The 57,671-nt window shown below is 57.2% G+C and carries 52 protein-coding genes (2 of these 52 only partly in view); 15 read left to right on the top strand and 37 right to left on the bottom strand.

The features are described from left to right. A protein-coding gene (locus tag IM299_RS10570) for a nucleoside-specific channel-forming protein Tsx (protein ID WP_048957512.1) crosses the window boundary here: on the top strand, positions 1–400 show its final stretch. The gene continues 485 nt to the left of window position 1, outside the view; the window shows 400 of its 885 coding nt (coding positions 486–885); the start codon falls outside the window, past its left edge; its stop codon occupies positions 398–400. 129 nt (positions 401–529) lie between these two features. On the opposite strand, the gene IM299_RS10565 is transcribed toward IM299_RS10570, so the two are convergent. The 7 genes from IM299_RS10565 to queA form a co-directional block, all read right to left on the bottom strand. Next, positions 530–1,210: a YafY family protein gene (locus tag IM299_RS10565; RefSeq protein ID WP_028012145.1), complete on the bottom strand. Its 681-nt coding sequence runs from the start codon at positions 1,208–1,210 to the stop codon at positions 530–532. Between the two features lie 14 nt (positions 1,211–1,224). Then, on the bottom strand, positions 1,225–1,590 hold the full coding sequence (locus IM299_RS10560; protein ID WP_193357457.1) for a VOC family protein: 366 nt from the start codon (positions 1,588–1,590) through the stop codon (positions 1,225–1,227). A gap of 142 nt (positions 1,591–1,732) precedes the next feature. Beyond that, positions 1,733–2,704, bottom strand: a complete 972-nt coding sequence (secF, locus tag IM299_RS10555) for a protein translocase subunit SecF (RefSeq protein ID WP_028012143.1) — start codon at positions 2,702–2,704, stop codon at positions 1,733–1,735. Between the two features lie 10 nt (positions 2,705–2,714). Further along, on the bottom strand, positions 2,715–4,562 hold the full coding sequence (gene secD / locus IM299_RS10550) for a protein translocase subunit SecD (protein ID WP_062935949.1): 1,848 nt from the start codon (positions 4,560–4,562) through the stop codon (positions 2,715–2,717). A gap of 27 nt (positions 4,563–4,589) precedes the next feature. Continuing rightward, on the bottom strand, positions 4,590–4,922 hold the full coding sequence (gene yajC, locus IM299_RS10545; RefSeq protein ID WP_000007630.1) for a preprotein translocase subunit YajC: 333 nt from the start codon (positions 4,920–4,922) through the stop codon (positions 4,590–4,592). Between the two features lie 22 nt (positions 4,923–4,944). Then, positions 4,945–6,072 (bottom strand): tRNA guanosine(34) transglycosylase Tgt, encoded by a 1,128-nt coding sequence (tgt, locus tag IM299_RS10540; protein ID WP_045259930.1) that lies wholly within the window; start codon positions 6,070–6,072, stop codon positions 4,945–4,947. 53 nt (positions 6,073–6,125) lie between these two features. After that, complete coding sequence (gene queA, locus IM299_RS10535) at positions 6,126–7,196, bottom strand: tRNA preQ1(34) S-adenosylmethionine ribosyltransferase-isomerase QueA (RefSeq protein ID WP_028012140.1); 1,071 nt, start codon at positions 7,194–7,196, stop codon at positions 6,126–6,128. A gap of 92 nt (positions 7,197–7,288) precedes the next feature. On the opposite strand from queA, the gene acpH reads away from it, so the two are divergent. Both acpH and IM299_RS10525 read left to right on the top strand, forming a co-directional pair. Continuing rightward, positions 7,289–7,870 carry an ACP phosphodiesterase gene (gene acpH, locus IM299_RS10530; protein WP_041911095.1) on the top strand — a complete coding sequence of 194 codons (582 nt, stop codon included), beginning with the start codon at positions 7,289–7,291 and terminating at the stop codon, positions 7,868–7,870. A 127-nt stretch (positions 7,871–7,997) separates the two neighbouring features. Next, a complete protein-coding gene (locus tag IM299_RS10525; protein ID WP_003859113.1) occupies positions 7,998–8,600 on the top strand; it encodes a peroxiredoxin C in 603 nt (200 codons plus the stop codon). Between the two features lie 43 nt (positions 8,601–8,643). On the opposite strand, the gene IM299_RS10520 is transcribed toward IM299_RS10525, so the two are convergent. From IM299_RS10520 to phoB, 7 genes are all read right to left on the bottom strand, one after another. After that, positions 8,644–10,029 carry a DUF3999 domain-containing protein gene (locus IM299_RS10520; RefSeq protein WP_193357456.1) on the bottom strand — a complete coding sequence of 462 codons (1,386 nt, stop codon included), beginning with the start codon at positions 10,027–10,029 and terminating at the stop codon, positions 8,644–8,646. Beyond that, on the bottom strand, positions 10,026–12,647 hold the full coding sequence (locus tag IM299_RS10515; protein ID WP_193357455.1) for a DUF2339 domain-containing protein: 2,622 nt from the start codon (positions 12,645–12,647) through the stop codon (positions 10,026–10,028). The genes IM299_RS10520 and IM299_RS10515 overlap by 4 nt, the downstream gene beginning before the upstream one ends. A gap of 85 nt (positions 12,648–12,732) precedes the next feature. Next, entirely contained in the window at positions 12,733–14,550 is a 1,818-nt protein-coding gene (gene malZ / locus IM299_RS10510; RefSeq protein WP_193357454.1) for a maltodextrin glucosidase, read from the bottom strand. 141 nt (positions 14,551–14,691) lie between these two features. Next, positions 14,692–16,065, bottom strand: coding sequence for a proline-specific permease ProY (gene proY, locus IM299_RS10505; RefSeq protein WP_193357453.1), 1,374 nt, complete (start codon positions 16,063–16,065; stop codon positions 14,692–14,694). 81 nt (positions 16,066–16,146) lie between these two features. Next, positions 16,147–17,466 (bottom strand): branched-chain amino acid transporter carrier protein BrnQ, encoded by a 1,320-nt coding sequence (gene brnQ, locus IM299_RS10500; protein ID WP_193357452.1) that lies wholly within the window; start codon positions 17,464–17,466, stop codon positions 16,147–16,149. Positions 17,467–17,876: 410 nt separating this feature from the next. Then, on the bottom strand, positions 17,877–19,172 hold the full coding sequence (phoR, locus tag IM299_RS10495; RefSeq protein ID WP_047363942.1) for a phosphate regulon sensor histidine kinase PhoR: 1,296 nt from the start codon (positions 19,170–19,172) through the stop codon (positions 17,877–17,879). Positions 19,173–19,193: 21 nt separating this feature from the next. After that, positions 19,194–19,883 (bottom strand): phosphate response regulator transcription factor PhoB, encoded by a 690-nt coding sequence (gene phoB / locus IM299_RS10490; protein WP_008503265.1) that lies wholly within the window; start codon positions 19,881–19,883, stop codon positions 19,194–19,196. A gap of 187 nt (positions 19,884–20,070) precedes the next feature. Here phoB and sbcD point away from each other — a divergent pair, with 187 nt between their 5' ends. Both sbcD and sbcC read left to right on the top strand, forming a co-directional pair. Then, positions 20,071–21,276 (top strand): exonuclease subunit SbcD, encoded by a 1,206-nt coding sequence (gene sbcD, locus IM299_RS10485; RefSeq protein ID WP_047363941.1) that lies wholly within the window; start codon positions 20,071–20,073, stop codon positions 21,274–21,276. Further along, positions 21,273–24,404, top strand: coding sequence for an exonuclease subunit SbcC (gene sbcC / locus IM299_RS10480; RefSeq protein ID WP_193357451.1), 3,132 nt, complete (start codon positions 21,273–21,275; stop codon positions 24,402–24,404). The genes sbcD and sbcC overlap by 4 nt, the downstream gene beginning before the upstream one ends. A gap of 74 nt (positions 24,405–24,478) precedes the next feature. Here the strand turns inward: sbcC and mak are convergent, their stop codons facing one another. Beyond that, entirely contained in the window at positions 24,479–25,384 is a 906-nt protein-coding gene (gene mak / locus IM299_RS10475) for a fructokinase (protein ID WP_045259882.1), read from the bottom strand. 123 nt (positions 25,385–25,507) lie between these two features. Here mak and rdgC point away from each other — a divergent pair, with 123 nt between their 5' ends. Further along, positions 25,508–26,422 carry a recombination-associated protein RdgC gene (gene rdgC / locus IM299_RS10470; RefSeq protein ID WP_014882739.1) on the top strand — a complete coding sequence of 305 codons (915 nt, stop codon included), beginning with the start codon at positions 25,508–25,510 and terminating at the stop codon, positions 26,420–26,422. A gap of 46 nt (positions 26,423–26,468) precedes the next feature. Here the strand turns inward: rdgC and ppnP are convergent, their stop codons facing one another. From ppnP to IM299_RS10445, 5 genes are all read right to left on the bottom strand, one after another. Further along, entirely contained in the window at positions 26,469–26,756 is a 288-nt protein-coding gene (gene ppnP / locus IM299_RS10465; protein ID WP_008503270.1) for a pyrimidine/purine nucleoside phosphorylase, read from the bottom strand. 71 nt (positions 26,757–26,827) lie between these two features. Beyond that, positions 26,828–27,505, bottom strand: a complete 678-nt coding sequence (locus IM299_RS10460) for an AroM family protein (protein ID WP_028012129.1) — start codon at positions 27,503–27,505, stop codon at positions 26,828–26,830. Positions 27,506–27,742: 237 nt separating this feature from the next. Continuing rightward, on the bottom strand, positions 27,743–27,934 hold the full coding sequence (gene yaiA, locus IM299_RS10455) for a protein YaiA (RefSeq protein WP_003859135.1): 192 nt from the start codon (positions 27,932–27,934) through the stop codon (positions 27,743–27,745). 44 nt (positions 27,935–27,978) lie between these two features. After that, on the bottom strand, positions 27,979–28,503 hold the full coding sequence (gene aroL / locus IM299_RS10450) for a shikimate kinase AroL (protein WP_028012127.1): 525 nt from the start codon (positions 28,501–28,503) through the stop codon (positions 27,979–27,981). Positions 28,504–28,647: 144 nt separating this feature from the next. Next, complete coding sequence (locus tag IM299_RS10445; protein WP_010428006.1) at positions 28,648–29,106, bottom strand: YaiI/YqxD family protein; 459 nt, start codon at positions 29,104–29,106, stop codon at positions 28,648–28,650. Between the two features lie 97 nt (positions 29,107–29,203). Between IM299_RS10445 and proC the strand changes: the two genes are divergently transcribed. Then, on the top strand, positions 29,204–30,013 hold the full coding sequence (gene proC, locus IM299_RS10440; RefSeq protein WP_041911103.1) for a pyrroline-5-carboxylate reductase: 810 nt from the start codon (positions 29,204–29,206) through the stop codon (positions 30,011–30,013). Between the two features lie 14 nt (positions 30,014–30,027). Here proC and adrA read toward each other — a convergent pair whose 3' ends face one another. The 5 genes from adrA to IM299_RS10415 form a co-directional block, all read right to left on the bottom strand. After that, complete coding sequence (gene adrA / locus IM299_RS10435; protein ID WP_063155369.1) at positions 30,028–31,131, bottom strand: diguanylate cyclase AdrA; 1,104 nt, start codon at positions 31,129–31,131, stop codon at positions 30,028–30,030. 102 nt (positions 31,132–31,233) lie between these two features. Next, complete coding sequence (gene psiF, locus IM299_RS10430) at positions 31,234–31,554, bottom strand: phosphate starvation-inducible protein PsiF (protein ID WP_041911105.1); 321 nt, start codon at positions 31,552–31,554, stop codon at positions 31,234–31,236. A gap of 275 nt (positions 31,555–31,829) precedes the next feature. After that, the gene (gene iraP / locus IM299_RS10425; protein ID WP_028012123.1) at positions 31,830–32,090 is read right to left on the bottom strand and encodes an anti-adapter protein IraP; all 261 of its coding nucleotides are present in this window, start codon (positions 32,088–32,090) and stop codon (positions 31,830–31,832) included. A gap of 210 nt (positions 32,091–32,300) precedes the next feature. After that, positions 32,301–33,515 carry a multidrug efflux MFS transporter gene (locus IM299_RS10420; protein ID WP_041911106.1) on the bottom strand — a complete coding sequence of 405 codons (1,215 nt, stop codon included), beginning with the start codon at positions 33,513–33,515 and terminating at the stop codon, positions 32,301–32,303. 168 nt (positions 33,516–33,683) lie between these two features. Continuing rightward, positions 33,684–34,367: an extensin family protein gene (locus IM299_RS10415; protein ID WP_193357450.1), complete on the bottom strand. Its 684-nt coding sequence runs from the start codon at positions 34,365–34,367 to the stop codon at positions 33,684–33,686. A gap of 103 nt (positions 34,368–34,470) precedes the next feature. Here IM299_RS10415 and ddlA point away from each other — a divergent pair, with 103 nt between their 5' ends. Continuing rightward, the gene (gene ddlA / locus IM299_RS10410; RefSeq protein WP_049001847.1) at positions 34,471–35,571 is read left to right on the top strand and encodes a D-alanine--D-alanine ligase; all 1,101 of its coding nucleotides are present in this window, start codon (positions 34,471–34,473) and stop codon (positions 35,569–35,571) included. Here the strand turns inward: ddlA and IM299_RS10405 are convergent. Then, positions 35,568–35,798 (bottom strand): DUF2754 domain-containing protein, encoded by a 231-nt coding sequence (locus IM299_RS10405; protein ID WP_193357449.1) that lies wholly within the window; start codon positions 35,796–35,798, stop codon positions 35,568–35,570. The two genes, ddlA and IM299_RS10405, sit on opposite strands and share 4 nt — an antisense overlap. 249 nt (positions 35,799–36,047) lie before the next feature. On the opposite strand from IM299_RS10405, the gene IM299_RS10400 reads away from it, so the two are divergent. Beyond that, positions 36,048–36,347 carry a DUF2755 family protein gene (locus IM299_RS10400; protein ID WP_014882725.1) on the top strand — a complete coding sequence of 100 codons (300 nt, stop codon included), beginning with the start codon at positions 36,048–36,050 and terminating at the stop codon, positions 36,345–36,347. On the opposite strand, the gene IM299_RS10395 is transcribed toward IM299_RS10400, so the two are convergent. The 3 genes from IM299_RS10395 to IM299_RS10385 all read right to left on the bottom strand — a co-directional run bounded on the left by IM299_RS10395 (position 36,344) and on the right by IM299_RS10385 (position 39,324). After that, the gene (locus IM299_RS10395) at positions 36,344–37,441 is read right to left on the bottom strand and encodes a DUF1615 domain-containing protein (RefSeq protein WP_193357448.1); all 1,098 of its coding nucleotides are present in this window, start codon (positions 37,439–37,441) and stop codon (positions 36,344–36,346) included. The two genes, IM299_RS10400 and IM299_RS10395, sit on opposite strands and share 4 nt — an antisense overlap. A gap of 14 nt (positions 37,442–37,455) precedes the next feature. After that, the gene (sbmA, locus tag IM299_RS10390) at positions 37,456–38,676 is read right to left on the bottom strand and encodes a peptide antibiotic transporter SbmA (RefSeq protein ID WP_028012117.1); all 1,221 of its coding nucleotides are present in this window, start codon (positions 38,674–38,676) and stop codon (positions 37,456–37,458) included. A gap of 114 nt (positions 38,677–38,790) precedes the next feature. Further along, positions 38,791–39,324, bottom strand: coding sequence for an isochorismatase family protein (locus IM299_RS10385; protein WP_193357447.1), 534 nt, complete (start codon positions 39,322–39,324; stop codon positions 38,791–38,793). 204 nt (positions 39,325–39,528) lie between these two features. Here IM299_RS10385 and ampH point away from each other — a divergent pair, with 204 nt between their 5' ends. Further along, a complete protein-coding gene (gene ampH, locus IM299_RS10380) occupies positions 39,529–40,689 on the top strand; it encodes a D-alanyl-D-alanine-carboxypeptidase/endopeptidase AmpH (protein WP_041911111.1) in 1,161 nt (386 codons plus the stop codon). Between the two features lie 2 nt (positions 40,690–40,691). Here the strand turns inward: ampH and IM299_RS10375 are convergent, their stop codons facing one another. Both IM299_RS10375 and IM299_RS10370 read right to left on the bottom strand, forming a co-directional pair. Next, positions 40,692–41,318, bottom strand: coding sequence for a helix-turn-helix domain-containing protein (locus tag IM299_RS10375; RefSeq protein WP_028012114.1), 627 nt, complete (start codon positions 41,316–41,318; stop codon positions 40,692–40,694). A gap of 89 nt (positions 41,319–41,407) precedes the next feature. Beyond that, positions 41,408–44,182 carry an autotransporter outer membrane beta-barrel domain-containing protein gene (locus IM299_RS10370; protein ID WP_048957492.1) on the bottom strand — a complete coding sequence of 925 codons (2,775 nt, stop codon included), beginning with the start codon at positions 44,180–44,182 and terminating at the stop codon, positions 41,408–41,410. A 453-nt stretch (positions 44,183–44,635) separates the two neighbouring features. On the opposite strand from IM299_RS10370, the gene hemB reads away from it, so the two are divergent. Next, entirely contained in the window at positions 44,636–45,610 is a 975-nt protein-coding gene (gene hemB / locus IM299_RS10365) for a porphobilinogen synthase (RefSeq protein WP_045259875.1), read from the top strand. A gap of 72 nt (positions 45,611–45,682) precedes the next feature. After that, on the top strand, positions 45,683–47,383 hold the full coding sequence (locus IM299_RS10360) for a lysophospholipid acyltransferase family protein (RefSeq protein WP_126345138.1): 1,701 nt from the start codon (positions 45,683–45,685) through the stop codon (positions 47,381–47,383). A gap of 69 nt (positions 47,384–47,452) precedes the next feature. Here the strand turns inward: IM299_RS10360 and tauD are convergent, their stop codons facing one another. The 6 genes from tauD to mmuP all read right to left on the bottom strand — a co-directional run bounded on the left by tauD (position 47,453) and on the right by mmuP (position 53,356). Beyond that, positions 47,453–48,301 (bottom strand): taurine dioxygenase, encoded by an 849-nt coding sequence (gene tauD / locus IM299_RS10355; protein ID WP_048957568.1) that lies wholly within the window; start codon positions 48,299–48,301, stop codon positions 47,453–47,455. Beyond that, on the bottom strand, positions 48,298–49,125 hold the full coding sequence (gene tauC / locus IM299_RS10350; RefSeq protein ID WP_041911117.1) for a taurine ABC transporter permease TauC: 828 nt from the start codon (positions 49,123–49,125) through the stop codon (positions 48,298–48,300). The genes tauD and tauC overlap by 4 nt, the downstream gene beginning before the upstream one ends. Next, entirely contained in the window at positions 49,122–49,889 is a 768-nt protein-coding gene (gene tauB / locus IM299_RS10345) for a taurine ABC transporter ATP-binding subunit (protein ID WP_048957570.1), read from the bottom strand. Before tauB ends, tauC begins: the two co-directional genes overlap by 4 nt. Positions 49,890–49,899: 10 nt before the next feature. Continuing rightward, on the bottom strand, positions 49,900–50,862 hold the full coding sequence (tauA, locus tag IM299_RS10340; RefSeq protein ID WP_048957571.1) for a taurine ABC transporter substrate-binding protein: 963 nt from the start codon (positions 50,860–50,862) through the stop codon (positions 49,900–49,902). Positions 50,863–51,036: 174 nt separating this feature from the next. Then, positions 51,037–51,969: a homocysteine S-methyltransferase gene (gene mmuM / locus IM299_RS10335; protein ID WP_193357446.1), complete on the bottom strand. Its 933-nt coding sequence runs from the start codon at positions 51,967–51,969 to the stop codon at positions 51,037–51,039. Next, a complete protein-coding gene (mmuP, locus tag IM299_RS10330; protein ID WP_041911121.1) occupies positions 51,956–53,356 on the bottom strand; it encodes an S-methylmethionine permease in 1,401 nt (466 codons plus the stop codon). The genes mmuM and mmuP overlap by 14 nt, the downstream gene beginning before the upstream one ends. 337 nt (positions 53,357–53,693) lie before the next feature. Here mmuP and IM299_RS10325 point away from each other — a divergent pair, with 337 nt between their 5' ends. The 3 genes from IM299_RS10325 to IM299_RS10315 all read left to right on the top strand — a co-directional run. Then, positions 53,694–54,803 (top strand): AI-2E family transporter, encoded by a 1,110-nt coding sequence (locus tag IM299_RS10325; RefSeq protein ID WP_047367583.1) that lies wholly within the window; start codon positions 53,694–53,696, stop codon positions 54,801–54,803. A 119-nt stretch (positions 54,804–54,922) separates the two neighbouring features. Beyond that, on the top strand, positions 54,923–56,707 hold the full coding sequence (locus IM299_RS10320) for a diguanylate cyclase (protein ID WP_048957574.1): 1,785 nt from the start codon (positions 54,923–54,925) through the stop codon (positions 56,705–56,707). Positions 56,708–57,016: 309 nt separating this feature from the next. After that, positions 57,017–57,671, top strand: the 5' portion of a protein-coding gene (locus IM299_RS10315) for a catalase family peroxidase (RefSeq protein ID WP_193357445.1). It continues 419 nt past the right edge of the window; only the first 655 of its 1,074 coding nucleotides appear in the window; its start codon is at positions 57,017–57,019; its stop codon lies beyond the right edge, outside the window.

Below are 57,671 nucleotides of genomic sequence, written 5' to 3'. Positions count from 1 at the left end.
CATGAACGTGTACGCGAAGTACCAGTGGCAGAACTACGGTGCCGCGAACGAAAACGAGTGGGACGGCTACCGTTTCAAAGTGAAATACTTTGTGCCAATCACCCAGCTGTGGGGCGGCAACCTGAGCTACATCGGTTTCACCAACTTTGACTGGGGCTCAGACCTGGGCGACAACGATTTCCGCGACCTGAACGGCAGAAAAGCGCGCACCAACGACTCCATCGCTTCCAGCCACATCCTGGCGCTGAACTACGATCACTGGCACTACTCTGTTGTTGCGCGTTACTGGCATAACGGTGGTCAGTGGAACGACGACGCGAGCCTGAACTTCGGTAACGGCGATTTCAGCGTCCGTTCTACCGGCTGGGGTGGTTACCTGGTCGTGGGTTACAACTTCTAATCAGTGCGGGATTGTGCGGGCTGGTGCCCTCACCCCTTCCCTCTCCCACTGTACACCCACGGGAGAGGGCGCAAACACAAAAAACGGCAACATCGTTGCCGTTTTGCTTTTACCTCGCCACCCGGCTTTTTACTGCTTCACCTTGCGCAAAAAATCCGCCAAAGACCTGTCCGCACTCTCACTGAACCGCCTCTCCGTCATTACAACATTGAGACACCGGTCGAGCCGGAAACAGCGGTAGTCATCGCGCCGTTCACACCATGCCGCCAGCAGCCAGCGCTCTCCCCAGAAGAACAACCCCAGCGGCTGTACCTCACGTTTTGAGAGTAGCCCGGCTTCATCACGATAATGCAGCGCCAATACGCGCTGAGCGGAAATCGCCTGGTGAATCATGTCAAAATCGCTGCGGGAGTGGCTTTGCATGCAAAAATCCGGGGCGTAGATCCGCGTCTGCTCCGCCTTTCTGCGGCTCTCCTCGGGCAGAATAGCCAGCACCTTCTCCTGGGCCGACTCCAGCTCGCGCGACAGCGATTCACCTCCCCAGGTTTTGAGCAGGCGAATCGCGACCATCAGCGCTTCGGATTCCTTATTTGTCAGCATCAGCGGCGGCAGGTCAAAACCCGACATCAGCCGATATCCGCTTCCCGCCTCGCCTTCCACCGGCACGCCGGAAAGCGACAGGTCGCGGATATCGCGGTAGACCGTGCGCTCGGACACGCCAAGCCGGTCCGCCAGATGCGCTGCCGTTGTCAGACGCCTGCCCCGCAGGATCTGCACAATCTGAAACAAACGGTCAGCGCGTCGGGTCATAACGTCATTCGCTCTCAGGCAGGTTGATGAAGGCCGACGCGGTTACCCTCGCTGTCGGTAAACAGTGCGATAGTGCCGATATCATGCGGCAGTTCCAGCGGGCCAAACACGCACTCGCCGCCCGCAGAGGCAATGCGATCGAGCGTGGCCGCCAGATTGTCAGTATGCAGGTAAATAATAGCGCCCTGCAAAGAGGGCGTAACGCCGTCAAATTTTGCCAGCGCTCCTCCGGTTGCGGGATCCTCATGCGGGAAAACCGCCAGCTCGGCAATGTCCATTTTCTCGCGACGCAGCGCGAGTTGCATCACCGGCTCATAAAATTTGATGGCGCGATCCATATCCGAAACCGGAATTTCAAACCAGTTAATTACGCTTTTCATACATCCTCCTGCCTGTTGTTTGGGTTCAGAAGGAGTCTACGGCAGGGCTCCTGACAGCATACTGTCAGGAGTGTTTGTCAGGAGCAGATAAAAAAAATCCCGGTCAACAGACCGGGATTCCGATAACGCGCTAAACGTCGCCTTACGGCAGAATGGACGGCTGATCCGCCCCTTCTTTCTCGACCTTCTGCTGGAGCAGGTGCTCGCGCTTCATGCCAAGTTTCAGTGCCAGAGCGGACGCCACGTAGATAGACGACGCCGTACCGATGGAGACACCGATCAGCATGGTCAGCGAGAAGCCTTCCAGCACCGGGCCACCGAAGAGGAACAGCATCAGGATCACCATCAGGGTAGTACCGGAGGTGATCAAGGTACGATGCAGCGTCTGGGTCAACGACACGTTAAAGATTTCGTACGGCGTGCCGCGACGGATCTTACGGAAGTTTTCACGGATACGGTCAGATACCACGATACTGTCGTTCAGTGAGTAACCGATTACGGACATCAGGGATGCCACGATGGTCAGGTCAATCTCAATGTGGAACAGAGACAGTATGCCCATGGTGATCACCACGTCGTGCGCCAGGGCGATAACCACACCGGCCGCCAGTCGCCACTCGAAGCGGAAACCGACGTACACCAGGATGGAGATCAGCGCCACCAGCAGCGCCATGGCGCCGGTTTGCGCCAGGTCCGCACCCACGCTCGGGCCGACGAACTCAATACGCTTGACCGCCGCGCTCTGGCTGGTGGTTTCGTTAATGACCTGTACGACCTTGCTGCCCAGCTCCTGGCTGCCGTTGGCATCGTGCACCGGCGGCATACGCACCATGATGTCGCGGCTGCTGCCGAAGTTCTGCAGCAGCGGCTCTTCAAAGCCCGCTTTCTGCAGAGACAGGCGCATCTGGTCCATATCGACCGGTTTTTCCAGGGAGATCTCGATGACCGTACCACCGGTGAAATCCAGCCCCCAGTTAAAGCCTTTCACGCCCATAACGATGATGGACAGAATCAGCAGTAAACCTGAAATGCCGAAAGCCCAGTAGTCCCAGCGCATAAAGTCCCAGACTTTACGGCCATGGTTCAATTGTTCAACAGTATATTCCTGTGCCACAACGCACTCCTCAGATAGACAGCTTTTTGACGCGCTTGCCGCCGTACAGCAGGTTCACGATGGCACGGGTGCCGACAATAGCGGTAAACATTGACGTTGCGACACCGATACCGGTGGTAATCGCAAAGCCTTTGATCGCGCCAGTACCCACTGCATACAGGATAAGAACCTTAATCAGTGTTGTTACGTTCGCATCGAAGATAGAGCTGAACGCGCCTTTATAACCTTCGTCAATCGCCTGCTGGACAGAGCGACCGTTGCTCAACTCTTCTTTGATACGTTCGTTAATCAGTACGTTGGCGTCGACCGCCACCGCAAGGGTCAGAACGATACCCGCAATCCCCGGCATGGTCAGCGTCGCCCCCGGCAGCAGGGACATAATGCCGATGATCAGCACCAGGTTTGCGATCAGCGCGGAGGTCGCAATCAGACCGAACTTCTTATAGAAGAAGATCATGAAGAGGATAGAGACCGCCAGACCGGCCAGACACGCTTCCAGACCCTGCTGGATGTTTTGCATACCCAGAGTTGGACCAATGGTACGTTCTTCAACAATCTGAATTGGCGCAATCAGCGCACCGGCACGCAGCAGCAGCGAGAGCTGACGCGCTTCGTTCGGGTTGTTAATACCGGTAATACGGAAGCTGTTACCCAGACGAGACTGGATGTTGGCGATGTTAATCACCTCTTCCTCTTTCACCAGCACCGCACGACCATTTGCATCTTTCTTACCGCTGTCTTTGTACTCCACGAACAGGGTCGCCATCGGTTTGCCGATGTTGTCCTTGGTGAAGTTAGACATGATGTTACCACCCGCGCTATCCAGCGAGATGTTAACCTGCGGCTGGTTGTACTCATCCTGGCTTGAAGTGGAGTCAGTGATGTGGTCACCGGTCAGGATCACGCGCTTGTACAGCACAACCGGCTGACCTTCGCGGGTCTGTTTCACTTCGGAGTCACCCGGAATACGGCCAGACGCCGCGGCAGACTGATCGACATTGGAGTTCACCAGACGGAATTCCAGCGTCGCGGTCGCACCGAGGATCTCTTTCGCACGCGCGGTATCCTGGATACCCGGCAGTTCAACCACGATACGGTCAGCACCCTGACGCTGTACCAGCGGCTCAGCCACGCCCAGCTGGTTTACACGGTTACGCAGAATGTTGATGTTCTGCTGAACGGCATATTCACGCGCTTCTTTCAGACGCGCATCGGTCATCACCGCACGCAGCTGGTTGCTGCCCTGCGAGGAGATCACCAGGTCACGGTGACGTTGGGTCAGGTAATCTACAGCCTGATCGCGCGCCGCGCTGTCGCGGAACGTGATGCTCATGCCGTAGTTATCTTCTTTACGCACGGTAGTGTATGGGATGCCTTTGTCGCGCAGATCGCTGCGCAGGCTGTCGATATTCTGTTCCTGCAGCTTGCCGAGCGCGGTATCCATATCCACTTCCATCAGGAAGTGAACGCCGCCACGCAGGTCAAGACCCAGCTTCATTGGCTCTGCGTTCAGCGCAGCCAGCCAGCGAGGGGTTGCAGGAGCAAGGTTAAGCGCCACGACATATTTGTCACCCAGCACGCCCATCAGCGCTTCGCGAGCGCGGAGCTGCGTGTCGGTGGTGTCGAAGCGAGCAAGAATTGCACCCTCTTCCAGAGCCACAGACTTAGCGGTAATTTTTTCTTCTTGTAACGTTTTCTGGACCTGGATCAGCGTTTGCTCACTGGCGGCGACACCGCGCGCGCCAGTGATTTGAACGGCCGGATCCTCACCATACAGGTTGGGAAGCGCGTACAGCAGGCCGACGATAATCACGACGACCAGCATGATGTACTTCCACAAAGGATAACGGTTTAACACGGCAGTTCCCTTTGGGAAAAGTTGGGATTACAGCGCCTTCATGGTGCCTTTCGGCAGAACGGCAGCTACGAAGTCACGTTTGATAACCACTTCAGTGGTGTCGTTCAGGGCGATAGCAATGTAGCCGCTTTCAGCCACTTTGGTTACGCGACCGACCAGACCACCGTTGGTCAGCACTTCATCGCCTTTCGCGATGGAGTCCATCAGCTTTTTGTGCTCTTTGGTACGCTTCTGCTGTGGGCGCAGGATCATGAAGTAGAAGATCAGACCGAACACAACCAGCATCAGGATCAGAGACATCGGGCTGCCCTGCGCCGGAGCACCTGTTGCCGCTACCGCATCAGAAATAAAAAAGCTCATTCAAATTCCCTCATTATTAATATTAATCAACGTTCAACGGTGGAACATCCCGCCCCTGACGTTGGTAAAAATCGGTCACGAAGCTCTCTAATTTACCCTCTTCGATAGCCTTGCGTAAACCAGACATTAAGCGCTGATAGTAGCGAAGATTATGAATCGTATTGAGACGCGCGCCCAAAATCTCATTACAACGATCGAGATGATGCAGATACGCGCGAGAATAATTGCGACAGGTATAGCAATCGCACTCGGAATCGAGCGGGCTGGTGTCACTCTTATGCTTCGCGTTACGGATTTTCACCACGCCATCGGTAACGAACAGATGACCGTTACGCGCGTTGCGGGTTGGCATCACGCAGTCGAACATATCAATGCCGCGACGTACGCCTTCCACCAGATCTTCGGGTTTACCCACACCCATCAGGTATCGTGGTTTATCCGCCGGGATTTGCGGGCAGACGTGCTCCAGAATGCGGTGCATGTCTTCCTTCGGCTCACCCACAGCCAAACCGCCGACAGCGTAGCCATCAAAACCTATCTCTACCAGACCTTTAACAGAGATATCGCGTAAATCTTCGTAAACGCTGCCCTGAATGATGCCGAACAGCGCATTTTTGTTCTGCAGGGAGTCAAAACGGTCGCGGCTGCGCTTCGCCCAGCGCAGAGACATCTCCATAGAGCGTTTCGCGTAGTCCCAGTCTGCCGGGTACGGCGTACATTCGTCGAAGATCATCACGATGTCGGAGCCGAGATCGTACTGAATCTCCATCGACTTTTCGGGATCGAGGAAAATCGGATCGCCGTTGATCGGGTTACGGAAGTGTACGCCCTGCTCGGTGATCTTGCGGATATCGCCCAGGCTGAAGACCTGGAAGCCGCCGGAGTCGGTCAGGATCGGGCCTTTCCACTGCATAAAATCGTGCAGATCGCCGTGGAGCTTCATGATCTCCTGACCTGGACGCAGCCACAGGTGGAAGGTATTGCCGAGGATAATCTGTGCGCCCGTGGCTTCAACTTCTTCCGGCGTCATCCCTTTTACGGTGCCGTACGTGCCCACAGGCATAAACGCGGGGGTTTCCACCACGCCGCGATCAAACACCAGGCGACCGCGACGCGCGCGGCCATCGGTGGTATCGAGTTCAAATTTCATTTTTTCTCCGACGTCAGAAAAACAGTCCAACGTTGTCATACGGTGCCACGGACTTATTCCCCGACACGCTCATTCAAAGCCAGCGGATTGTACGTGATAAACATCGCGTCCCCGTAGCTAAAAAAGCGATATTTTTGTTCTACCGCAGACTTGTACGCATTCATCGTATGCTGATAACCCGCAAACGCAGAGACCAGCATAATCAGCGTCGATTCAGGCAGATGGAAGTTGGTCACCAGCGCGTCAATCACTTTGTACTGATAGCCCGGGTAGATGAAGATCTGCGTATCGCCAAAGAACGGCTCGATAAGACCGTTTTTAGCTGCCTGCGCGGCGCTCTCCAGTGAACGCACGGACGTCGTACCGACGGCCACGACGCGGCTACCGCGCGCTTTCGCCGCCAGCACCGCGTCCACCACATCCTGCGGCACTTCGGCATACTCGGAGTGCATGATGTGGTCTTCAATGCTGTCCACCCGCACCGGCTGGAAGGTGCCCGCGCCGACGTGCAGCGTCACAAACGCCATCTCAACGCCCTTCGCGCGCAGCTTTTCCAGCAGCGGTTCATCAAAGTGCAGACCTGCGGTTGGCGCCGCGACCGCGCCAGGCTTCTGGCTGTAGACGGTCTGGTACAGCTCGCGGTCGGCCTCTTCGTCCGGGCGCTCAATGTACGGCGGCAGCGGCATATGGCCGATGGCGTTCAGGATATCGAGCACCGTGCGCTCGTCGTCGAACGCCACCTCGAACAGCGCGTCGTGGCGCGCGGTCATGGTCGCCTTGATGCTTTCGTCATCACCCAGCAGCAGCTCCGCGCCCGGCTTCGGCGCTTTGGAAGCGCGAATATGTGCCAGAATACGTTTATCATCGAGCATACGTTCGACCAGCACTTCAATCTTGCCGCCGCTGGCCTTACGGCCAAACAGGCGCGCCGGGATCACGCGGGTATTGTTAAAGACCAGCAGATCGCCAGGGTTGAGCTTGTCGAGCAAATCGGTGAAAGTACCGTGCGTCAGCTCGCCCGTTGGCCCATCCAGTGACAGTAAGCGACAGCTGCTGCGCTCAGGCATGGGATAGTGAGCAATCAGGGATTCAGGTAGTTCAAAGGAGAAATCGGCGACGCGCATGACGTATACTCGTGACTTAAAAACAGGCGGCATAGTCTAGTGCTCACACCCTTTTGCTGCAACAACTAGCCGCCACTGGACAAATAAAACGCATGAATTTTCTCGCTCACCTGCATCTCGCACACCTCGCTGACAGCTCCCTTTCCGGCAATTTGCTGGCCGATTTCGTGCGCGGCAACCCCGCTGAAGCGTATTCTCCCGAGGTTGTCGACGGGATTTTTATGCACCGCCGCATTGATGTCATCACTGATAATCTGCCCGAGGTGACGGAAGCGAAAGCGTGGTTTCGCCCTGAAACGCGCCGCGTTGCGCCGATCACGCTCGACGTGATGTGGGACCATTTCCTGTCTCGCCACTGGGAACAGCTCTCGCCGGAGATGCCGTTGCCGGCGTTTGTGCGCTACGCCCACCAGCAGGTGTCGATCATTTTGCCCGATTCGCCGCCGCGTTTTGTGAATCTGAATAACTACCTGTGGTCGGAACGCTGGCTGGAGCGCTATCGCGAGATGGACTTTATCCAGAATGTCTTGAATGGCATGGCGAGCCGTCGCCCGCGGCTGGATGCGCTGCGCGACTCCTGGTACGACCTGGATGAGCATTACGATGCGCTGGAGAGCCAATTCTGGCAGTTCTATCCGCGCATGATGGCGCAGGCGAAAAACAAGCAGCTCTGACAGCACGATCATTGATAGGTAAAAGCTGGCGGAACGATTGTCACCACCTCTTTGTCTTATCCACGAACACTCTCTATACTGGCTCGCGTTGCGTTCCAAATAACCTTAGTATCTACAGGAGAATCATATGGTTCTGGTAACTCGTCCGGCTCCGGATTTTACAGCTGCAGCAGTTCTGGGCAACGGTGAAATCGTTGAAAACTTCAACTTCAAACAGCACACCAACGGTAAAGCGACCGTTCTGTTCTTCTGGCCAATGGACTTCACTTTCGTTTGCCCGTCTGAGCTGATCGCGTTCGACAAACGTTATGAAGAATTCCAGAAGCGTGGCGTGGAAGTGGTTGGCGTCTCCTTCGACTCTGAATTTGTACACAACGCATGGCGTAACACCCCTGTCGAAAACGGCGGCATCGGTGCGGTGAAATACGCAATGGTTGCGGACATCAAACGCGAAATCCAGCAGGCTTACGGTATCGAACATCCGGACGCTGGCGTTGCGCTGCGCGGTTCCTTCCTGATCGACGCAAACGGCATCGTTCGTCACCAGGTTGTGAACGATCTGCCGCTGGGTCGTAACATCGACGAAATGCTGCGCATGGTTGACGCGCTGCAGTTCCACGAAGAGCACGGCGAAGTGTGCCCGGCTCAGTGGGAAAAAGGTAAAGAAGGTATGGCTGCTTCCCCGGACGGCGTTGCTAAATACCTGTCTGAGAACGTATCCAGCCTGTAATCGGCACGGTTTACGAAGAAGGCCCGCTTATGCGGGCCTTTTTTTATGCTTTACGCCGCGTCTCTCGCCAGATGCGCCAGGCCATTCCCGCCAGCAGAATTACGCCCGCAATTAGCACGCCCCACACCAGCAGCGCGTTCATCCGGCTCTCCCGCTCGGACGCAGAGGTAGCGGTCAGACGCCCCTCGCCGCCTAACGGGACATCATCCAGAATGTCGGCCTGCGGCAGGTGCTCCATATCATAGGTTTTGCGCAGATCGGCTGGGATCAGCATGTCAGGCTCCACGCTGGCAGGCTTTGCAGCGCCATTACCCCAGGCAAGCATGTATGGCGCTTTTCCCTGCGCGTTGAACACCAGATCATAGCGGTCACGATGCCCGGTGACGCCCGGCAGGTATTCCGGCAGGCGCGCATTCAGCGTCGTGATTTTCACCGCCTGCACCAGGCCTCCGCTAAGCGAAACCGGTGGAGACGTTTTGCCCTCCAGACGGTAAAGCACCTCTTTTTTCAGGGGGTGCCATGTGTCTTTTTCCGTACTCCGCCACGCTATCTCCACGGGAAGGACGCCGTCGCCATTCAGTAAAATGCTGATAGCTCTCAGCGGCTGCGGCCGCGCCCAGTGCCACTGCGCTTCGCTTGTCGATAGCTGCTCCCCTACCCCCTCAAGATCGATCGCGTCCGGCGTCGCCCGCGCAGGAGCGCTAATCGCGTTAACGCCGGTTAAGGTCACCCCCTGGCTCTGAGCATTCAGCACAACCAGGAGATAGCGATTCGTATCGGGAGACAAAACGATATCGGTATCGATCCGATCGAGCTTAAGACGATCCTGCCCGCTCATCACGTCCAGCAGCGGCATATCCTCGCGCAGGGTATACCAGCGCTTAAGATCCTCGCTGTAGTAGACCGACGCCGTTCCCTGCCACGGCGCCTGAGGGGTATTCCAGAGCAGCTGCAGCTGGGACAGGGCAATCTCACCCGTAGCCTGCTCCGGCAGGGTCAGCAGATAATGCTGCCCGGCTGCGGCGGCTTTTTGCCCCTCCAGCACAATCTCTACGCCGTTTCCGGAACGGAGCAGGATCTTATCGCTGCCCTCATCCCCACGCGCAGGCGCAAGCGGTGAGGCGTCCAGAGGAAAGAGGCGCAGCGCCGTGGATTGCGCTGCCACCTGCGGACGCGTCGCGGTGACCAGGCTGAAGGGAACCGGCTCGCCCGACTGGTTAAAGACGCGAACGTCATGCAGATCCGGCGACGTGCTCTGCGTATAGACGGCGAGCGGCAGCGTCACCCGATACCACTGGGAAGGGGCAGACGTATCCAGCGAGCGGCCAAAGGCATAGTCCCGGGGCGATTCCGTTTGTACCTCGTCGCAGAACGCCGGGCCTGCAAGCGCCAGCAGAGCGGTACAAGCTACCGCTTTCATCCATTTCATTTTTCATCTCCTGTTTTGGGCGGTAGCGGCGAGAAATACCCCACGATCAGCACCAGTATTGCCACGCCGATAAACGCCACCGCACGCGACAGACCGCCTCCACCCGCGCTGTCCACCAGCATCAGTTTAACCATCACCACGCCCAGCAGCGCGGCACCGCCAAGCCACTCCTGACGGGAAGCCCTACGGGTGGCGTGGACCATGATCACCAGCGCGCTCAGCATCCAGAACAGGGCAAACGTGGTCTGGATCAGCCGCGAATCCCACAGCGACGCCATATTCCAGGCCACGTCGCCGTACCAGGCCAGAGCGCGCATCAGCGCACCGTTAAGCCACCAGAAGCCAAACGCCATAATCGCGACGGCAGGCCACGGACGGGCCTGCAAGAGCTGCGTCGGGTAGTAGCGATCCACCGCCCGGTAAAAGACCACCAGCCCCAGCAGCGCAAACGCCGCGCCTTCTTCAAGCGGGTTCACCAGCGGCAGCCAGGTCTGACGATAAACCACGCCGTCCTGGAAATTGGTCACCACCAGCAATACCAGCAGCGCCACGAGCACGGGGATCGGTGCTATGCACGCGTAGAGCGCGGGCCACTCCCGGAACGGCCACCCGCGACGGCGCACCGCCGCAGAGAGCGCCATAATCACCCCGCCGCCTGCGGCCATCGCCAGCCCGCTGCCCCAGGCCGCCATGCCCCACGGCAGCGACCGGGCAAACCAGTAAAGCTCCGCCGCCAGCGCCAGTAATATCATCCAGAACAGCGCCAGATGCAGCCCCATAGAGATGCGCGGCGCTAAACGGGCGCCGTCGCGCCGCAGCAGCATCAGCGCGGCGGGAAGCGCAATACCCCAGGCCAGATTTGACCAGCCGGCGGCAAACATCTGCTGGTGCGAGAGCTGATAGCCCACCATCACCAGCATCAGCGGCCACAGCAGCCATTTGCTGGCATCCAGCTCCCGCCACGCCAGACGAGCGGCAGTCTGACGCCAGCCCCAGACCGACGCCGCCGTCAGCGCCAGCACGCCTGCCAGAACAGGCAATTCCTGCTTCAACACCAGCCGCGACGCGCCAAATAGCGCCACGAGCCAGAACAGCAGCCCGCCTGCCAGCAGCGCCCAGCTAACCGGCAGAAAGAGGTTCCGCCACAGCCAGGCCGCAGCCAGCCAGCAAAGGCTGAGGATGGCGAAGATAAGCAGCAGGCTCAGCGGCGTAACGCCGTTCATCTGCGCCCACAGCGCGCTGCCGAGCGCCAGCACCAGCAGCGCCGTCCCGCTATAGCTCATGCGCCGCTGGTGCTGCTGCACGCCCAGCCAGAGGATGCCCAGCCCCTCCAGCGCCCAGGCCATCGCCGTCCACCGCGCGGAGAGCGCGAGCGGAATCGCAAGCGTGGCAAACCCGCCGCCGATCGCCAGCGCCGCCATCACCAGAGGTCGCCCGATGGACGGATAGCGGCGCAGGGCAAGGAAAGCGAGGGCAAGATAAAATGCGCCGTATCCCAAAGCGCTCAGGGCCGGACCATATTCCCAGTGCCGGGTCATACCGTACTGCATCCCAAAGCCTATCAGCGGCGGGGCAAACAGCAGCACGCCGTCAATAATCTGCTTTCCTTTCTCCTGCGCCCGCAGCGACAGCGCCACGCTCAGCACGCCGAATATCAGCGTATTGGCAATCAGGAACAGCTGGCAGATCCAATAGTCTTCAGGCTGGTACTCACTTAGCCCCCACAGGCCGCCCACGCCAAAGGTAAACAGCAGCCCGAGCAGGTTGAGCTCGCGCCAGTGCTGCCAGATGCTGATGGCGAGAATGCCGATGGAAAGCAGGAGATAGAAGGAAAACAGCGCCACAAAGTTGCCGCCCCCGGTAGATAGCAGCAGCGGCGCAAGATACCCGCCGAGGCTCGCCAGCATGGCAAGGCTCAGCGCTTTCTGCAGCACGGCCAGCCCAACGCTCGCGGCGCAAATCACCACCAGTAGCGCAAAGGCCAGCGTCATCGGCAGCATCTGCCAGAGCCGGAAGGCGCCGAAGACCGTCAGGTAGAGAATGCCCGTCGCCCCGCCCTGTAAGATAAGCGCGTAGATCGGCTGCTTGTGCCGCAGCCGCCACCCAACCGCCAGCAGCACGATGGCAAACAGCGCCGTCGCCACCAGGCGTAGCTCAAGCGGGAACAGGGAGTGTTCAACGGTATAGCGCAGCAGGAAAGAGAGGCCGAGGAAGAGCAGCAGAATGCCAAGCTTCGCCAGGGGATTACCTTGCATAAACCAGCGCGTCAGCGACGTCACAATGCCACCAAAGGCAGAAGGCTGTTTAGCCGCAGGCGCAGGGGCCGGAGCGGGTTTTGCCTCGGCTGTAGGAATGTCGGGACGCCAGGGATCGACAGGCGCGGGCGCGTCCTCAGCCACCGGTGCGGTCACGACAGCCGGAGTGACCGCTTGCACCTGTTCTGTCTCCGGCGCTACCTGAGCTGCGCCGCGCTGCTCAAGCACCTCAATGCGCTGGCGTAGCCGGGCGATCTCCTGCTGCGCCGCCGTGCTTCGATTAAACCCGATAACCGCAAGCACGGGGGCAACCAGCAGCGCAAAAACCAGGAATAAACAGCCAAGGATGTAAAGCTCGTCCATGTTTCCACCTTCACCGTAAACGATCCGTTAAGATTGACACAAATCGTTGCATTTGCGCCATCTTAAAAGGGGAAACTTTAGCGCATTAGCTACCGAGCCAGACCGTCGCGGATACCGCAGGCAGCGCCAGCACGCCATCCTGTATCGTCGCCTTGCCCTCTTTGTTCGTCCACGTCGCCACCTTAAGCAGCGGCGAATCATCCAGCACCACTTCGCAGGCCTCGCCCCGGTTAATCGCCACCAGCACGCGCTGCTGATTATAGACGCGGACAAAGACCACCACATTATCATGGGCGTACGCCACCTGACAGCCGCCGTAGCGCAGGGCGAGACTCTGTTTGCGCAGCTTCGCCAGCCGCTGATACAGGCTGAACAGCACTTTGTCCTGCTTCTCTGGTGCCCACGGGAAGGTTTTGCGGCAGAACGGATCGTTGTTGCCGTCCAGCCCCACTTCGTCTCCGTAGTAAATGCACGGTACGCCCGGCCAGGTGAAGAGCCAGGTGACCGCCAGCGGCAGACGCGCCACATCCTTGCCGAGCAGGGATTTAAAGCGCGCGGTGTCGTGGCTATCGAGCTGGTTAAACATCCGCAGCTGCTGCTGATGCGACAGGCCAGCGCGATAGTTATCCATCCACGCGGCACAGGTTTCGGCGTCGATATGGTTCGGATCGTAGGAGATATCGGTGTTAGCCAGGAATCCCCACAGCGGGAAGGTAAAGCCGCGATAGTTCATCGCCGCATCTTCGGCATCGTTTTGCAGCCACTGGCGCGCGTCGCCAAAGTGTTCGCCAAAGACAAACGCCTCCGGCTGGGCCGCTTTCGCCGAACGCGCGATCCCGGCCACGTGCTGAAGGTTATTTCGCGCCCCGCCCGCTTCACCGAGCATATGCACTACATCCAGACGCCAGCCGTCCATATTCCACGGCGCCTTCAGCCAGTGACGCACGATGCTGTCTTCCCCGCCGTAAATCTCGTTCACCAGTGACGGCGACTGGAAATCCAGCTTCGGCAGGCTCGGGTAGCCCAGCCAGTCCAGCGCGCGGCCCTCCTCGCTAAAGCTGTACCAGTCGCGCTGTGGCGAATCCGGGTTATGACATGCCCCGCCCATCGACTGGTTATGACGGTCAAACCACGCGTGCGAATCGCCGCTGTGGTTGAACACACCGTCCAGAATGAGGCGCATGCCTTCTTTTTGGGTGTTCTTACGCAGGCGCAGCAGCGCCTCGTCACCGCCAAACTGCGCGTCAACGTGGCGATAATCTTCGGTATCGTATTTGTGTACGCTCGGGGCTTTAAACACCGGGTTGAGGTACAGCGCCGTCACGCCGAGTTTTTTCAGGTACGGTAGCTTTTCGCTGATGCCGTCGAGATCGCCGCCGTAGAACGTCGAGCCGCCCGCCTGCGCCGTCACCGGTTCATCCCATTTTTTCAGGATGATGTCGTGACCCGCGGCATGATGGTAATAGACCTTGTCCTGGCCGGCGGTGCGTTTTTCGCTGCGCGCAAAGCGGTCCGGGAAAATCTGATAAAAGACCTGATCGTTAACCCACTGCGGGCCGTTATCCGGGTAATCGACGGCGAACTGCTCCAGCCGGGCCGGTGGGAAACGGCTAAACCCCTGCGGGGTAAACCACAGCTGACGGTTGTTCCACAAAAGCTTAAAGCTATAGCGACGGCGCGGCTGCCCGGTGCGCAAATCGATATTCGCCCGCCAAGCCGTAATCCCCGGCTGCGGCTGGCTGCGCAGCTTGTGCATTTTCAGCCCGGTCTCTTCGTTATCAATTTCGGCGCGGAGCGTCACGCGTTCCGGCTGGTTTTCCCCCGCCAGCCAGAGCGTAATCACAAGGTTGTCTTTGTTTTGCTTAACAAATGGGGCAACCGGAAGGTGCCAGGCGTTTAACATCACGAATCCCCTCTGATGAAATTGACGTCACCTTGCCACAGGGTGGTTAAGGATAGCTCACCATGACGAGATTTATTGGGGGAGGAGGACGGGGGAGGAGGCAAAAATCCCCTCTCCCGCGAGGGAGGGGGGATAAAAATATTACTGTGCTTCTGCCAGTTGACGGTCACGGCGGCACTTCAACACCCAGCCGATCAGCAGCAGAACGATCCACGCACAGCCCACGTACAGGGAAATGCGGGTATCCGGATGGTAGCCAATCAGGCCAATGATAAACACCAGGAAGATCAGCCCGACCACGGTCGTCGCCACCCCGCCCGGCACCTTAAACTTCAGCGCTTTCGCCTCATCCGGCGACAGACGGCGGCGGAAGGCAATCTGCGACAGCAGGATCATGATCCACACCCACACGGTCGCGAAGGTCGCCAGGGACGCAATCACCAGGAAGACGTTCTCCGGCATGATGTAGTTCAGGTAAACCGAGAACAGCAGCGCTACGGTCATCACCACCACCGTCACCCACGGCGTGCCGCGGCGGGAAGTTTTGGCGAACACTTTCGGCGCGCTGCCCTGCTCCGCCATGCCGTGCAGCATGCGGCCCACGCCAAAGACGTCACTGTTGATAGCCGAAAGCGACGCGGTCAGCACCACAAAGTTGAGAATGCTGGCAGCAAAGGCAATGCCCATATGCTGGAAGGTCAGGACAAACGGGCTACCGTTAGTGCCCACCTGGTTCCACGGGTAGATGGACATAATCACGAACAGCGTACCCACGTAGAACACCAGAATACGCATCGGCACCGAGTTGATGGCGCGGGGAATGGATTTCTCCGGATCTTTCGCTTCCCCGGCGGTGATGCCGATAATCTCGATGCCGCCGTAGGCGAACATGACCATCTGTAGCGACATCACCATCCCGAGCCAGCCGTTGCTGAAGAAGCCGCCGTTGCTCCAGAGGTTATGGATGCCGGTCGGCTGGCCGCCGTTGCCAATCCCCCAGATGATGATCCCGAAACCCGCCACAATCATGATGATGATGGTCGCGACCTTGAAGAAGGAGAACCAGAACTCCAGCTCGCCGAACACCTTCACGCTCATCAGATTGACGGCGCAAATGAGCAACACCACGCTCAGCACCCAGATCCAGTGCGGCACCGCCGGGAACCAGACGCCCATGTAGATGCCAAACGCCGTTACGTCGGCTATTGCCACAATCAGGATTTCGAAGCAGTAGGTCCAGCCGGTGATAAACCCGGCCAGCGGGCCGAGGTTTTCCTGCGCGTAGCGGGAGAAGGAGCTGGCAGACGGGTTGTGAACCGACATTTCGCCGAGGGCGCGCATGATGATATACGCCGCCACGCCGCCGATGATGTACGCCAGCAGCACGCTTGGACCGGCCATTTTGATGGCATCTGCCGAGCCATAAAAAAGACCGGTGCCGATAGCAGAGCCCAGCGCCATAAAGCGGATGTGGCGCGTGCTCAATCCACGTTTAAGTTTGTTAGTGCTTTCCATTTAAATCTTGCCATTCAACACGAAAAAAACAAAAAACCACGGGGCCTTAAGCCCCGTGGTTAAACAGTTTGTTGCCGTTGATTAATGAGCGTTCGATGTGACCTGACGCCCTGCAGCACGGTCCCAGATAACCGCCAGAACCAGTGCAACAACGGTAGGCATCAGCCAGGCCAGGCCCTGCTCGGACAGCGGCAGACGCTGTGTCCAGGCTGGCAGAATTTCTGCGAACGCTGATGCTTTAATCCCGTCAAGGATACCAAAAATCAGGCTGATAAACATGGCTGGCGCAATAATTCGTGAGGAGTTATGCCACCACGGACGGGTGAAGCTCAGCACCACCAGCACGATGCACGGCGGATAGATCGCCGTCAGCACCGGAATAGAGACCTGAATCAGGTGGCTCAGACCGAGGTTAGACACCGCCATGGAGAAGATACCGAGGATAAACACCAGGGAACGGTAAGAGAGCGGCAGATACTGCGCAAAGAACTCTGCGCAGGCGCAGGTCAGGCCAACCGCGGTGACCAGGCAGGCCAGGAAGATGAGCGCCGCCAGCAGCATACTGCCTGCACCACCGAAGGTGTGCTGGACGTAGGCGTGCAGGATAGCCGCACCGTTCGCGTTCTGATCAACCAGCATCGCGCTGTCAGAGCCCAGGCGGAACAGCGCCAGATACAGCAGCGTCAGGCCCACACCGGCCATCAGGCCAGCCCAGATGGTATAACGGGTCAGCAAACGCGCTTCGGTCACGCCGCGGGAGCGCGCGGCGTTAACGATAACGATACCAAACACCATCGCGCCCAGCGTATCCATCGTCAGGTAGCCGTTCACAAAGCCGTTAGAGAACGCGGCGTTTTTATAGGCATCCATCGCGTCGCTAATCGGGCCGGCTGGCCAGATGATGGCCGCCACGGCCAGCACGATCAGCGCTACAATTTTCAGCGGCGCCAGGAAGTTACCTACCGTGTCCAGCAGCTTGCCCGGATAGAGGGAAACCAGAATCACGATGGCGAAATAAATCAGGCTGTAGATGAACAGCGGCATCGCGCCGTCGCCGGTCAGCGGGGCGATGCCCACTTCGAAGGAAACGGTCGCGGTACGCGGGGTGGCAAACAGCGGACCAACGGCCAGATAGCAGACGGTAGCCAGCAGAACGCCAGCCACTTTGCCAATCGGGGTGCTGAGGCTATCCACGCCGCCACCGACTTTCGCCAGCGCGATAACGGTCAGTACCGGCAGACCCACGGCAGTAATCAGGAAACCAAACGCGGCGGTCCAGACGTGTTCACCCGCCTGTAAGCCAACCATTGGAGGGAAAATGATGTTGCCTGCGCCAACGAACAGCGCAAATGTCATAAAGCCCAGCGCGATAATGTCACGCGATTTTAAGTGATGGGTCATAAAACCTTACTGCCTGTGGATGTGGTGTTGAAAACGTTGAGATTTTTCGATTTCCCTGACGGGACGATACAGCCGAAAATTTGCTCAATTTCAGCGGGAAATGCTCCCGTCCTGGCGTGGAGAAGAATAGTTTTTCGATTTACCACGCAAATACAGTCGGTCTGACAGTATCTGGGGGGCAATTTAAACGCTTATAACGTTTAAAGGCAAGGAGGGATCGCAAAACCAGAACAATATGCCAGTATGAAAACGCACACCAGAACAATGCGCTAATTATAGGAAAAACCCATGGCTAATCATGCGAACAAAAAACAGCCAACCGTATAAAATTCACACGCGTTTCGCTTGACTGCAAAGCAAACGGGCCAGCGATGGCTGACCCGTGGAAAGGTAAAATGACACGCCTGCCGTCAGGCGCTCTTTTTGGCAATTAATCGTTCCGGGATAACGAAACTAAAGCGGGTTCCCTTACCCAGGGTACTCTGGATATCAAGACGGCTTTCATGGTGATTCACCGCGTGTTTCACAATAGCCAGCCCCAGGCCGCTCCCCCCCGTCTGCCGCGATCGCGCTTTATCCACCCGGTAGAAGCGCTCGGTCAGGCGCGGAATATGCTCCGGGGCGATCCCCGGCCCGTTATCCTCAACGCTAAACTCGGCGCCTGCCGGCGTATGCTGCCAGCGCACCACGATATCCGTTCCTTCCGGCGTATGGTTTACCGCGTTGTACACCAGGTTGGAGATGGCGCTACGCAGTTCATCCTCGCTGCCCAGCACCTTCAGCGTGTTGTCGACGTCAAAGGTCAGCTGATGTTTTTTATGGCTTAACGTCTGCGCTTCACGCTCGACGACGCGCAGCATCATTGGCACATCAATGGTGTCATTCAGCGCAAGAGAAGGCGCCGCTTCAATCTTTGACAGCGTCAGCAGCTGCTTCACCAGCCCTTCCATACGGTGCGTTTGCTCGCGCATCGTATGCAGCGCTTTTTCACGCGGCGCGCCTTCCAGGGTTTGCTCCTGCATCATCTCCAGGTAGCCCTGCAGCACGGTCAACGGGGTTCGCAGCTCATGGCTGACGTTGGCGAAGAAGTTACGACGCGCCCCTTCCAGCTGATGCATCTGGGTCACGTCGCGCGCCACCATCAGCCACTGGCGATCGCTGTAGGGCATCACGCGGATTTCCAGATGGCGACCGTTATTCAGCTTCAGATTGTGGGGACGGGTGAAATCACGCTTTTTCAGATACAGCGTGAACTCGGGATAACGCAGAAGGTTAAGGATGTTCTGACCATTGTCGTCCGGCCAGCGCAGGCCCAGCAGCTGTTGCGCAAGCCCGTTACACCAGAAAATAGTTCCTTCTTCTGTCGTCAGGATCACCGCATCCGGCAGCGACTCTGCGCCGCTGCGAAAGCGTTTGATCAGGCTTCCCAGCTCGCGGCGACGCTTTTTATTACGCATCTGCATCTGGTGCAGGCCGTACAGCAGCGGCTCCCAGCTGCCGCTTCCCGGCGGCGGGGTCATACTGCGGTCCACCCACAGCCACCAGGAGAGACGCAGCAGGTTCCAGAAATGCCAGGCTAACAGCCCGGTGACTGCCGCCAGCAGAAACCACGGCAGATGCCCAAGTAAGGCCCCCAGAAGAAGGGCCGGAATACAGCATAAGATCAGTTCAAAGACGAGCCTTTTCCATGACAGACGTTCCAGCACGCGTCACACTCCTGTCATTATTCAGAAACGGGTCGAGAAACGATAACCCGTACCGCGGACCGTCTGTACCATGCGATCGTGGCCGCTCAGTTCCAGCGCTTTTCGCAGGCGGCGAATATGTACGTCAACCGTCCGGTCTTCGACATACACGTTAGTTCCCCAGACGTTATTCAGCAACTGCTCGCGGCTGTAAACGCGTTCCGGATGGGTCATAAAGAAGTGCAGAAGTTTAAATTCGGTAGGCCCCATGTCGAGGGGATTTTCACCCGTCATCACGCGGTGAGACGTCGGATCAAGGCTCAGCCCCTGCATCTCAATCACCTCTTCCACCGCCATCGGCGAAATACGGCGCATCACGGCTTTAATGCGGGCCACCAGCTCTTTGGGGGAGAACGGTTTGGTAATGTAATCGTCCGCGCCGGTCTCCAGACCGCGCACACGATCCTCTTCTTCTCCGCGCGCCGTAAGCATCACAACCGGAATGTCGCGGGTCAGCGCTTCACGCTTCAGGTGTTTGATAAACTGCAGTCCGGAGCCGCCGGGCAGCATCCAGTCCAGCAGAATCAGATCGGGCCAGGGTTCATTCAGCTGGTTCACTGCGCTGTCATAATCTTCCGCTTCAACCGGCTGGAAGCCGTTTTGCTCGAGCACGAAGCACACCATTTCACGAATTGGAGCTTCATCTTCTACGACCAGAATACGTCTCGCCATACTTTGCCCTGTCTTATCTTATTTAAGTTACAAGTTTGTAATGCGGCGCCATTATGCGTCAGATTTATGACAGATTTATGAAAAACAGTACCACTATAAATGGCAAACTGTTGTTTTATTACAGCGGTTATTTTCCCTTCTCTGAACGTTTATAATCCTGCTTTCTCTTTTTTGCCACGGATCAGCTATGCGCATACTTCACACCTCGGACTGGCATCTGGGTCAAAATTTTTACAGCAAAAGCCGTGCGGCTGAACATGAAGCGTTCCTGAACTGGCTGCTGGAAACGGCCCGGACGCATGAGGTGGACGCGATTATCGTGGCGGGAGATATTTTTGATACCGGCTCGCCGCCGAGCTATGCGCGTGAGCTGTACAACCGCTTCGTGGTGAATCTGCAGCAAACCGGCTGTCATCTGGTGATTGTCGCCGGCAACCATGATTCCGTCGCGACGCTTAACGAATCCCGCGACATCCTGGCGTTTCTCAATACCACCGTCGTCGCCAGCGCAGGGCACGCCCCGCAGATCCTGAAAAAGCGCGACGGGTCGCCGGGCGCGGTACTGTGTCCGATTCCCTTTTTACGTCCGCGCGACATCGTGCAAAGCCAGGCGGGACTGTCGGGCGCGGAAAAGCAGCGGCATTTATTGCAGGCCATCACCGACTACTATCACCAGCAGCACGCGGAAGCCTGTGCCCTGCGCGGTGAACAGGCCATTCCGGTCATTGCCACCGGGCACCTCACCACCGTCGGTGCCAGCAAAAGTGACGCGGTCCGCGAGATCTATATCGGTACGCTGGACGCCTTTCCGGCGCAAAACTTCCCGCCCGCGGACTACATCGCGCTCGGGCACATTCACCGCGCCCAGGTCATCGGCGGCTGCGAGCATATCCGCTACTGTGGCTCCCCTATTTCGCTCAGCTTCGATGAAACCGGAAAAGCCAAATCCGTGCATCTGGTGAGCTTTGATGAGGGCAAACTCAGCGCCGTCGAGACGCTGGAAGTGCCGGTCACCCAGCCGCTGGCGGTGCTGAAGGGCGATCTGGCTGCCATCACCGCCCAGCTTGAGCAGTGGCGCGGCGCTGAGCTTAACCCGCCTGTCTGGCTGGATATTGAAATCACCACAGATGACTACCTGCACGATATGCAGCGGAAAATTCAGGCGCTGACCGAAGAGTTGCCGGTTGAGGTGCTGCTGGTGCGCCGCAGCCGCGAGCAGCGCGAGAAAATTCTGCTCGGCGCCCAGCGCGAAACGCTTAGCGAACTGCGCGTAGAAGAGGTGTTCGAGCGCCGACTGTCGCAGGAAGAGATCGATGATGCGAAGCGCGTCAGGCTCAACGAGCTGTTCAGCCATACTCTGCACGCCCTCAATGACGAGGAAGAAAACGCATGAAAATTCTGAGCCTGCGCCTGAAAAATCTCAACTCCCTCAAGGGCGAGTGGAAAATTGACTTCACCGCGGAGCCTTTTGCCAGCAACGGCCTGTTTGCCATCACTGGCGCAACCGGCGCAGGTAAAACCACCCTGCTCGATGCCATCTGCCTGGCGCTCTACCACGAAACCCCGCGCCTGAATAAGGTCTCTCAGGCGCAAAACGATCTGATGACGCGCGATACCGCCGAGTGCCTGGCGGAAGTGGAGTTTGAGGTGAAAGGCGTTGCCTATCGCGCATTCTGGAGCCAGAACCGGGCGCGCAACCAGCCGGACGGGAACTTGCAGGCACCGCGCGTGGAGCTGGCCCGCTGCGAGGATGGCAAGATTCTGGCCGATAAGGTGTCGGATAAACTGGAGCAAACCGCGGCGCTCACCGGGCTGGACTACGGCCGTTTTACCCGCTCAATGCTGCTCTCGCAGGGGCAATTTGCCGCTTTCCTGAATGCCAAACCGGCCGACCGCGCAGAACTGCTGGAAGAACTCACCGGCACCGAAATCTACGGCCAGATTTCCGCGATGGTGTTTGAGAAACACAAAGCCGCCCGCAGCGTGCTGGAAAAATGCGAGGCGCAGGCGGCGGGCGTCGTGCTGCTCAGCGAAGAACAACAGCAGCAGTTGCAGCAAAGTTTGCAGGCACTTACTGACGAAGAGAAAACCCTGCTGGCCCAGCAGCAAAGCCAACAGAAAGATTTTCAGTGGCTTACGCGTCATGACGAGCTCGTGCGGGAGCAGCAGCGCGTTGCCGCCCTGCAGCAGCAGGCGCAACAGGCGCAGGCGAACGCGGCGCCGGAACTGGCAAAACTCCAGCTTGCCCAGCCCGCCGCCCAGCTTCGTCCGCTCTGGGAGCATCAGCAGGAGCAAACCGCACGTCTGACGCAAACCCAGCAGCGAATTAACGAAGTAAATACTCGCTTACAGACCAAAACCGCACTGCGCGCGCGGATCCGCAATATCGCCCTGCGTACCCATGAGCGGCTACAGGCCGAACTGACGGCGCTGGGACAGTGGCTGGCGGAGAATGAGCGTTATCGCCTGCTGGGCCAGGAAATTGCCGGCTGGCGCGCCCAGTTCTCACAGCTAAACCGTGACAAAAGTCAGCTCGTCGCGCTTGCTGCGCGGATGACTGAGCTACGTCAGAAGCTGGCTGAGATGCCGGAAAATACGCTGACGCTGACGGCGGATGAGGTCAGCGCGGCCATGGAGCAGCAGTCCCGGTCCCGCACGCTGCGCCAGCAGCTGACGTCGCTGCATGCCCGCTATCAGCCGCTGCAAAAGCGCTTGAGCCAGAACGGTGAAAGCGTGCAGAAAGCCCAGGCGGAGCAGAGCAAGCTCAATGAAACCCTGGCGCTGCGCCGCCAGCAGTACAAAGAGAAACAGCAGCACTATCTGGACCTGAAAGCCCTGTGCGAACGCGAAGCGACGATTAAAAATCTGGAAAGCTATCGCTCACGGCTTGAGGCAGGCAAACCCTGCCCGCTGTGCGGCTCCCACGAGCATCCTGCCGTGGAGACCTACCGGTCGCTTGAGCTGACGGATAACCAGCGTCGCCGTGATGCGCTCGAAAAAGAGGTCGCCGCGCTTAAGGAGGAAGGCCTGCTGGTGCTGGGACAGGTTAATGCTCTGGCTCAACAGATCCAGCGTGAGACAGACGAAGCGCAGACGCTTTCTCAGGAAGAGCAAGCACTCACTAAAGCGTGGCTGGAGGCGTGCGCGTCTTTGAATATCGCATTGAATATTCAGGAGGATATTGCGCCATGGATGAACGAGCAGGAACACTACGAGCGCCAGCTTTACCAGCTCAGCCAGCGTCTGAACCTGCAAAACCAGCTGAACGAGCAGGAAGCGCAGGAACGCCAGTATCAGCAGCAGCGCACCGCAACGCGCCAGGCGCTGGAACATACTCTGCTCGCGCTCTCGCTTAGCGTTCCCGAAGAGGGCAATGAAGCCGACTGGCTGCACGCCCGCGAAGCGGAATTTGCCCACTGGCAGGAGAAGCAAACGCAGCACGGCGTGCTTCAGGAACGCGTGAGCGCGCTGAAGCCGCTGCTCGACACGCTTCCGGCAACACACGGTGAAGAGGCTGAACCGGCCATTCCTGATGACTGGCGCGACATCCACAATGAATGCGTGTCGCTGCAAAGCCAGCTCGCCGCCCTGCAGCAGCAGGAGGCGCTGGAGCGCGAGCGCCTGCAGCAATCGCAGACGCAGTTCACCGCGGCGCTCTCCGCAAGCTGTTTTGCCGATCGGGACGCGTTCCTTGCCGCGCTGCTGGATGACGATACTATTCGCCGCCTCGAACAGTTGAAACAGTCGCTGGAAAACCAGATACAGCAGGCCGCGGCCCTTTCCGGCCAGGCTAATCAGCAGCTGCAGGCGCACCTTGCGCTGCGCCCGGAAGAACTTGACGCGGATGCGTCTACCCTGCAAAGCCAGCTGCAGCAGCTGGCGCAACGGCTTCGTGAGAACACCACGCATCAGGGCGAGATCCGCCAGCAGCTTAAGCAGGACAGCGATAACCGCCAGCATCAGCAGGCGTTAATGCTGCAAATTGAAGAGGCCGCGCGCCAGGCCGACGACTGGGGCTATCTCAACGCGCTGATCGGCTCCAGCTCCGGCGACAAATTCCGCAAGTTCGCTCAGGGGCTGACGCTGGATAATCTGGTCTGGCTCGCAAACCAGCAGCTTAACCGCCTGCACGGCCGTTATCTCCTACAGCGTAAGGCCAGCGAGGCGCTGGAGCTGGAAGTGGTCGACACCTGGCAGGCCGATGCGGTACGTGATACGCGCACGCTCTCCGGCGGCGAGAGCTTCCTGGTCAGCCTTGCGCTGGCGTTAGCGCTTTCTGACCTGGTCAGTCACAAAACGCGGATTGATTCCCTGTTCCTGGATGAGGGATTCGGCACGCTCGACAGTGAAACGCTGGATACCGCGCTGGATGCGCTCGACGCGCTGAACGCCACCGGGAAAACCATCGGGGTGATTAGCCACGTCGAGGCGATGAAAGAGCGCATTCCGGTGCAGATCAAGGTGAAGAAGATCAACGGACTGGGGTATAGCAGGCTGGACAGGGAGTTTGCGGTGGGGTGAGTGTTGGGTCGATTCGGTCTGGTGCCCTCACCCTGGCCCTCTAAACATCAAAAACGGCAACGCAAGTTGTGCGTTTACTCCGGCCATAACCACGCCGCGCCGCGCACGCCGCTGGAGTCGCCGTGGACGGCTTTGCGGATCGGGGTTTCGCACTCGCCGCCGAAGACCCACTGTTTCACCAGATTTGGTACCGTGGCGTACAGCCGGTCAACGTTGCTCATGCCACCGCCGAGAACAATCACGTCCGGATCGAGAATGTTCACTACGTGCGCCAGCGATTTCGCCAGACGCATTTCGTAGCGGCTGAGCGCCAGTTCGGCCACCGGATCCTGTTCTTCCACCAAACGCATAATCTCGTTCCCCTTGAGGGGCTGGCCGCTCAGGCGGTGGTAGTCGGTCGCAAAACCGGTGCCGGAGATAAAGGTCTCAATACAGCCCTGCTTGCCGCAGTAGCACGGCACCTCGGCGCGGTATTTGAGTTCATCTTCATCCATCCACGGCAGCGGGTTGTGCCCCCACTCACCCGCCGTGCCGTTGCCGCCGATATGTGAACGTCCGCCAAAGGCCACGCCCGCGCCGCAGCCGGTACCGATAATCACCGCAAACACGGTCTGCGCTCCTGCGGCTGCACCATCAACGGCCTCTGAGACCGCCAGGCAGTTTGCGTCATTCGCCAGACGCACTTCCCGGTTCAGACGCTGGCTCAAATCCTTATCAAACGGCTGACCGTTGAGCCAGGTAGAGTTGGCGTTTTTCACCACACCCGTATAAGGCGAAATGGAGCCGGGGATCCCCATCCCGACCGTGCCCCTCTCGCCCGTCGCCTGCTCGGCCATATCAACCAGCCGGGCGATCGTCTCGATCGTCTGGTGATAATCATCGCGCGGCGTCGGCAGTCGGTGGCGGAACAGCTGTTCCCCCTGCTCGCTTAATGCGATGACTTCTGTTTTGGTGCCGCCCAAATCAATCCCAATACGCACAAGACTCTCCTCATTATTTTGATTATCAACAGAGTAGAAGCACGCTTCCCGATTAGCAATGCAAGCGATGCGACAATTCGTTATCATGCCCGCTGATTTAACGACAAGGCCGTGGAAATTATCATGCTGTGGTTCAAAAATTTGATGGTTTACCGTCTCAGCCGCGACGTTTCGCTGCGCGCAGAAGAGATGGAAAAACAGTTAGCCGCTTATAGCTTTTCCCCTTGCGGTAGCCAGGATATGGCGAAAACCGGTTGGGTTCCGCCAATGGGTTCGCAAAGCGATGCACTGACCCACGCCAGCAGCACGGGTCAAATCATCGTCTGCGCCCGCAAAGAAGAGAAAATTCTGCCCACGCCGGTAGTTAAGCAGGCGCTTGAAGCAAAAATTTTCAAGCTGGAAGCCGAGCAGGGCCGCAAGCTGAAAAAAACCGAAAAAGATTCGCTGAAAGATGAAGTGCTGCACTCTCTGCTGCCGCGCGCCTTCAGCCGCTTCAGCCAGACGATGATGTGGATCGATACCGTTAACGGGCTGATCATGGTGGACTGCGCCAGCGCCAAAAAAGCGGAAGATACGCTGGCCCTGCTGCGTAAAAGCATCGGCTCTTTACCGGTCGTACCGCTGGCGCTGGAAACCCCGATTGAGCTGACCCTGACCGAGTGGGTCCGCAGCGGTACCGCGGCGCAAGGTTTCCAGATCCTGGACGAAGCCGAGCTGAAAGCCCTGCTGGAAGATGGCGGCGTGATCCGCGCGAAAAAGCAGGATCTGGTGAGCGACGAGATCGCCGTACACATTGAAGCGGGCAAAGTGGTCACCAAACTGGCGCTCGACTGGCAGCAGCGCATTCAGTTCGTGATGTGCGACGACGGTTCCGTGAAGCGTCTGAAGTTCTGCGACGAGCTGCGCGATCAAAACGAAGATATCGACCGGGAAGATTACGCCCAGCGCTTTGACGCGGACTTTATCCTGATGACCGGCGAACTGGCCGCGTTAATTCAGAATCTGGTGGAAGGTCTCGGCGGCGAAGCGCAGAGATAATTTCCCCTCACCCTGATCCTCTCCCCAAAGGGGAGAGGAAAGACGATTATTTCAGGTAGCGGCACAGATAAGAGGTCGGTTCAGCGACCTGCAAATGAAATTCGCTGTGGCCAGGGACGTTGAAAACTTGTCCGGCAGCGTAAACTTTCCATTCCGTTTCACCCGGCAGTAAGACGTTCAGCGCGCCGCTGACCACCGTCATCTCTTCCGCTTCCGCCGTGCCAAAGGTGTATTCCCCTTCAGCCATAACGCCCACACTGGCGCGGCCAGTGCTGCTGCTGGTAAAACCGATGGATTTCACTTTACCGGAAAAGTATTCGTTACTTTGAAGCATGAACTGGCCCTTATATTCAGAGATAAAAATTCACTATAGGGGCCATGCTCATCACCTGTCACGCAAAATCATTACGTCAGAAGTTCTGAGGCCAGGCGAGCCATCAGAACGTTGGATAACAGCACCGGCACGTCCAGCGCCTTTTGCAGTAAATCCCGGTGATGCTGGTGAAAACCAAGACAGTCCAGAATCAATACATCCGCCCCTCTCTCCAGCAGCTCCTTCCCGGCAGCAATGAGTTTAGCCTCGCTGTCCCAGAAGGGGTTTGCCAGCGCATACAGGGGCGTTTTTTCGAGCACGTGCCACTTTGCTTCCTGGTTGTCCATAAGCTCCTCGATGGGCACAATGACCCCCACCTGATGCCCGTCAACAATGGAGGCTACCAACGGAGGAATAATGCGCATCGGCTCAAGCAAAATCGCATTGCGCGCGATGAGCCCCTTAATGGGGGCGGTGCTCATCAGCAAAATTACGTCATATTGCTGATTATCGAGTACTTCTATTACTGCCTGCAGCGAACGCTCTATTTTCTGCCGAGAAACATGCGCCAGTTTACCGTCGCTTAATAACGTCGCCAGGGGATCCTCCCCCGCCTCTACAGCGTAGTCTTCCATGACCTCTTCCCGGCTCATCTTACCCAGCAGGCTGAGATGCGTGATCTGTTGTTCAGATACATGCTCGGTTAAGAGCGGTAACACTTCGCTTACAGGGACCACACCAATGGTGAGGATCGCCAACGTTGCCTTCATCTTCTTCGCCTTCCATCACTACAAATACGTATACACAGGTACAGGCTCTCTACGCTGTACGGTTCGTTTTTTCAACAAAACAGCACCAAGCGTAGCAGGCGATCTCTACCCCGAAATGTAAAGATCGCCTGCCGGTAACGGAGCTACCTGTAATAACTAAATATTAACTCCTGCTTAACATTTGCGATGAGTAAAAAGTGTGATTCAGGCACGGTATTGGAGCGTTTAGGAAAACATTCACGACTTTTCGGGATCTTCGTAGCGCCGTTTGGCATCCAGCGCTTCCTGTTCAGTCTCATGTTCACTGATCAGCGAGTCCGGTTTGGGGTGATCGGCACGCAGCTGGTACCAGGTGACGGTCTGGTCGCCATTGCCTTTTTCAACGGTAACAATACGTGCTTCGCGCGGATAGGGAGGTCTGGTTGGCATAGCTCATCCTTTTTTTATGTCTGAGCTATCAGTATAGACGGCGGTTAGCTGGCACACGCCAGACGCAGGGCGGTAATAATCTGAATTACCACATCTTCCGGGGCCGCAGAGGCATCCACGACATGGTGTGCCGCTTCACGGTAGAGGGCATCACGCTCGGCCAGCACTTCGCTCACCTCTTCGCTGAGCGGTCGTGACGTCAGCGCCGGGCGTTGTCCCTCTTCAGGAAATGCTTCAAGTCGCCCTACCAGAGCCGCCACCGGCGCGCAGAGATAGATCACAATGCCTTTTTCGCGCATAAAGTGACGATTACATTCGGCCAGAACAATACCGCCTCCCGTCGCAATGACGGCTGACGGCGTGGTGACCGCTTTCAGCGCGGCCGTTTCGCGGGCGCGAAAGCTTTCCCATCCCTCTTGCTCCACGATGTCTGCGATGGTTTTGCCGGCCTCGGTCTGCAGCCAGTGGTCGGTATCAACAAACTGACGATGACATGCGCGTGCCAGTTCCACGCCAACGGTGGTTTTCCCACAGCCGCGGGGGCCAACTAAAAAGATGGGTTGGGTCATAGCCAGGTGTTCCCCTTGATGCCGAATGGCTGAAGAGTGTAAAGAAATAATTGCAGAAGATGTGTCGAATACTTTACTGCAAAGCGGTACGGGATGACAACCCTGTGGAGGCCACACTGTACCACATATTGACAATAATTATCATTACGCCGTACGGCGCTTCACTTCCAGCAGCCATTTATCCAGTTCGGCAGCAAACTGCTGGCGATCGCGCTGGGACAGGCTGTCCGGTCCACCGGTCTGCACGCCGCTGGCCCGCATCGTATCCATAAAATCACGCATAGTGAGTTTTTCCCGAATGGTTGAAGGCGAATAACGCTCGCCGCGCGGATTGAGCGCCGCCGCCCCTTTCTCCAGCACTTCCGCCGCCAGCGGAATATCGGCGGTGATGACCAGATCTTCCGCGCTGCACAGACGAACAATTTCATTATCCGCCACGTCGAACCCGGCCGGCACGCGGAGGGAGCGAATGAACCGCGAAGGCGGGACGCGAATATTCTGGTTCGCCACCAGCGTCAGCGGCATCTGAACGCGCTCGGCGGCGCGGAATAAAATCTCTTTAATCACATTCGGACACGCGTCCGCATCAACCCAAATCGCCATGTTGTCCCCCCATAATGACTCTGCCGACTATTGTCGCCTGCATTTCGTTGTTAAGCTATCAATCAGAGAAAACAACGCATAATGACGGAGAATCATGATGGACAAGAAAATCGGGTTTATCGGCTGCGGTAACATGGGCAAAGCCATCCTGGGCGGCCTGATCGCCAGCGGGCAGGTTCTGCCGGGTCAGATTTGGGTTTATACGCCGTCACCGGATAACGTCGCCGCGTTGCGCGATCAATACGGGATCAACGCCGCCGAAAGCGCGCAGGAGGTGGCCCAGGTTGCCGATATCGTCTTTGGTGCCGTTAAGCCGAACATCATGATCAAAGTGTTAAGCGACATCACCTCCAGCCTGAATAAAGAGACGCTGGTCGTGTCGATTGCCGCAGGCGTGACGCTCGATCAGCTGGCGCGCGCGCTGGGCCACGATCGTAAAATCGTCCGCGCGATGCCGAATACCCCCTCACTGGTCAACGCCGGTATGACCTCCGTCACCCCTAACGCGCTGGTGACTTCAGAAGAGGTGGCGGACGTGCTAAACATTTTCCGCTGCTTCGGCGAGGCGGAAGTGATTGCAGAATCCATGATCCATCCGGTGGTCGGCGTGAGCGGTTCAGCCCCCGCGTACGTTTTCATGTTTTTAGAAGCGATGGCGGACGCCGCCGTGCTTGGCGGTATGCCGCGCGCGCAGGCGTATAAATTCGCCGCGCAGGCAGTGATGGGCTCCGCCAAAATGGTGCTGGAGACCGGTAAACACCCGGGTGAACTGAAGGATATGGTCTGCTCCCCGGCCGGTACCACCATCGAAGCGGTGCGGGTGCTGGAAGAACGCGGGTTCCGTTCTGCGGTTATCGAAGCGATGGCAAAATGCATGGAAAAATCAGAGAAGCTGAGTAAATCCTGATGTCTGGCCGGGCGTCAGGCTGCCACTTCGGTGCGGCCGCGCCCGGCATTTTTCGCCTTATACAGCGCCACATCTGCCGCCTTCAACCATTCCCGATAGTGTACAAACTGCGGCCCCCAGGGGGCCACGCCCACGCTGATGCGCAGAGGCTCCTTCGGCGCGCAGGGTAACGACAGCGTTTCCAGCCGCGCGTGAACCCGCGACATGACGGCGATGGCGCTTTCAGCGGCCGTCTGGGACATAATCACCGCGAACTCATCCCCGCCAAACCGGCCTATCGCATCGCCTGACCGTACCGACATCTGAAGCTGGCGGGTAATGGCCACGATGGCCTTGTCGCCTGCGTCGTGCCCCCAGGTATCGTTGATGTTTTTAAAGTGGTCGATATCAATCAGCAATATCGTGGCGGTGCAGTGGCTCCGGCGACAGTGCTCAAATTCATTGCGCAGAAGCATTTCCCAATGTCGGCGGTTAAAGACCCCGGTCATACCGTCACGGGTGCTCATCATTTCCAGCCGCCGCTTATGTTCCGCCAGCCTGACGGCCGTTCGATGGCTAAGCCAGGCAAACAGCATGGGATAAAGCATAAGGACAGGAAGCGTTAAGCCCCACTCCAGCGCCCCGGGATTAAAGGGCAGCGCTCTGCCAGCAAGCGGTAACGTAAGCAGCGCAGTAAGCAGGGTGAGCACGATCCCCGCGATAAAAAGGCGGCAGCCGCCAGAGCCCATCATATTCATCCCCACCATCATCACCAGCGCCGCAGTGGGTAATACATACATCCCCATTACGCCGATCCAGACCCCGGCGATAACGGCATCCATCTTGAGGTTAAAAATTTCCTGCTGATGAGGTGAAGCTGCGCGGCAGGATAACTGCCAGGCAAAGTGCGGCCAGATGAATGCCCACCCCACCAGCAACAACCACCAGCCGCCGGGTAAAAAATGGCTGACCAGAATTTCCGCCACCGGGAAAAACATCGCCGCCAGCCCGACAACACGCGCCAGCCGGGCTCGCCTGGCAAACTGGATGCCGGTACGGTGAGGGTCATCCTGAGAAAGGGTTAAACTCCACTCTTCCCGAATGCGCTTTTTGTAGTAATAAATGTCATCATTCATCATTTTTGGGAATATTCTGAAACATTTTCCCAAATTATAGAGAGGGGGGCTGCGGGGAAAGTATGAAATTTCGGGTGAGCCGCCGGAGCCGCTCACCCGTTAGAACTACACTTTTTTCTTCAGGCAGGCACTCATAAACTTGCTGCGATCGTCGCCCTTGAGGGACTGTTCGGTTGCTTTCGCATTACACTCGCGCATTTTTTGCTGCTGCGGCGTCAGGCTTTTTTCGCCGGGTTTCGCGGCGCCGTTTTTCAGGCAGTCGCTCATGTAGGTTTTACGTGCATCCCCCTTCAGACTCTGGGACGTCGCCTGTTGATTACAGGTGGTCATGCGTTGCTGTTGCGGCGTTAAGGTTTTTTCTTCCGCGTTCGCCGAGGAGATCAGGAACAGGCCGGAGAGCAGAGTAACCAGTAATGTTGTTTTCATTGCACCATCCTTTTGTGAACATTCCCTGTAAGTCTGGTTCGTGACAGGAAAAAAACCACCCGGCAGATGTGATTTCGGCCGGGAATTTATCATTTCAGTTCCAGCACGCAGGAATTGACGGTATCAGCATAAATGGCAGGGGTAATTAACAGGGAATGTAACGCGCTAAAAAGCGCGCTCTGTTTCAATTTATTTTCTTCATGTACAAATACAAAAATAAAACAGAGCGACTCCAGGCATCCTGCATGACAATCCTATGACATGTCAGTAACGGCTTAACTGCGCGGATGCCTCAACAGCTTCTTTACGTATTGCTGCAGCAACTCGGCATCCTCTGGCGGAACCTGCGTATCGGGCCGCGCCTTATCCAGCGCTCCTTCAATGCTTTCAATTAACGCCTGCTGATCCGATGTTGCCATCTGCCGCAGCAGCGCGGTGACAACTATTTCCAGCGCTTCGACCTGGGCGACCAGCTCTTTCGACTCCTCTTCCTTTTGTGCAAGCTTAACCAGCAACTCAGCAATGAGATTTTTCATCGTGCTATTTCCTTATGGGATTTCCTCTGAAATTAACACCAGGAATGAAATATGCAAAGCGGAGAAAAGTATTATCTTATGCAAAAGTGACATTGCCGCCAAATTAGCGCAGCGATCTTTTCAGCGAAACGTTTTCCTATAAAAAAACGCCGCATTTTGTTATATAAAAATGCGGCTACCATAAGAATATATAATACATCTGCGAAAAGATTATTTGGCTGATTTCGCTTCCGCTATTTGTCTGCGGCGACGCAGGGCAATAGCCAGCTGGATAATATTGATTAAAACGACAATCGCCGTCGCGGCAAATACCCAGCGAAAACCCGCCATTGCAGAAACGGACGCACCAATAAGCGGACCGGCGACGTTGCCTAAATACATAAACGACTGGTTATAGCCAAAAATACGCCCCGTGACCTGGTCGCTGGAATATTTGACCAGCAATGTCTGTACGGCGGGCAACATAGCGCCATCCGCAAAGCCGAGTAAAAACCGCAGCACGCCCAGCTGAAGCGGAGAGGTAACAAACGACATGGCGAAAAAGAGCACCACCGCAAAAATCAGCGTCGCCATCAGGATGCGCGCCGTGCCGATCCTGTCGCCCAGTTTTCCCAGACGCGGGGCAGAGATCAGCGCGGAGACGCCCGGCACGGCGGCAATCATGCCGCTGAGAAAGGCGATATTGTTGCTGTCCGGCTCCATCGACTTGATAAACAGCGCCAGAATCGGGCCGACCGAACCGTTGCAGAGCTGGATCACCATGGTGGTGACAAACAGGCTAATCACGAGTCCCGGGTATGGCAGCGAGGCGAAGACGGCCTTACCGCTCAGGCGCTCAGATTTACTGATAACGGGGCGGCCCCCCTCTTTGATAAGAAAGAGCGTAACCAGAAAGCTGATCACCAGCAGGATTGCGGTGATGATGAATACCGCGCGCAGACCGACATGGTCAGCCAGAAAGCCTCCCAGCAGCGGGCCGCCGATAACGCCGCTGATCTGGGCGGTGGAGAGCGTACTCAGCGCCCAGCCGCTGCGCTCGCGCGGCACCTGAGAGGCAACCAGCGCCATGGCGTTGGGAATATACCCGGACGTCAGCCCCATCACCGCCCGCAGGAAAAACAGCTGCCAGACGTTGGTGGCGAAGGCCTGGAGCAGAATAGCAATCGCCATCCCGAGGGAGGCGCGCAGCAGCATCAGCTTGCGCCCTTTCCGATCCGCCAGGCTGCCCCACATCGGTGACACAATAGCGGAGACCAGAAACGTGACGCTGAACGTCAGCCCGGACCACATGGACAGCGCTTCGTGGGAGCTGACCCCCAGCTGTGACACGTACAGCGGCAGGAACGGCAGGATCTGGCTGATGGCAAGCCCGGTGAAGAAGCAGCCGAACCAGACCGAGATGAGATTAACTTTCCAGGATTCCATACAGAAATAGTCTTCATTTTTAGGCGAATTCGCCGTCAGATTAGCAAGTTACGCGCCTTAACGTCGCACCAGAGATGCGGCCTCGCTGACTTTGGTGTTTTATCTTCCCAGTCATCATATTTGTGAAATAAGTCACAATTCATCCATTTTCTGGCGGAAGATTATGCTTCAGCGGCAGAGACCAAAGCCGCGCATTCCCAGGTGAAAATGGCTGGCGTGCGCCGCGTTATATTCCGGCCCAAGACCGTTTCCGTAGTAACCGCAGCTTGCCGCCAGCAGAGCCTTCAGCCAGGGCTGCGTTTTTGCCGATTTCCAGCCGTTAAGTACCGTAACGCGCTCTCCGTTCGCCAGCCGAAAAGCGGCGATATCCAGCGCCTCTGCCGTGGCATGCTCGCTGCGCCGCGCATCGGGCCGGTGGTAGATATTGCGGCAGGCAAAGCTGCCGAGGTGCTCAATGCGCGTCAGTTCACTGCCGGTAAAGCGTTTAGTCAGGGGCCGTGCCTGCTGGCTGACAAACAGGGCTGAGCTGAGCGCCAGCGGACAGCTGGCAAGAAAACTGCCGTTCAGGCTCACCGGGCCAAAGTCACGCACGCGCACGACGTTGTTCAGCGGGCATTCCCCGCCGCTGTCAGCGACCGCCTGCGTGCGGATCAGGTTTTTTTGATTAGCCTGCGCTAACAGACTCGCGCAGGCTTCGGGCGTTAAGCGTCGCAGCTTATACTGGGTAATGCGGCCAGGCGGGTCGTACAGGTTCAGCGGCGTGAAAGGGTTGTAGTAAGACGGCAGCAAGCGATAGCCCGCCATTGCGATTGCCCCAAGGATGAAAATGGTCAGCAGCGTTTTTCCTTTCACTCTCCCCCCTCACTGTTCCCCAAAACATTATGGCAGAAGGCCGCGAAACCCGCAGGGCATCGTGGTATGTTATTGGCTTTTCGTCAGACTGGAAGAGAGTGAGATGGCAAAGCAGCGCGTAGGTATTGTCTTTGGGGGAAAATCAGCGGAGCACGAGGTGTCATTGCAATCGGCTAAAAATATCGTCGATGCGATCGATAAAAGCCGTTTCGACGTGGTGCTGTTGGGCATTGATAAACAGGGCCAGTGGCATGTTAACGATGCCAGCCAGTATCTGCTGAATGCCCACGATCCGGCACACATCGCCCTTAATCCTTCAGAAATTAGCGTCGCCACCGTACCCGGCGTCGTGAAGGGTCAGCTCATCGACGCCGGCAACGCGCAGGCTCTCGCCCAGATCGACGTGGTCTTCCCCATCGTGCACGGCACCCTCGGCGAAGACGGTTCCCTGCAGGGGATGTTACGCATGGCCAACCTGCCGTTCGTGGGCTCGGACGTGCTGGGCTCCGCCGCCTGCATGGACAAAGACGTCACCAAACGCCTGCTGCGCGATGCCGGGCTGAATATCGCGCCGTTCGTGACGCTCACCCGCGCCAACCGCGACAAGCACAGCTTCGCGCAAATTAGCGCTGAACTGGGTCTGCCGCTGTTTGTGAAGCCAGCCAACCAGGGCTCCTCCGTGGGCGTCAGCAAAGTCACCACCGAAACAGAGTTCACGCAAGCCGTCCGTCTGGCGTTTGAGTTCGACCATAAAGTGGTGGTTGAGCAGGGGATCAAAGGCCGCGAAATTGAGTGCGCGGTGCTGGGCAACGATTTCCCACAGGCCAGCACCTGCGGTGAAGTGGTCTTAAACAGCGACTTCTACTCGTACGACACCAAATACATTGATGATAAAGGCGCCCAGGTTGTTGTTCCTGCGGATATCGATCCGGCCATTAACGATAAGATCCGGGCGATCGCCATTGAGGCCTATCAGACGCTCGGCTGCAGCGGCATGGCGCGCGTGGACGTGTTCCTGACGCCGGAGAACGAGGTGGTGATCAATGAAATCAACACGCTGCCGGGTTTCACCAATATCAGCATGTATCCAAAACTGTGGCAGGCCAGCGGGCTTGGCTACTCTGAGCTGATCACCCGCCTGATCGAGCTGGCGCTGGAGCGTCATGCCGCCGACAGCGCCCTGAAAAGTTCCGTTAACGGCTAATCGGCACCCTTAGCCGTCTCCTCCGCTGTCGTCTCTTCCGGACGGCGGCGGATTATCAGCCCTGCCAGCCAGAAACTGATTACCCAGGTCACCAGACCCACGGCATAGGTTTGCCAGCCTTCCGCTTCAAATCCCAACAGCCCCACGACGCCGTTAAGAATAAAGATCAGCCCGATAGCAAAGGCGTAGTAGTGCCAGTCACGGCGAAGTTTGGACGTGAGCTTCATAACAACTCCGGCAGGAAAAAAAGACATCCTCTCACAGTTTCACCGCCAGGTCTGTGGCAGATGCGGAAATTCTGAAATGCGGTGCAGTTTCATTTAAGTTAACAAATTGTGACATGCTGCAGAAATCAACAATCCAGGAGAAATCCTGAGCGAAAATTACCACGATTCTGATATTGACAAATGCGATGACCTGTCAAACTCACCCCGTAAGACGCGTATTAAAACAGAGTGATATTTCGGGAGGTCAACATGGCTGACTTTACATTGTCGAAACCGATTTTTGGCGGCAAACCAAAAACCTCCACGGCGGGTAATATCGCGTATGCCCTGTTTGTCCTGTTCTGCTTCTGGGCTGGCTCCCAGCTGCTTAATATGCTGGTGCACGCGCCGGGCGTTTATGAACACCTGATGCAGGTGCAGGATAACGGACGCCCGCGGGTTGAAATCGGGTTTGGCGTGAGCACGCTGTTTGGCCTCGTTCCCTTCCTCGCGGGGTGTATGATTTTAGGCGTGGTCGCGCTCGTCCTGCGCTTTCGTCGTCGCCATTAAAGCCCCATACAGCGAGCCCGGCGATCGTCCACGCGTTTTGCGAACCATGCGGTGGTCAGGTTACGCGTGATCTTCGGGCTTTCCAGCTGAATCCCCGGCAGAATTGCCCTCGGCAACGTTTTCCCACTCTTCTTATCGGCAAGCGCAAACACTTTCTTGTAGAGATCCGTTTTCTCAAATGCCAGGCTGTCGCCTTTCTCAAGCTGACGGCGAATGTCGCTGTTGCTCATATCAAGCGTTGTCGATAATTTCCGGATCGCCCGCTCGGTGCTTCCCGCCTCGCTGCTGCCGTAGGCAATAAGATCGCCGTCCAGCGCCAGCTTGACTCCGCTTGCGCGGCTAACCGCGCTCTGAAACGCCGCGTTACGGCTGGCATACCAGCCCGCGTTAAAGTCTGCAAAGCGGTACAAGGGCTCGCTGTAGTTCGCCGGATAGTTCAGCAGATGATACGTGCCGAACCATAGCCCGCCGCGCAGGGAGAAGACCTCCTGACGCACCGTACCGTCAATTTCCCACGGGTAGCCGTCGGTATGCTTCTCGGCAAACGCAATGCTCACCTGCATCGGGCCGCCGGTGTGAACCGGGTTCAGTGAGCCAAACAGTTTCTGCCCCATCGGCACCATGTTAATGAAATCATCAAAGATGGCGCTGAGCTGTTTTTCGGTTTTCACCGTGTCCAGCCGCTCGCTGTAGCTTTTGCCGTTTGGCGAGGTGATTTTCAGCGCGGTATGCACGAGGAATACCGGGATATGCATCGATTCCGCGCGGCGGTCGATCTCTTTCCAGGCAATTTTGTTGAGACCCGGCACCACCGGGTCTGACTGGTACATCGACTCCTGCTGCGCCACCGCCAGCACCGAGCAGATATTCTCCTCGGTTGGGGCAATCTTCTGGCTTTCAAAGGTTTTTGCCAGCGCATCCGCCCACTCATTGCGATCCTTCACGCTGGCGGGCATTTTTTGCCGCACAACGCTTGCGACATCCACGGGCTTCTCGCCCTTTTTAAGCGGAGCGGCCCCTTTTTCGGCACAGCCCGCCAGAACGAGGGCAGCCAGCAAGGACAGCGGTAACGCACGCGGTACGGCAAAAGACATAGCAACTCCCTGTATTAGCTAAATGTGTTGGTGACTTCCTGCAGGTCCCGATCGTCCAGCTCATGTTCAAAGCTGCGCAGACGTTTGTAGATGGACATCAGCTCCACCAGCGTGGTCCAGGAGTTGATCAGATACTGGAACGAGTTTCTGACCTGATCGAACACGTTGGTAATCTGGGTTAGTAAGCCCAGCGTGATTGTTCCCGCAACAATAGACGGGAACAACAGGAATAGTCCAAAAACAGTATCGACCTGCAGATAGAAAATACGGGCAATATTGAAATACATGTAGTGGAAATAGAGCCGGAAATAGTTGAAACGGACGTTGCGGAACAGCTCTTTTATCGTCGGGGGCGCAGCGCGCGTTGGGTCGTCCTCTCCGTAGACCAGCTCCTTACGATAGGCCGCTTCAACACGCTGATTCTTAAACTCTAAGCCCGGCAGCTTAATCCCGACGACGGCAAGCAGGCCTGTGCCCATAAGCGACCAAATCAGCGCCGGGATGAGCAGGCCGTACGGTAAATGTCCGACAATCGGCAATGCTGAAATATGCGGAGAAAGCGCGACCAGAATCGGTAAGAACGCAAACAGTTTCAGGATGGCATTAAGCAGGCTGACGCCCATATCCTCAAGCGTTGACGCAAAACGCATGGTGTCTTCCTGAACACGCTGAGCAGCACCTTCAATATGGCGCAGACGCTCCCAGTGGGTCATGTAGAATTCGTTCATCGCCGTACGCCAGCGGAAGACGTAATGGCTGACGAAGAAATTATTCAGCACCGCCACGGTGACAGCGATCATCGCAATGCCCATAAAAATTTTTAACTGATTATAAAGCTCGCCAATTGGCACCCTGTTAGGGGCGCTAAGCGCTTTCTGGATGAGATCGTAGAACGGGGCATACCACGCGTTAATGGCTACGCTCACTTCGACCAGAAACCAGGTGACAAAAATAATCAGCGACGTTCCGAGAATGGACCACGTCTGCCAGCGATGAGGGGAATAATTAAACCAGAACAGCGCAAACAGCCCGACGCACAGCGCATAATAGGCATAAAACAGCAGATAGCTGAACGACCAGAAGCGCGCCGCGCTAATCGGCACCTCGCCTGTCGCCCCCACGATGCGTGTCAGCCATGCACCGCCGCCCGCCAGCCAGAACACGACTGCGATCAGTGCCCAAATAAATGCCGACAGGAAAAAAGGCCCCGGCTTTGGGAAAAAAGACTTAAACATGATACTTCCTTCTTGTTGTTATGGTTGTTGCTGTGCTCAACACATTACCACACGAATACCTTGCCCGAGCCGGACCCCGGCTCGGGCAAAAAGGTCAGACCCGTGGGTTGATTATTAGTTCGCTTTCCAGTTTTCGAGAATTGTTTCGGTGCGTTTCACCGCGACAGGGTTCGCTGGCGCAATGAAGTTTCGCCAGACGTCGTTGTGGTGGTGAATCAGGATCTGTGCTTCGGCAGCCGGGCGGTTGGCGGTGGTGTGGGCATCTTCCGCCACGGTAATGTGGTAACCCCGGCTGACGCCATTCTTGACCGTGGCGTCAACGCAGTAATCGGTGGCGCAGCCGCAGATGACAAACTCGCGAATGCCCTGCTCGCGTAACAGCGCTTCAAGCCCGGTGTTATAGAAGGCATCGCAGGCGGTTTTGGTCACGTACAGCGCGCCGGCAGGTTGCTGGAGTTCAGGCAGCAACGCAAACCCGTCACTTCCCTCTTCCAGCCCCCCGGCCTCGGCATGCTGAATAAAAATCACCGTGTCGGCAGCCTGCGTAAGCTGGTTGATCAGAGAGACACACGTCTCGCGCTGATGACGCGGGGTTTCAAACACCCCGTTCTGCATATCAACCACCATTACCACACGCTTTTCAGACATACCGTTCTCCGCAAGATTGAGTAACACTGGTGCCTATCATAAGCCCGATGTCACAAAATGGGAGAGCGCTCGCAGGGAAATTCTTCATATTTACCCATGGTTACGTTTTTCTCGCTATGGTTATGCTATTCGGGGCATTGCACGGTGCCGATTAGTAGTATAAATACCCATTACTTTCCTCATTCACTTCATGGATGCTTTTCGTTGAAACGTTGTCTGCTCTCTTTTGCCGCGCTGTGTGCGGTGAGCTTCTCCACCGCCCAGGCAGCCCAGCCGCTGACGGCGCCCGTTTTGGCTTCCGATATTGCCGATCGCTACGCGAACCTTATCTATTACGGCAGCGGCGCGACCGGGATGGCAATGGTGGTCATCGACGGCAACCAGCGCGTTTTCCGCAGCTTTGGTGAAACGCGTCCAGGTAATAACGTTCGTCCGCAGCTGGATTCCGTTGTGCGCGTCGCGTCCTTAACCAAGCTGATGACCAGCGAAATGCTGGTGAAGTTGCTCGACCAGGGCGTGGTAAAGCTCGACGATCCGCTCAGCAAATACGCCCCGCCGGGTGCCCGCGTTCCGACGTATCAGGGCACGCCAATTCGCCTGGTGAACCTCGCGACGCACACCAGCGCTCTGCCGCGCGAGCAGCCGGGCGGCGCGGCGCACCGCGACGTATTTGTCTGGCCAACGCGCCAACAGCGCTGGAACTACCTGAGCACCGCCACGCTGAAATCCGCCCCGGGCTCGCAGGCCTCTTACTCGAACCTGGCGTTCGATCTGCTGGCGGATGCGCTTTCAACGGCGGCGGGCAAACCTTACCCGCAGCTGTTTGAAGAGCAGATCACGCGTCCACTGGGCATGAAAGACACCACCTTTACCCCTTCCCCGGACCAGTGCAAACGCCTGATGGTGGCAGAGAAAGGCGCAAGCCCCTGTAACAACACGCTGGCGGCCGTGGGCAGCGGCGGGGTCTATTCCACCCCTGGCGACATGATGCGCTGGATGCAGCAGTTCCTTTCTTCGGATTTTTACTCCCGCAGCAGCCAGGCCGATCGTATGCAGACCCTTATCTATCAGCGTACTCAGCTGCATCGCGTCATCGGGATGGACGTGCCGGGTAAAGCCGATGCGCTCGGCCTGGGCTGGGTCTATATGGCGCCGAAAAATGGCCGTCCGGGCATCATTCAGAAAACCGGCGGCGGTGGTGGATTCATTACCTACATGGCAATGATTCCGCAGTCCAACGTGGGCGCGTTTGTGGTAGTCACCCGTTCTCCGAACACGCGCTTCGTTAATATGAGTGACGGCATCAATAACCTGGTGGCCGAACTGAGCGCCAATAAAGCCCAGGTGCTTACTGCGTCTAACTGATCTTAATATTCCGTGGGCAAGCGGTTGATGCTGACCAGCTTGCCCCGGCTCATATTGATGTAGTTCCCCTGACGCAGCGCAGCCAGGACTTCTGCAACGACCGAACGTGAAATACGTGTGCTACGCTGAATATGATTCATAACGCCAATTTTTGAGCGCAGCGAGTCATCCCACTCGGCCATATTGATCAACATCGCCCGGATCTGACTATAAGAGTTATTTCCCACCAGCTGCAGGTCACGCTTGCCCAGAATATGGTTAATCCATGACACCCAGCAGAAAGCATCCTGCCAGAGATGATTTTGCTGAATAAGTTGACGCGTGGCAGAGACCGGTAAATAAAATCCAGAACAGGTTGTGTGTGTCATCATGGAATATTCCAGATAACTATCATTTATCCATGCATTCAAACCATAGATAAAAGGTGCCTGCGCAATGCCCATCAGAAGTTCATCAGATTTACGATGGATAGCAGTAAGACCAGACTGTATTACAAAAGTAAATGGCTCATCATCATTATTGCCGGTTGTTATTAATTGCTGTGGTTCGATCTTAAAGGGGGTACCGGCGACTTCCAGACATTTTGCGAGCCGGCTTAATTCAGAAAGTGGTTTCGCATTAACGTTCATGCATACCTCAAAGCATCTGTATCTGTCGGTTCTTTATTATTTTTAAACCATATAAAAAAGCGGGGGAAAATATCCCCCGCGCTTTCTATTTACCAGGTATATTTCACACCCAGGTTTGCTCCCCAGTTCTGGTCAACGTCGCCGCCGCCCAGATAAGTCGCATCGGTGTAAGCACTGAAGTTTTTGGTGAAGCTGAACTGGGTGCCCAGCCCAACGCGAACCGCAGAGCCTTCGACGCCGTTATCAATGCTGTCAGAGTTGATATCAGCATTATTGTCAGCATCATCATAGACGTAAGCCAGCTTGAAGTACGGGGTCAGCGCCTGTTCGCCGCCGTAGTTGAAGGTATAACCCGCATCCAGGCCAAGTTCATAACGCATGCTGTCGTAAGACTGACCATCGATACGCATGTCGTTGCTCAGCTGGTAGTCGTCGCCTGACTGGAACAGGCCAGATACCGACGCGTAAGGAGTGATGTAGCCTGACAGGTTTGGTTTCCAGTCATAGCCAAGCTTCATCCCGAAGCCAACAGCGTCAGAGGTGGTGTCACCGTCAACATACTGACCGTTGCTCATGGTTGCAGAGAGGTCATTGTTAAAGCGGGTGTAGTTCAGTGAGCTGTCGAGGAAGACGTTGTTCGCAAACGTCGCAGACGCGTAGATCATCGCAGTCTGGCTGTCCTGATCGACCTGACCCGTACGATCGCTGATATCGCCTTTCGCAAAACCAGCTGCACCACCGACGATCCACTTCGCATTATTACCGTCAATCTGCGTGTCCAGACCGACCATAATGCCGCTTACGTCCTGATCGTAGCTGACGGTGCCGTTATCCGCGTCAAAATTGCCGCCGAAATAGCTCACCCACGCTCCGCCGTTGTCTGCCAGGCCATGACGGCTGTTGGTCAGACGCGTACCCACGGTATCCTGCTGGAGATTCCAGATATTGGTGTTGGCAGAAGGAATGCTCAGCGCCATGTTGGCGTAGTCAGTCAGCTCTTTCTGCTGGAGAACAACGGTGTCACCCTCCTGCTGCGCCTGATAGGTGTAAGCACCTAAATCAGCTTTGTTTGCAGCAGTAAAGCTGGCTGCGGTATCTGCGTTATTGTCGTAGACGCGAATGATCTCTTTGTTTTTGTAATCGGCAACTGAACCAGCGCCGGTTGCATCGTCGATGCGCACCTTGTAGTTACCGGCAACGTCACCGTTCACCGCCAGATGGCCGTCGGAGTTCAGCGCGACAACACCGTAGTCATACTCCGCGTTGTAGCGATCGTTGGTGATATAGCGTGCGTTGTTCAGATCACTGTTCAGCACATAATCGCGGCTGGCAACGTTGAGCACGCCGCCATCGGTCAGTACCATATTGTGCGTATCAACCTGACCCAGATCCAGCGCCAGCTCGGCACCGTTGTCTACGGTAATGGTGTTGGCATACAGCTCTGCTGTCTCTTCAGTCAGTGCCGCACGGCTATAGCTGTCCAGATACAGGCTGTCGGTTGCCACGGCTCCGCTGTCGCCAATATTCATGGTTGAAGCATTGGTCAGGGTGATTGAATCCGCCAGCAGGCCGGAGTTTTCAACATTGACCTGAGACTGGTTGTTCACCGTCAGCGCATCAATGTTGGAGACCTTGCGGGTATCCCACTCGGAACCGTTATCCAGCGCCACATTGAACAGGCCGCTTTGGTACACCTCTTCACCGGCAACGTGACCGTTGCTGTCGAAGGTAGAATCAGGCCAGATGCTGTTCGGGGACAGAGCGTGCCAGTCAACGTTGCTGTAGCCCTGGCCATACATCTGCGCAGTGCCGATAGCTTCAACGCTGGACTGCGCTGCACCGACCCACTTGCTGCCGTTGGTCAGCGTTACATCCAGTGTATCGGTACCGTCCCAGCCGTTGGTGGTTGGGTTATAGACACCATCTTCAGTGGTATCCGTTGCCGGATCGCCATTCTCGTAGAAGTTGTTATCAAAGGTGCTGGAGAAAAGAATGTCACCCGTTACGGTAGAGTGATCGAAGGTAGCGGTGGTCTGCATGGCGTTATCAGACGCGCCGGCCGCAACGATCAGCGCCGCATCATCCGCAGCCGAGGCGTTGGTTTCACCGTAGTCGCTCGGCTTCGCCGTTTGACCGTAGAACCCGTTGGTGCCCAGATCGCTGTACGCACCAGAGGTCAGCACGGAGTCTTTCACCACCAGCGTATCGGTAAAGACATTGCCGCTGTTAGCAACGCCTTCAACGCCGTCGTATGGTGTGTTATCCAGTTCCTGATAACCCTGCGTCAGCGTGATACCCGCGACGTGGGAGTTGTTCTGAATAACGATATCAGATTCAACGTCCAGGGTAATTGCGTTACCCAGACCATAGGTGTCCAGATAATGCGTTTCAGTATTCTCGCCATTGACGACATCATACGCGTAATGCTCGTAGGCATCGTTGATGGTGGAGTTATCAACGGTCAGGCTAAATCGATCGTACTGGGTATGACTGGTGCCGTCAGTATCCACGCCATCTGCACACGTCGTGGTCATACACTCTGACGTGATCATGCCGTTAATGGTGCTGTTAGAAATACTCAACGCGTTTGCACGGCCATTGACCCCATCATCCAGATAGTAAGTCGAAATAACACCGTTTACGGTTGATTTATTGATGACCGGATAAATGTCACCATCATGGGTGGCATCCGAGTAATCCCAATCTGCGTAGCCATAATACCACGGCGTAGATGCGGTATTATCATATCCAAAAGTATTATATGTCGTACCGGAAATATCTTTCGCATTAGCCTGAGAAGCGATAGCCAGCGTACAAGCTAATGCAAGTTGAGATACAACCAGTTTCTTTTTCCATGTTTGCATTGGGTCATCCCTCCTCAGGGACGTAAGCATGTTTGTCCGTAAATCAATTAGCAATGTTTAATTGCGGAGGGAATTATGCAGTTTCATTTCGAAAAGGTTCAATGAATGTTTCCAGTAAGTCCGCATTCAGACAAAAAACAGACTCATACCACAAAGCATAGGGCGTCATAAAATAAATATTATAAAAACAAAATGTTAATGCACGGGCAAAGCAATCAGGGAAATATCATAAAAAATAATAAATCATTTTTAATGATACATTCATTTCTATATAGAAATAACACAAATGTCTCATTCTTCTCTCAGCGTTATACTGACCTGCATTATATATTATTGTTAACTGGCAAACTCATCTGCTGCATTTCGCAAAAGCAAAATGCCCACTTTAGTAAAACACCCGTCGCCACTTTGAGGTACACTAGCCCTCTTTGTTCCACAAACATCAGGCATACCATGACCGATTTAATTGCACGTCCCCGCCGCCTGCGTAAGTCACCCGCACTGCGCGCCATGTTTGAAGAGACAACACTGAGCTTAAACGATCTGGTGTTGCCGATTTTTGTTGAAGAAGAGATTGATGACTACAAAGCCATCGAAGCCATGCCGGGCGTGATGCGCATTCCTGAAAAATACCTGGCGCGTGAGATCGAACGCATTGCCAACGCGGGGATCCGCTCGGTGATGACCTTCGGCATCTCCCACCATACCGACGCCACCGGCAGCGATGCATGGAAAGAAGATGGCCTTGTGGCCCGCATGTCCCGCATCTGCAAAGATACCGTGCCAGAAATGGTGGTCATGTCCGACACCTGCTTCTGCGAATACACCTCCCACGGGCACTGCGGCGTGCTGTGCGATCACGGCGTGGACAACGATGCCACCCTGCTGAACCTCGGCAAGCAGGCGGTCGTGGCAGCCGCTGCGGGTGCGGACTTCATCGCGCCGTCTGCGGCGATGGACGGACAGGTTCAGGCTATCCGTCAGGCGCTGGATGCGGCAGGCTTTACCGACACCGCCATCATGTCCTACTCCACCAAGTTTGCCTCCTCCTTCTACGGTCCGTTCCGTGAAGCAGCGGGTACGGCGCTGAAGGGCGATCGTAAGACCTACCAGATGAACCCGCTGAACCGCCGGGAAGCGATTCGTGAATCCCTGCTTGATGAAGCCCAGGGCGCAGACTGCCTGATGGTGAAACCTGCTGGCGCCTATCTCGATATTCTGCGCGACATCCGCGAGCGCACCGAACTGCCGCTGGGGGCATACCAGGTGAGCGGTGAATACGCGATGATCAAATTCGCCGCGCTGGCCGGTGCCATCGACGAAGAGAAAGTGATCCTCGAAAGCCTGGGCGCGATCAAACGCGCGGGCGCGGATCTGATCTTCAGCTACTTCGCGCTGGATCTGGCCGAGAAAAAAATCCTCCGCTAATCTTCACCAAACTGCAATACAACCGACATCTGCTCCTTCTACTGTCTTCGCAAGACGGCAGGAGGAGTAATCATGTTTAGCCTCGATAGCGTTCTCGACGATCTTTGGCCTCAGGCGAGGCCTGCACCCTGGCAAAAAAGTCTGTTAAAAAGGCTGTTTTACGAAGAAGAATTCCAGCAGTTTGCCGCCGCTCACCGCCACCTGAAAGGACTGGATATGGTGGAGCAAGTTCTGGAGCACCTTGATATTCTCTGCACCGTTTCCGCCCGCGATCTCGAACAAATCCCCGAACATGGCCCGCTGGTCATTATTGCCAACCACCCGACAGGCACGCTGGACGGGCTGGCGCTGATGTACGCCGTCTCCCGCGTGCGGCGCGACGTTAAAGTCGTGACCAACCGGATGCTGACCCACCTTGAGCCTCTCAGTTCGCTGTTTATTCCGGTGGACAATATGGGCGGCAGGACGGCGAAATCGTCTCTGGTTCAGATGGAGCAGCATCTGCAAAACGCGGGCGTGCTGATCTTCTTCCCGGCGGGTGAAGTTTCACGCCCCACGCGCAAAGGCATTCGCGATAAAAAATGGCACTCCGGCTTTATCAAACTCGCCAGCAAGCTGCGCGCCCCGCTGCTACCGGTGCATATTCAGGCGCATAACAGCCTGCTCTTTTATGCCAGCACGCTGGTGTCGCCGACCTTGTCGATGCTGCTGCTAATGCAACAGATGTTCCGCCGCCGCCACAGCCAGCTGCCGATTAAAATCGGCCAGCAAATCGCCTGGCATCACTGGCATAGCGCCACGCTTTCGTCACGTGAGATGGCCGAGCAGTGCCGTCAGCACGTGATACGTCTTGGCAAGGGATTGCCTGGCGTCTTCAAAACCCAGTGCGCCATTGCTCGTCCGGAAGACCGGGCCACCCTGAAACGCGAGCTGGCGCAGGCGGAGTGTCTGGGTAAAACCAGCGACGGTAAAACCATCTACCTGTGGCAGCGCAACGGGCAGGAAGAGGCGCCTCTTCTGCGCGAACTGGGCCGCCTGCGCGAGATTGCGTTTCGCGCGGTGGAGGAAGGGAGCGGTAAACGCCGGGACACCGACAGCTACGATGACGATTATCTGCACCTGATCCTCTGGGATGAAGAGGATCTTGAGATCGTCGGCGCGTATCGCTTTATGCCGACGGCCATGCAGATCGAAAAGCGCGGCGTTGAAGGTCTGTACAGCTACAGCCTGTTCCACTACGACGACAAAATGCAGGACGTGCTTGAGCACGGCATTGAGCTCGGGCGCAGCTTTATTCAGCCGCGCTACTGGGGGCGTCGCGGTCTGGACTATTTATGGTCCGGCATCGGGGCTTACCTGGCGCGTTACCCACATTATCGCTACCTGTTTGGCCCCGTCTCCATCTCCGGCGGCTTACCGCCTGCGGCACGGGATCTGCTGGTCGCCTTTTACCGCCTGTGGTTCCCGGCGACGCATCCGCTAGCCGCGTCACGTCAGCCGTATCCGGCATCCTTACCGGACGTGCTGGCACAGTTTGGCGGCGTGGATTACGTGGACGATCTGACGAAGCTGAAATCCCTGCTCGGCAATCTGGGCTGCGGCATACCGCCGCTGTATAAACAGTATTCCGAGCTATGCGAGCCCGGCGGCGTGCAGTTTATTGATTTTGGCAGCGACCCGGCGTTCAACAACTGCGTAGACGGTCTGGTGCTGGTGGATTTGTGCTACCTGAAGGCGAACCGCTATCAGCGGTATATTGAGGCGCACCTTTAATTGGCCGGCAATTGTGCACCGTTTTCGCCGGGTGGCGCTGCGCTTACCCGGCCTACGGGTACTCCTGGATCAGGGGCGGTAAAACGGCTTATCCCCCAAAATCGTCGCCCGCTGCATAATCCTTCGCTGCGGCAGATAGTCCGCGTTGGCGTAGTGCTGCGTCACGCGGTTATCCCAGATCGCCAGGTCGTTCTCCTGCCAGCGCCAGCGCACCTGAAACTCCGGTTTAGTGATATGTGCGAACAGGAAACCTAACAGCGCGTCGCTCTCTTTCTCCGTCACATCCACAATGCGTGTCGTGAACCCTTCGTTCACGAACAGCGCCTGCTTGCCCGTGACCGGATGGGTGCGCACCACCGGGTGCAGCAGCGGCGGATGCTTCGCCACCGCTTCCAGCCAGCGCTGATGCTCCTCTTCGCTTTTACGGTACTTGTATTCCGGGAACGATTTTTTGAAGTCGTGCTCCGCCCGCAGGCCGCTCAGCAGCGTCCGGAACGGCGCAGAGAGCGCCTCAAACGCCGCAATCCCGCTCGCCCACAGCGTATCGCCCCCGGTTTCAGGCAGGAGCTTCGCCGCCAGAATCGCCCCGGCGGGCGGCGTCTCGATAAAGGTGACGTCCGTGTGCCAGTTGTCGTTGTCAGGCGGGTTATCGTTGTGGGTATCCAGAACGATAATCTCCTCCACCCCTTCCGCATGCGGATAGACCGGGTGGATATGCAGGTCGCCAAAACGCAACGCCAGCGCGCGCTGCTGCTGCGGGGTGATCGCCTGCTCGCGCAGGAACACCACCTGATGACGCAGCACCGCGTGGTACAGCTGCTCAAACTGGTTATCGCTCAGCGGGCGGGTCACGTCCAGGCCCGACACCTGCGCGCCAATGTACGGCCCCAGCGGGGTGATGGTCAGTCGTTCACTCATTGTATTTCTCCATGCCAGGGCGTCAGGCGGCGCTGTAGCGCGCGCAGCCCCAGTTCTAATCCGAAGGCGATCGCGGCAATCACCGCGATCCCTGCCAACACCACGTCAGTCGCCAGGAACTCTCCCGCCGACTGAACCATAAACCCTAATCCTCGCGTGGCGGCGATCAGCTCTGCCGCCACCAGCGTGGACCAGCCCACGCCGAGGCCGATGCGCAGCCCGGTTAAAATCTCCGGCAGCGCGCCGGGTAGAATCACGAACAGCAGCACCTGCGTGCGGCTGGCGCCCAGCGACTGCGCCGCACGAATGCGCACCTGCTGGGCACTCTTCACGCCCGCCAGCGCCGACATGGCAACCGGCGCGAAAATCGCCAGATAAATCAGCAGAATTTTCGACGTTTCGCCGATACCGAACCAGATCACCATCAGCGGCAAATAGGCCAGCGGCGGCACCGGGCGGTAAAGCTCAATCAGCGGGTCAAGGATGCCGCGCACCGTCGGGCTTAGGCCCATCGCGATCCCGACCGGGATACCGATAACCACCGCCGCCAGCAGCGCCACCAGAATGCGCGTCAGGCTTGCGCCGAGATGCTGCCAGAGCGTAGCGTCCATAAAGCCCTGCGGCCCGGCGATGGAGATGAGTTTCGCCAGCACCTGTCCCGGCGGCGGCAGAAACAGCGGGCTGACCCACTGCTGGGCCGCAACCGCCCACCACGCAGCCAGCAGCACCAGCAGCGTACCGACGCTCAGAGTAATTTGACGTGAGAAAGGCCAGCGCAGCGCCAGACGCGTGCGGCGCGTTTTTTCACTAAAGACGATGCTCATGAGAAGGCCTCCCGCTGTTCGAACACGCGGCTTAAGACGTATTCACGCTGCTCAATAAACCGCGGATCTGATTTGATGCTGCGCACCGGCTCCCCGGCTACGTAGCGGCGGGCGAAATCCAGCGGCAGCCGCTCCAGCACGCGCCCCGGCCCCGGCGAGAGCAGCACCAGCTCGGTCGCCATAAACACCGCCTCTTCGATATCGTGGGTAATCAACAGCACCTGCTTGCCCGTCTCATGCCACAGGCGCAGCAGCAGGGTTTGCATCTGCTCGCGGGTAAAGGCGTCCAGCGCCCCGAACGGCTCGTCCAGCAGCAACAGCTGCGGATTCGCCGCCAGCGCGCGGGCGATCCCGACGCGCTGACGCTGGCCGCCGGAAAGCTGCCAGATAAAGCGTTTTTCCGCCCCTTCCAGCCCCACTTTTTTCAGCATCGCCCGCGCGGTTGCCAGCCGCTGTTCACGGTTCACGCCCGCAAGCTGGAGCCCAAACGCCACGTTCTCCTGCACGTTGCGCCACGGAAGCAATCCTTCGTTCTGAAAGACCACGCCGCGCTCGGCGCCAGGGCCATCCACCTTTTTGCCTTCCAGCTGAATGGTGCCGTGCTGATACGGTACAAACCCGGCGATCAGATTCAGCAGCGTGGTTTTTCCGCAGCCGGACGGGCCGAGCACCACCAGCAGTTCACCGCTGCCCAGCGTCAGGTTGATGTCCTCCAGCGCGGGTTTACCACCGTAATCGGCATACAGGTTCGTAATGTTCAGCATGGCGGACTCCTTATTTCACAAAGCGGTCGGTGACGTACTGACTGTAATCCGCCGCGACCGCAGGCACTTTGCCCTGCTCTTTGAGGAAAGTGGCGGTATCTACAATCGCTTTGCTCACCGGCCCGTTTAGCTGCTGCACCTGCTGCGCGGGGGTCAGATAGGTATTGCCCCTCACCAGCCCCGGCACGTCCGCTTCCGGCACGCCGCTCAGGCGGGAGAGTTTTTTCAGATTGGCGGGCTGCTTCAGCCACTCATCCGGGTTGCTGATGTACGGCTGCTGGGCGTCAATCGCGCTTTTCGCGAAGGCTTTGACTACCTCAGGATGTTTCTCGGCGAAGTCTTTACGCACGACCCACACGTCGAGGGTTGGCGCGCCCCACTGGCCCACTTTTTCGGAGTCGGTCAGCACGGTGCCGTCTTTTTCCAGCTCGTTTACTGCCGGTGCCCACACGTAGGCCCCGTCAATATCCCCGCGCTGCCAGGCGGCGATAATCGCCGGCGGCTGAAGATTGATGATTTGCACCTGCCCCGGCTTGATGCCCCAGTGTTTGAGCGCCGCCAGCAGGCTGTAGTGGGTGGTGGAGATAAACGGCACAGCGATGCGTTTGCCGATCAGGTCTTCCGGTTTGGTGATGTTTTTCTTCACCACCAGCGCTTCGGAATTACCAAGCTGCGAGGCGAGGAGGAACACCTCAATCGGTACCTGCTGGCTGGCCGCGACCGCCAGCGGGCTGGAGCCGATATTGCCAATCTGCACGTCGCCGGAAGCTAACGCACGCACGACGGACGCACCGCTGTCGAACTTGCGCCAGTCGACTTTCGCGCCGCTCTCCTTCGCAAAGGTATTGTCCGCCTGCGCAACCTTCGCCGGCTCAGCCGAAGTTTGATACGCGACGGTAACGTCCACCGCCTGCGCCTGAAATGCCCACAGCGCCAGCGCGCCGAGAAGTGTGATTCGCGATGAAATTGCCATAGTGCCTGCTCCCCTGTTGTTATGAGGGCAGTATTTCCGGCGCGGGAATTTTGATAAAGGAATAAAAAAGAATCGCTAATGACGATTCGTTTTTAGAAAAAAAGCGGGAAAGGATAGTTGATTTTGTGCGGTTGGTTTGTGCCGGGTGGCGCCTGCGCCTTACCCGGCACAAACTCAGCGCTGCGCGTTCAGCTCTGCAATATCCTTCGGCGTGGTCCGACAACATCCGCCGATTAACTTCGCTCCCGCCGCCAGCCACTGCGGCAGATACCCCGCCAGCGTCTCGCACGCTTTGCCGTGGTGGTGCCAGGTTTTGGTTACCGCATCATAATGCTCGCCCGAGTTCGGGTAGACCACCAGCGGCAGCGGCGTCAGGCTTTGCAACTGCTTCAGCGCCGCCGTGGTGTTTTCCAGCGCGATACAGTTGATGCCCAGCGCGACGACCTGCGGATAGTCCTCCAGAGAAGAAACCACCTCCCGCAGCGGCGTGCCGTCGCTCAGGTGCTCGCTGTCGCGCAGGGTGAAGGAGAACCACGCCCGTGCGCGGGGATACGCCGTCAGCAACGCGGCCAGCGCCTTTATTTCCGTGAACGACGGCAGCGTTTCGCAGGCCAGCAGGTCTGAACCCGCGTCCAGCAGCGCTTCCACGCGCGGGCGATGGAATTCTGTGAATTCTTCGGCACTGCGCACGTAGTCGCCGCGATACTCTGAGCCGTCTGCCAGATACGCGCCGTACGGCCCAACGGAGCCCGCTACCAGCAGCGTGCCCGCGTGCGGGTTTTCGGCCAGGTACGCTTCGCGGGCCTTACGCGCCAGCTCCACGCTTTTGCCAATCAGCGCGCGGGACTGTGCCTCATCCAGACCGCGTGCCGCAAAGCCCGCAGGCGTGGCCTGGTAGCTGGCGGTGATCGCCACCTGCGCGCCCGCGCGGTAGTAATCAAGATGCACTTCACGGATAAGATCCGGGTTTTCCACCAGCACTTTGGCCGACCAGAGGCTGTCAGCAAGGTTACAGCCGCGCGCTTCCAGCTCCGTTGCCATTGCGCCATCCAGCACCACAAACGGCTGTTTTTCAAGGATGGCGGTAAGCGGATTATTCTGCGACATGTTCAGGCTCCTGCGATGTCATATTTCGGGTCAGGTAGTAGGCACCATAACACAGGGCGACGAACGGAAGCCCGCAATAAAGGGCAATGCGCTGGCTGGGGTCAAACCACAGGCCGACGCAGGCCACCACGCAGAGGATAAAACCGAGCACCGGCACCAGCGGGTACCACGGCGCGCGGTACTGCAGCGCAGAGAGCGGCTGGCCGGACTGCAGATGACGGCGACGGAAAACGAAGTGCGACGCGCAGATGCTGATCCACACCGCCACCACCGCAAAGCCAGAAATGGCCGAGAGTGCGACAAACACCGTGTCCGGGGCCACCACGCTTGAGAACAGCGCCAGCACGCCGCCGAGCATGGAAACCGAGAGCGCCGTCAGCGGCACGCCGTTTTTGTTCACGCGGGCAAAGCAGCGCGGGAGCGTTTTCTCATTCGAGAGCGACCACAGCATGCGCCCGGAGGCGTACAGCCCGGAGTTCGCCGCCGAGAGGATCGCCGTCAGGATCACGAAGTTAAAAATATCAGCGGCATAAGGAATACCGACCTTTTCAAACACCAGCACGAACGGGCTTTTTTCCACGCCCGCCTGCTGCATCGGGATCAGCGCCGCCAGCACAAACACGGTGCCGATAAAGAAGATGATCAGCCGCGCGATGGTGGTGCGGATCGCAACCGGAATGACCTTGTGCGGATTTTCCGTTTCACCCGCCGCGATGCCGATAAGCTCGGTCCCGGAGAAGGCAAAATTCACCGCCACCATGGTCATCAGGATCGGCAGGCCGCCGTGCGGGAACCAGCCCTCGGCGGTGAGGTTGCTTAAGCCCGGCGCGGGTGAACCGTCCTGCATCGGGATGAAACCAAAGACCGCCGCCCCGCCGAGGATGATAAAGGCGATGATGGTGATGACCTTCACCAGCGAGAACCAGAATTCCCCTTCGGCAAAGAAGCGCGTGGAGATGACGTTAAGGCCGAAAATCACTACGCAAAAGACCACGCACCACGCCCAGACGGGCACCTGCGGGAACCAGTACTGCATGCAGAACCCGGCGGCGGTAAAGCTCGAACCGAGCGCCACCGTCCAGGTGAGCCAGTAGAGCCACGCCACGGTATAGCCCGTCGCCGGGCCGAGATAGCGGGCGGCATAGACGTGGAACGCGCCGGTTTCCGGCATCGCCACGGAGAGCTCGCCCAGACACTGCATCACCAGCCAGACCACCAGCGCGCCGATCAGGTACGCCAGCAGCGTGCCCGCCGCACCGGTGGTGGAAATGATGTATCCGGTATTGAAGAATAACCCTGTCCCAATCACGCCGCCCAGCGAGAGCATAATCAGGTGGCGTGTTTTCATGGTGCGCTTAAGCTGTCCATTTTCTTGTTGTGTTTGCATATTACCTTCTATACGTATGGACATCTAAACATCCAAAGAAGGTGTTATACCGCGATTGTTAATAAAAAGCTAGATGACCAGACGCAAACGGGCGCGCCGCGCGCTGAGTCTGGGGTGGGTTGTGAGGATCACATAAAGAATGGGACGCCAGGCCATAAGCACCTCCGCAAGCAGATACTAACAGCATGGTGCGGGAGCGTGCGATCTTCGGTCAGTCGAAAGTGCTATCCGAGAAGCGCAAATTCATACTGCGATATTGCTGAACTGGCCGCCGGGTTGGTAATTCTCGCAATCGGTTCTATAGTCGTCACAGTTTCTTAGTAACCAGGACTGACTGATGCGCTTTAACGGACTGACCAAAGGTTTCTTTATTTTCATTCTCGCCCTTGTGACCTGGGCCTTCTTCGACGTGCTGTCGCCCTACTTCTCCGCGATACTGTGGGCCGCTATTCTGACCGTCATTTTCAACCCGGTAAAAAACAAATTGCGCGCCGCGCTGGGGGATCGCAACGGGCTGGCCTCGCTGCTGACGATTGGCATTATCTGCCTGATCGTCTTTATCCCGCTGATGGTGATCCTCTCCTCGCTCGCCATTGAGTTGAACGTGGTTTACACCAAACTGCAGGAGAACAACACCCAGTTCCCGGAAGTGGTGGCAAGCATCTTCAACCATCTGCCGGACTGGGCCAGCGGCTTCCTGGCGGATCACAACCTGACCAACGCGGCGCAGATCCAGAAAAAACTCTCCGACGTCGCGCTGCAGGGCGGGCAGTATCTGGCGGGCAGCGCGTTCCTGATCGGCAAAGGCACGTTTGGCTTTGCGATTAGCTTCGGCATCATGCTTTATCTGTTGTTCTTCCTGCTGAAGGATGGACCGTATCTGGTACGCCAGATCCTCGACTCACTGCCACTGTCTGATTTTGTTAAACAGCACCTGTTCGCCAAGTTCGTCGGCGTCTCCCGGGCGACGGTGAAAGGGACGGCAGTAGTGGCCGTCGTTCAGGGCACGCTCGGCGGGATCGCGTTTGCCATCGTGGGCATCGACGGCAGCGTGCTCTGGGGCGCGCTGATGGCGTTCCTCTCGCTGGTCCCCGCCGTCGGCTCGGCGATTGTCTGGGTGCCAGCCGCCATTTACCTGTTCGCCACGCACCAGCTCTGGCAGGGGCTGTTTATTGTTGGCTTCTTCGTGATTATTGTCGGGCTGGTGGACAATATCCTGCGCCCGCTGCTGGTGGGGAAAGACACCAAAATGCCGGACTACCTGATTTTAATCACTACCCTCGGCGGTATGGAGCTGTACGGCATTAACGGCTTTGTGATTGGGCCGCTCATCGCCGCGCTGTTTATCGCCTGCTGGAACCTCTTCTCCGGCCGCGATCACGCGGGCAATGCCGAAGAGCTGGACGCCGAGTTCATCGAAGAGGGAAAAAACTCTCCAGATTTGTAGGGACGTGACGATAACGACCACATCAGGCGGCGCTGTGCCGCCTTTTTTTTCGCCTTAAATCATACGTTTTCTATAATTTGAAGAACGCCATCCTCTTTATGCGGTAAAAGGATCTCCAGGTGCGAATCGCGACAATAACCAACTGGGCCTACGGTGCCACGGTCTGCCTGACTATCGCCTCCGGCATTATCATGCTGATGGCCTCCGGTGCTGACAACGCCGAACGTCAGGCCATTGAACAACGCCAGCGTTTTGATGAGCTTACAGAAAATATTGAAACCGACGCCTGGATACAGTCCGATTTAGCGCGCCTGTATGTCATCAAAAAAAATCCGCAAATCCTGGATGAGTACAATGCGTCAGAGCAAAAACTGAAGAGCATCGAGCTGAAGCTGGAGAAACTGCAGGACACCGGCGCTTCAGATGACGAGCTGGCCCTGCTGCATGATGGTTTAAAAATCATTGATGCACTGCAGGATGAGCAGCAGGCGGCACTGACGAGCGTGGCCCGGGGTGAAGATGCGCAGGCCGTTGCCCTGCTCTATGGCATGCCCTACGAGCAGGAGCTTGAGCGCGCACAAACCCAAATCGATCGCTTTCGCCAGATACTCGACAAACGTGTCATTGCCTCCGTGCGGGAGGCGACGAAAAAATCGAAAGCGCTGCGTACGGCTTCTGAAGTGATGGTTGGCCTGACCGCCCTGCTGTTCTTGTTTGTGCTCGGCTTTATATTAAAACGCCGCGTGCTGCACCCGGTGGTACGCCTGAGCGACGTGGTTCACCGTCTGGCCTCTCAGGACTTCGCGGTTGAAACGCCTAACTTTAACCAGATTGATGAGATTGGCGATATGGCCCAGGCCATCCGCATCTTTCGTGAAAACGGCCTTGCGCGACAGCGTCTGGAAAAAGAGCGCGACGCCGACTGGGCCATCCGCGAGCTGCTGGCGCGCATGACCCAGCGGCTGCAGGGGTGTGAAAACTTTGACGACGTGATTAACGTGGCGGAGCTGTTTGCGCCCAATATCGCGCCGGGGATAGCGGGCCGGCTCTACGTTTTTGACCGCGATCCGTGGCAAATGCGCTGCGTCGCCCAGTGGCTTTCACCGGCAGATGATGAGGCCACGTTCCACCCCGATGCGTGCTGGGCCGTGCGTCGCGGTCAGAGCCATCCGCCGGTTAACGGTGAACCGGATGTCGCCTGCTATCATCTCCCGGAATCACAGGCGGAAAGCGCGCTGTGCGTACCGCTTATCGCCCAGGGCGAGGCCATTGGGTTGCTCTCGTTCCAGAACATCACTCCGGAAAATGCTCCTGCACGTGCGTATCTGGAACTGATGGCCGAGGCGCTCGGACTGGCGCTGGCGAATCAGCGCCTGCGCGACGCGCTGCTGGAAAAAGCCTTGTTTGACCCGCTTACCGGCCTGCGTAATCGTCATCATCTGGAAGACACCCTGCACACGCAAATGACGCAGGCCATGCGCAACGGCGAGCCGTTAAGCTGCATGATGATCGACATCGATCACTTCAAGAGCATTAACGACCGCTTTGGTCACGAGGCCGGCGATCAGGTAATCAAAAACGTGGCGACGATTGTTCAGCGGGCCGCGCACGACGGCGGGCTGGCATTCCGCTACGGGGGCGAGGAGTTTCTGGTTCTGCTTCCCGGGGCCGGTGAAGCAGAAGCGCACGCCTGCGCGCAGAAGATTTACAACGGCGTGCATGCGCTATCGCTTCGCTACGGGCTGACCGAGATTGGGCCGGTGGATGTGTCAATTGGTATCGCCAGCTATCCAGAGCATGCTCAAAGTGACAACCTGCTGCGCGCCGCGGACGTGGCACTGTACCGGGCGAAAGAGCTGGGACGCTCGCGAATTGTGAGTTTTGGGATGCTGGAGGCGGGTTAGACCGCCCGCCGGGTGGCGAACGCGAAAATATCTGGCATCAAAAATTATAAACTTTTCGTGATATTCTTTTTTAATAAAGTTTACCTTATATACTCTTTTCAGAGAGTAAAACGCACGTTATAAAAATAGTGGCTTTTCAGTCTATTATTCTTTAGCGCGTCTATAATCGCCTCATCATAAAAATATCCTCTGGCATATTACCGCGATTATAAAAAAATAATCGCCTCAACTTTATCCCTGTATTGATGCGTGGCTCGCCGATGTTCGTGCGCGTGACAGGTATTATTCTTTCACACTGGAAAAACGTCTATGTCTAATGTGGATTTACGATCCAAAAAATCCTGGGGAGCGCTGGCCATCATCGCCGCGATCGTGGGCGCGATAGCATCCGCATTTGCGTGGACGGCGGGTTGGATCGGTTCTCGCACCACCAGTCAGGCATTAGTCTCGGAAACACCAACGCCGTTTCCTCCCGGATTTCGCCGGGCACACGGCAAAGGAATGTGTTTTACGGGAAACTTCATTCCAGCCGGTTCAGCAACGTCTTTGTCAACCGCGCGCCTTTTTTCCCAGCAGCATACCCCTGTTGTCGGACGGTTTTCCATCGGCACTGGCGACCCCCACGCGGCGGATAGCTCAACGAAAACCCTGAGCATGGCCCTGATGTTCAGAACAGACGATAACCAGCAGTGGCGTATGGCAATGAACAACGAACCCTTCTTTGCGACCCGGGACCCTGAAGGATTTCTGGCGCTGCACCAGGCAACCGCGCCAGACCCGGCCACCGGCAAGCCGGATCCACAGCGCCTCGCGGCATTCTTAAAAGCCTATCCGGAAGCAGAGAAATACCTCAAATGGGCGGCACAAAAGCCCGCCCCCGGGAGCTTTGCCGGCGCAACGTTCTACAGCATTAACGCCTTTTACCTCGTGGACGGTCTCGGAAATCGCCAGGCGGTACGCTGGA

Origin of the sequence: Enterobacter cloacae complex sp. P47BA, assembly GCF_014930485.1 — a bacterium.
GTDB lineage: Bacteria > Pseudomonadota > Gammaproteobacteria > Enterobacterales > Enterobacteriaceae > Enterobacter > Enterobacter bugandensis.
The sequence above is the reverse complement of the archived record's forward strand: the minus strand, read 5'-3'. Positions and strand labels throughout refer to the sequence as shown.

Bases quoted from the DNA above. Each gene is read 5' to 3' on its own strand.
- IM299_RS10460 (WP_028012129.1), bottom strand. From the start codon at position 27,505: ATGAAGGCAACGTTGGCGATCCTCACCATTGGTGTGGTCCCTGTAAGC.
- IM299_RS10370 (WP_048957492.1), bottom strand. From the start codon at position 44,182: ATGCAAACATGGAAAAAGAAACTGGTTGTATCTCAACTTGCATTAGCT.
- tgt (WP_045259930.1), bottom strand. From the start codon at position 6,072: ATGAAATTTGAACTCGATACCACCGATGGCCGCGCGCGTCGCGGTCGC.
- hemB (WP_045259875.1), top strand. From the start codon at position 44,636: ATGACCGATTTAATTGCACGTCCCCGCCGCCTGCGTAAGTCACCCGCA.
- brnQ (WP_193357452.1), bottom strand. From the start codon at position 17,466: ATGACCCATCACTTAAAATCGCGTGACATTATCGCGCTGGGCTTTATG.
- IM299_RS10560 (WP_193357457.1), bottom strand. From the start codon at position 1,590: ATGAAAAGCGTAATTAACTGGTTTGAAATTCCGGTTTCGGATATGGAT.
- IM299_RS10325 (WP_047367583.1), top strand. From the start codon at position 53,694: ATGCGCTTTAACGGACTGACCAAAGGTTTCTTTATTTTCATTCTCGCC.
- psiF (WP_041911105.1), bottom strand. From the start codon at position 31,554: ATGAAAACAACATTACTGGTTACTCTGCTCTCCGGCCTGTTCCTGATC.
- phoB (WP_008503265.1), bottom strand. From the start codon at position 19,883: ATGGCGAGACGTATTCTGGTCGTAGAAGATGAAGCTCCAATTCGTGAA.
- aroL (WP_028012127.1), bottom strand. From the start codon at position 28,503: ATGACCCAACCCATCTTTTTAGTTGGCCCCCGCGGCTGTGGGAAAACC.
- IM299_RS10360 (WP_126345138.1), top strand. From the start codon at position 45,683: ATGTTTAGCCTCGATAGCGTTCTCGACGATCTTTGGCCTCAGGCGAGG.
- tauB (WP_048957570.1), bottom strand. From the start codon at position 49,889: ATGCTGAACATTACGAACCTGTATGCCGATTACGGTGGTAAACCCGCG.
- IM299_RS10395 (WP_193357448.1), bottom strand. From the start codon at position 37,441: ATGTCTTTTGCCGTACCGCGTGCGTTACCGCTGTCCTTGCTGGCTGCC.
- tauD (WP_048957568.1), bottom strand. From the start codon at position 48,301: ATGAGTGAACGACTGACCATCACCCCGCTGGGGCCGTACATTGGCGCG.
- IM299_RS10520 (WP_193357456.1), bottom strand. From the start codon at position 10,029: ATGAAATGGATGAAAGCGGTAGCTTGTACCGCTCTGCTGGCGCTTGCA.
- ddlA (WP_049001847.1), top strand. From the start codon at position 34,471: ATGGCAAAGCAGCGCGTAGGTATTGTCTTTGGGGGAAAATCAGCGGAG.
- sbcD (WP_047363941.1), top strand. From the start codon at position 20,071: ATGCGCATACTTCACACCTCGGACTGGCATCTGGGTCAAAATTTTTAC.
- IM299_RS10405 (WP_193357449.1), bottom strand. From the start codon at position 35,798: ATGAAGCTCACGTCCAAACTTCGCCGTGACTGGCACTACTACGCCTTT.
- mmuP (WP_041911121.1), bottom strand. From the start codon at position 53,356: ATGCAAACACAACAAGAAAATGGACAGCTTAAGCGCACCATGAAAACA.
- IM299_RS10385 (WP_193357447.1), bottom strand. From the start codon at position 39,324: ATGTCTGAAAAGCGTGTGGTAATGGTGGTTGATATGCAGAACGGGGTG.
- adrA (WP_063155369.1), bottom strand. From the start codon at position 31,131: ATGATGAATGATGACATTTATTACTACAAAAAGCGCATTCGGGAAGAG.
- IM299_RS10525 (WP_003859113.1), top strand. From the start codon at position 7,998: ATGGTTCTGGTAACTCGTCCGGCTCCGGATTTTACAGCTGCAGCAGTT.
- IM299_RS10400 (WP_014882725.1), top strand. From the start codon at position 36,048: ATGGCTGACTTTACATTGTCGAAACCGATTTTTGGCGGCAAACCAAAA.
- ppnP (WP_008503270.1), bottom strand. From the start codon at position 26,756: ATGCTTCAAAGTAACGAATACTTTTCCGGTAAAGTGAAATCCATCGGT.
- tauC (WP_041911117.1), bottom strand. From the start codon at position 49,125: ATGAGCATCGTCTTTAGTGAAAAAACGCGCCGCACGCGTCTGGCGCTG.
- mmuM (WP_193357446.1), bottom strand. From the start codon at position 51,969: ATGTCGCAGAATAATCCGCTTACCGCCATCCTTGAAAAACAGCCGTTT.
- yajC (WP_000007630.1), bottom strand. From the start codon at position 4,922: ATGAGCTTTTTTATTTCTGATGCGGTAGCGGCAACAGGTGCTCCGGCG.
- proC (WP_041911103.1), top strand. From the start codon at position 29,204: ATGGACAAGAAAATCGGGTTTATCGGCTGCGGTAACATGGGCAAAGCC.
- acpH (WP_041911095.1), top strand. From the start codon at position 7,289: ATGAATTTTCTCGCTCACCTGCATCTCGCACACCTCGCTGACAGCTCC.
- IM299_RS10515 (WP_193357455.1), bottom strand. From the start codon at position 12,647: ATGGACGAGCTTTACATCCTTGGCTGTTTATTCCTGGTTTTTGCGCTG.
- queA (WP_028012140.1), bottom strand. From the start codon at position 7,196: ATGCGCGTCGCCGATTTCTCCTTTGAACTACCTGAATCCCTGATTGCT.
- rdgC (WP_014882739.1), top strand. From the start codon at position 25,508: ATGCTGTGGTTCAAAAATTTGATGGTTTACCGTCTCAGCCGCGACGTT.
- yaiA (WP_003859135.1), bottom strand. From the start codon at position 27,934: ATGCCAACCAGACCTCCCTATCCGCGCGAAGCACGTATTGTTACCGTT.
- sbmA (WP_028012117.1), bottom strand. From the start codon at position 38,676: ATGTTTAAGTCTTTTTTCCCAAAGCCGGGGCCTTTTTTCCTGTCGGCA.
- iraP (WP_028012123.1), bottom strand. From the start codon at position 32,090: ATGAAAAATCTCATTGCTGAGTTGCTGGTTAAGCTTGCACAAAAGGAA.
- tauA (WP_048957571.1), bottom strand. From the start codon at position 50,862: ATGGCAATTTCATCGCGAATCACACTTCTCGGCGCGCTGGCGCTGTGG.
- proY (WP_193357453.1), bottom strand. From the start codon at position 16,065: ATGGAAAGCACTAACAAACTTAAACGTGGATTGAGCACGCGCCACATC.
- sbcC (WP_193357451.1), top strand. From the start codon at position 21,273: ATGAAAATTCTGAGCCTGCGCCTGAAAAATCTCAACTCCCTCAAGGGC.
- IM299_RS10375 (WP_028012114.1), bottom strand. From the start codon at position 41,318: ATGAACGTTAATGCGAAACCACTTTCTGAATTAAGCCGGCTCGCAAAA.
- IM299_RS10420 (WP_041911106.1), bottom strand. From the start codon at position 33,515: ATGGAATCCTGGAAAGTTAATCTCATCTCGGTCTGGTTCGGCTGCTTC.
- IM299_RS10565 (WP_028012145.1), bottom strand. From the start codon at position 1,210: ATGACCCGACGCGCTGACCGTTTGTTTCAGATTGTGCAGATCCTGCGG.
- IM299_RS10445 (WP_010428006.1), bottom strand. From the start codon at position 29,106: ATGGCGATTTGGGTTGATGCGGACGCGTGTCCGAATGTGATTAAAGAG.
- malZ (WP_193357454.1), bottom strand. From the start codon at position 14,550: ATGTTAAACGCCTGGCACCTTCCGGTTGCCCCATTTGTTAAGCAAAAC.